We start from the raw sequence: 57,671 nt of genomic DNA, 5'->3' as shown, positions 1-57,671 counted from the left end.
GCGCGTGAGCGCGTGTTTCAAGCGCTCGATTGTTTCCCGGGACTTCCCGTTCACCGCCTGATTCTACCCGGAGGCTAAGGGGTTGGCAACCTGTTGCGGACCACGTAGAGACCCAGCGGCGCGGCGTAGTTCAGCGACGGAATCCCGGCGCCGCCGAAACCGCGCGTGGTGAGCTCATCCTGCGTTGTGGCCGCAACGCGCGCGCACATGACGACGGCGGCCACTACCGTCGGATCGGCGGGATCGAGCTGATACCACGTTCCCTTCGCCGCGGCGTGCGCGACGATCGTCCAACTCGGCGCCGGGGCGTTGCTCGCAAAGTGCGCGCTCAGTTCTTGGAGCGACTGCTTCGCGAGCGCCTGCGCTTGCGCGGTGCACGTCGTACCCGCGCGCACGGCGAACGGATCGGCCGGCGCTGACGCCGGCAGCTTGTACACGCGGAACTGTTCTTGTCCCGCTTGCGGCGGCCGCGGCGTAAAGTAGAGGCCGACGCTGGGCATGAACGTGATCTGCGGAATGAAGAAGCCGACGTTTTCGGGCGCGTACAGCTTACGCTGCGCGACGTCATCGGGACGCGCGACGTGCAAGGTGAAGCAGCCGAACAGCCCGCGCATGCCGCTTCCGCGCGGCACGATCGTCACGGCGTAGGTGTCGCCCAAACCGTGATACGTGAGGCTCGCATCGGTCTGCACGGGTGCCGCCATCGTCGCCGGATAACCCGCCGTGGTTTTCGCGGCCTCAATTTGCGCGACGAAGGCTTTGACTTCACCCGACAGCTTCTCGGCGTTCTTTTGTGCGTCGCCGGTGCAGCGCTCCGAGGCGGCGCCCACCGCTAGCGGATCGGGCGGCGGCGTGGCGGGCAACGGTGCCAAGAGGTTGCGGAAACCCCCGCCGCCCGAACCGCGGCCGCCCGGACCTTGACCGCCAGGCCCACCGCCGGCACCGCGCGGCAGATTAAATGCCGAGCCGGTTTGCGTCGACGTCGCGCCTTGCCCGAACTTCAGCGCGTACGTCACCGAAAAGGTGCGCGGCGTCAGCGGCCGCGCGGTCGTGCCGACCAGGTAGCCGCCATACGTGGTGTAGGGCACGGCGTTGTCCGGACCCGAGAACACGCCGGCGTACGTGTTGGTGACGTTGCTGGCCGCAACGGTCAGCGTGCCGGTTTGCAACTGCGCCGTCACGCCGGCGTCAAACGTCGTGTAGGCAGGAAGGTTGTTGGGGTTGTTGCGGCCGGTGTACTGCGCGTCGGCCAGCCACTCGAGTATCGAGTGCGGCGCTTTGTAGTCGAAGACGACGCCGGCGCGCTGCAACGGCACGTTCGGCAGTTGATTACCCGAAATCGTAATCGAATAGGGTTCGTACAGGTACTGGTTGTTGCCGACCGCCTCGGAGACGTTGACGTTGTAATACGGCTGAACGACGAGCTCGCCGAGCGAAAGGTATCCCGTAAGCGAACCGCCTTGATAGACGCGCTGCATGTTCGCAACGGGCGTCGAAAAGTACAGCTGCCGCGCATAGAACGGCGTTCCCAACGGCTGATTGCATCCGGCCGGCGAATCGTAGAGCTGCCGCACTTGGGCCAGATAGCCAAACGGGAACTGATTCGCGAGCGACAGCTCCTTACCGTTTACGTAAATGGGCAGCAGAATGCCGTTTTGCACTTGCCGATACAATTGAAACGACACGTTGCCGTGCTTGAGATTGCGCGTGTAGCTCACCCGCGCGGAGTTCGACGAGCTTCGAGTTGGTGACTGACCCGGCGCGTTTCCGTAAGCCACGTCGCCGTTGCAATCGAAGCGCAGCGACGCCGGATCGGTGAGAATCGTCGAGTGTCCCGCCGTCGCGGCAACGCCACCGAGCGCATAGGACGCCGCGTACGTGTCGGCGTTGGTCGGACGCCACGTAAGACCCGAGCTCGCAAGCACGCTCCCGCCGCCGCTGCCGGTCGCACCGCTGATCCCGACCGCTTCTTGCAACGAGAGCTTGTCGTTGGAATGGATCGTATCGGTGACCTGGGCCTGATCGTAGTTCGTCTGCGTCGTTCCGTTATAAAATGGTATCGCCTCGGGCACCAGCGGCGTCGTCGACTGGGTCGACGACGTTGCAAACGCTTGGATCGAGAAGGTGTGCTTCTCTTTGGCCGGCAGGGTCGCGTTGAGCATGAAGCCCTGCGTCTTACCCACCGAGGAATAACCGATCGGGTCGGGACTGGGCACGATGGCGTCGGGCACGTCGGGGATCGATTGGCTCGAGTACGGCGCCAGGACCGCAACCGTGCGATCGAGCGAGTCGTAGAGGTTGGTCGAGGTGCTCGAGTACACCGACGCTTGGAGCTGAGTCGCGCCGATCAGCGCGTTGTCGACGAGCGAGTAGAGTTGAACGCTCGAATCGCTGGTGCTGCCGGGCCCATAGCCGCAGGGCAACGCCGGCGCCGAATACTCGCGCAGGCAGACGAGCTGCGTGCTGCGCGCCGAGTTCAAAAACGTCCCGGTGATCGTCTGCGAATCGCTGAACTGATAGCGCAGCTTGAACAGGTTGCCCGAATAGCTCGCATCGCCGTCGTGGACGTAATCTTGTCCGCTGGCGTCGAGAAAGAGATCGCCGTCGGCCAGGCTCGGGACGCTGCGATAGACGTTTTGCACCGCGATGCCGAGCTTGCCGAACGATCCGCTCTCGGCAAACGAATAGTTGTACTTACCGTTGCTGCCGCCGGTGAGCGATGCTTGCGAGAGCCAACTCAGTGTCGGCTGCAAGGTCGTGAAGTTGACCGATCCGCCGAGGCCGCCCAGCGACGGTCCCATGTGCACCGACGCGCCCATGAACAGGTCGCTTGCGAAGCCGCGCAGATTACCCGCCGACCCCGGCGCGTTGAGCGGAATGCCGTCGAGCGTGAGCTGCGTTTGACTGGCATCGTGGCCTTCGAGCGAAATCGTCTGCGTGGAGTCGCTGTCGTCGCCCGACGTGCTGACGCTCACACCCGAGAGTTTGTTGAGCGCGCCGGCGAGATCGTCGGAGAGGCGGCGCTGCGCTGAATCTTGATTGATGCTCGTGCTCGAGATCGTTGCCGAGGCTTTGACCGACACCGTGCCGATAACTTTGAGGCCGTTGGTCTCTTCGACCAGTGCGACGCTGACGGTAACGACGCGTCCGTCGAGCACTTCAAACGATTTCGAGGTGAGACTTCCGTAGCCGCGTTTGACGATGCGCGCGCGATAGATACCGTCGGGAACGTCGGTGAAGACCACCTGGCCGTTGGCCGACGTAAGTTCCGACGCCATAACCGCCCCGTCGAGCAGGACTCGTGCGAGACCGATGGGCGCCTTGGTTGCCGCGTCGGTCACGACGATATGGATCTCACCGCTATCCGATTGCGCCGGCGCGACCACAGGAACCAACAGCGCTATCGCGACCAGCGCTAGGGCAAAGGCTTTACGCATCGGTTCGATAGATTGTACGGGACGATTGCTTGTGCGGGCCTGGGAAAACGCTAAGAACCGCTAAGAAGGAAGAGAAATCGTCACTTCGGTTCCGTGGCCGGGAGCACTGTCGATGGCGATGTCGCCGCCGGCGCGTTCGACGGCGCGCTTGGCTATAGCCAGGCCCAAGCCGCTGCCGGTGATCTCGCCGCGCTGATCCCCGCGATAAAAACGCTCGAAGGCGTGTAAACGCTCCGATTCCGACATCCCCGGACCTTCGTCGCGCACCGAGAGGATGACGTGACCGTTGTTGCGTGCCGCACTGACGTGAATCGGAGCGTCAGGCGCGTACTTGAGCGCGTTCTCGATGATATTCCACATCGCTTCGCCGAGCTCGCTGCGGTCGGCTTGGATGGCGTCTACCCCTTCGACGCGATAGTCGATGACGCGGCGATCGTCGAGACGCCGCGCTGCATCGCACTGCATGCGCAAGAATTCCGCGATGTCGATCTTCTCTGGACGCGGCAGCTCTTCGGAATCCAGACGCGCCAGACGCATCAACCGGTCGATGAGTCCGCGCATGTGCTCCTTCTCGAGCGACATGGTGGCCAGAATCTGCCGAGCAATGTGCGGCTCTTCGATCGCGCCGCGACGCAACACGTCGATGTAACCGCCGATGACCGTCAGTGGCGTGCGCAACTCATGGCCCGCGTCGGCGGCGAACTGGCGCATTCGATCCTCGCCACGGCGGCGTTCTTCCATCGCCGTCGCAACATTGGCGGCGGCCCCGTTGTACGCCGCGGTCAGCTCGGCTACCTCGTCGCCACTGGCCGTAACGAATCGTCGCTGCGTATAATCCCCGCCGGCGAGGGCGCGCAGCGAATCGCTGACCTCATTAATCGGTCGCAGCAGCTGCGCGGCAAATCCGCGCCCTACCAGCCACGACAACGCCATTGCCACAACGGCGATTGCCAGCACGATACGCCAATACGGCACGAGCGACACGAAGATCAGCGGAAACGATGGCGAGAATGCAATGTATCCGCCGTCGACGGCGGCCAGCACGGCGGGTTCGAGCCGAGCGTCGATCAATTCGGGCGGGGGACCGACCGGTATGAGGTTCGAGCGGATTTGGGACCGAATCGGGCCGACCGCGTCGCGGTTGCGCGCCGTCGGCGGAACGTAGTGCGACATGCCGCCGACACTGAGAACTCGATCTAGGGCACGGGGATGCACTTCGCGATCGCCCGCGACGTAGCGACCGCGATCGTCGTACACGGCAACGCGCAGGCCGATGCCGCTGAGCGCGTGCACGATCTCCGGCGCCGCTTGCTGCAACGTCATGCCTTCGCGGCGCAGTTGATCGACGAGAACGCGAGCTTCTTCGTGTTTGGCGATCAGAATATCGCCGCTAAAACTCCACAGCTCGAAGACGAGCGCTAGCGATGAAGCGATGATGACGATGAGCACGGTAACGCCGAGTAAGCCCGCATACAGCGCCGAGAGTCGCGATGCGAGCTTCATAAAATGCTACTGGGAGAGGCCGTAACCCACACCGCGAACGGTGCGGATAAACGAACCGGGTTCGCCCGGACGATCGATCTTCGCGCGCAGATAGGAAATGTAGGTCTCGACGATGTTCGGACCGCCCTCGAAGTCGTGTCCCCAGACGATCTCAAGCAAATGGTCTTTGCTGAAAACGCGGCGCGGCTCGCGCATGAAGACCTCGAGCAGATCGAACTCGCGTTGCGTGAACTCCAGCGGATCCTTGCCTCGCCACGCTTCGCGAGTCTCAGGATTGATCGAGACATCGCGCCAGCGCAGCACGTGTTCCTCGATGAGCTGCGGCCGGCGCAGCTTGGCTTGCAACCGAGCGATGAGCTCTTCGAAGACGAACGGCTTGACGAGATAGTCGTCGGCACCGGTACTCAAGGAACGAACCTTGTCTTCGGTGCCGCCTTTCGCCGTGAGCATTAGGATCGGCGCCTGAGTGATTTCGCGCAGCATTGGCAATAGCGTGAGTCCGTCGATCTTCGGCATCATGATATCGAGCACGATGACTTCAGGGTCGAAGGTTTTCACGAGTGCGAGGGCGCCTTGACCGTCAGTAGCGGTACGAACCTCGTAGCCTTCCCGTGAAAGGCCGAGTTCGAGCATCTCGCGGACCAGACGGTCGTCGTCGATCACCGCGACGCGGGCGTTGGGCATGATCATCATGTCTACGCTGCATCGTCAGGCCTCACCCTTGGAAGCGGCTGAACCGTTGGCGGCTCGCCTGCTCTACGCCGCGCGAAACGGCGCGCGCCAACGGTTGAGCCGCTGGCCGCAGACCAGCGCCGCTTGCTCGATCGCCTCGATAGGATGACCGACCAGCGAAACTCCCTTCTCCCGCAGCGCCGCGGCCAGGTTCACGTCGGGCAGCCACCGCGCGAACAGGTGCAGCTCGCTGGCATCGGTTGCCGCCGAGAGACGCTCCATGACGTCGGCCAAGGTACAGTCGCGGCGCGCGAGGAGCGGCTCGATCACGCCGGACTCGAAGCGGCTGGGCGACCAACCCGCGGCCACGAGGACGATGCGGGAGAGCTCTTGGGGCGAGCCGGCTTCGAAGTCGATGACCGCCGCCCGAATCTCTCCGGCCGCCGGCGAGTCGGTCTGGGCGTGCAGGGTGGCGCCGGTGATGGAGGCCGCCGCTCCCGCCGTCAGGACCGCCCCGGCTCCGATCAGATATTCGCTCATGGGCCTAGTCTGCCACCCGAGAGTGCCAACTGGGTGGCCGTGTGAAATCGGGGGCCAAAAAAGAATGGAGGCGCCCCGCGCCTCCACGTAACCCACACCCAGTTCCCCGGACCCCTACCCTATTGGATCTGGAGCCGATATGACGAGCGGCAGCAACAGACTCAACAGAAGCGCTAGATGGTGCATCGTTCCTCCCAGAAGCACAGCGGAAGTAGCTAGCCCGAGACTACCTGGAGACGGCCAAGTCGTCTCTAGTCAAAGTTGATTAGTCAAGAAGGCCTAGGCGTCGCGCCACAGCGACGGCCTCGGCCCGACCGTTGCATCTGAGCTTCCCGATCGCATTTGCGATATGAGCTCGCACGGTAAACACGCTTCGGCCGGTCCTAGCAGCGATCTCCTTCGGGCTCAGCCCGTGGTTGAGGTGCCGCAGCACTATGACTTCGGCCGGCGTTATGCTCATTCGCTTAAGGAATTTCCGTTCTTCGAGCGCGCCCCGAATCGCCTCAAGGACACGTACGGCATCGCCATATCCGTGCGCCATTAGTCTGGCGAGTGCGACCCTTTCCAGTTCCGCGTCGGCAGTTGCCGCTTGGCGAACGGAGGTCGTTATATTGGCGGCTAGATTTGTCACCAACCCGATAATCGGATCGTCATCAGAAACGGCGATCTGTCGGACGATCGTTGCGGCCTGAAGCGAACGCCCGTTGACGCTCTCGGCAACTGCACAGTAGAGACGCGCCACCGCTACGCGGCGTTTTGCGAACAGTCCGTTAGCGCTCACCCCATTTGCTTTGCGCACAACGTCGGTGATTAGACGCGAAGATTCGGTACGACGTCCGTCTACAGCGAGGAATAAACCGCACAGTGCGCCAGCCATCACTCGATCGAAATCGAGATATAACCGATCCCAGGTTCGTCCCAAGATATAGTGCGCTTCAGAAAACTTGCCGTTCCAGGCCATTCGCACGGCTTTTAAGGAACTCACAGCGTGGACGCGCGCCTCGTCTGCAGTGCGCAGCGCCTTCAACTCAGCCTCAAAGGCGCAACTTCCGTCTTCATTCCCGCGAAGCATCTCGGCACGCAGTCCAACAATAAGTGCAGTTTGAACGTCGAAGGCATTGTCCGCCCGTTTAGCCGCGACAACCGCAGATTGGGAGTAGAGACGGTGCTGCTCCACGTTATCGTCCTTGTCTAGGACTAGTCGACAGAGACTTACATACGCGCGGCTGGCGAGGCTGAAGAGTTCCAACTCCATCGCCAGTTCGGCGGCTTCTTCTAGCGAGCTGCGGGCGAGCTCGACGTCACCGCTATTGATCGCCGCAACTCCGATTCGCTGCAGCACTTTTGCGCGAACGTCATCACGCTCGATCGACGGCAGCAGTTCGCTCGCGCGCTGGATCGCCGACGTTGCCGCAGGAGTGTCGCCCGACAGAGCCCGATGCGCGGCGAGAATCGACCACGCTTCCGCGCGCGCTTCGGCCGCCTGATCGCCGTCGGCCGCAAGCAATTCCAGATGACTTCCGGCATCTTCGCCGCGGTTGGCCAGCAGGAGCGACAAGCGCAGCGTAGCCGCGGCGTGCGCAGCCTTATCGTTGCCGGCTCGCGTTAAGGCGCGTTTGAGCAATCCTTCGGCGCGCACCGGCCGGCCTTTGGCAGCGTGAGCAACGGCGCGTAAGGTCAGGATAACCGAGTCTTCGCGCTTGATCTTGTCGTCGAGCGCATCGATAGCACGGTGCACCACATCCACGTGCGCGCGATCGACGAGCTGTAAGCCGCGCTCGTGCAGCAGCCGAACGACGCCGTCGCGCCGTTCGGCGGCGACGTATGCGTCGAGCGCCGCGCCGATGGCGCCGCTGCTCTCGAGCGCCGACGCCGCGCGTTCGTACAGCTGCGCACGCTGCCCGCGCTCGCGCATCGCGATACGGCGTCGCAAGTAGTCGGCCGTGATGTCGTTGCAGGCAAAACGCGCGGCGCCCGTTTCCCACACCATCGCGGTTCGCGCGGCAATCCGCTGCATTGCGCCGTATGCGTCGGGAAACCCCGCCCCCTCCAACAGCGCAACGTCCATCGCGGGGAGCACCGACGCTGCTTCCAGCAGCTCGCGCTGCTCGTCGTTGAGTTCGCCGTAGAAGCGCTCGTCCAGAAACGAACGCATCATCTCTCGCGTTTGTTCGCGTACCGCGCGCAACTCGACGCCGCTTTCGGCCAGAGCGTGCGCAAACGATGCCGCGACCGCCCAGCCACCCGTAAACGCCACGACTTCCTCGCGCGTTTCCGACGCGGTGAAACTCAGATCCGCAACGCCGATCACGCGACGCGCACGCCCGTAGGCCAGCCACGAACCAATCGGCAGTCCTTCGCTCGAGCGGGTCGCAAGAATCCAACGCTGCGTTGGATCGGCCCGGTCGATCGCCGCGACGGCGGCTGCCCGTTCCACGGCGTCGAGCCGATCGACGGCATCGACGACGTCGAAGCTCCCGGTTGCTTCGGCCAGAAACTCGCTAATCGCGCGCGATTTACCGCTGCCGGCCGGCGCAACGATGAGCGTCAGCGGGGAAGCAGCGGCCGCGGCGATCAGCGCGACGACGCGCGAACGTTTCACGCCATTGTGTCGAGGGGCGCGCGATACTCTTCGGGCCCTTCGTAGTAACCTAGTAAGTGTTCTTCCAGCTTGAGCATGGCAAGCTGGGCGTCGAGCCGGTTGTATTCGTCGGCGTACATGGCGCGAAACTGATCGTAGGACTCCTTGGAATCCCACACGTCGACCGTGATGTAGATCTGCGCCTCGGACTTGTGCCGGAACAGGCGCGTCCGCCGGAAACCGGGGTGCTGCCGAAACATCTCGACCCACGGACCGCTGGGTCCGTAGGCGTGTTCGAAGGCGCGCACTTGTTGAGGATGCACGCGGTACCGGAAGAACACCTCGATCATGGCTCGACGGCCGGACTTGGACCCGGGTCGGGGACGTTCCCCTTCCCGGCTAGGCGGCTCAGGAAATAAGCCAGCAGTTCGCCCTCCCATTGCAGCCGCGGCGCCAACCAGGCGCGCTGATCGGGGCACGTGATTTCGCCGAGCTCGAGGACGAGGCTCCCCTCGCTCGCGTCGACTTGCCGGAAGCCGTAATAATCGTGGAGGCTCGTCGTGAAGTTATCCGGCTGAAAGCGAAACGGGAAGTAGCGCGAGTACAAACGCCGCCACGCGTCGGCGGCCGCGGTATCCTCCGCGCGATGGTACCCGATCGACGCGCCGCTCCGACACGGCGGCGCCGATCCGTCGAAGTGAATGAAGGCGGCGGCTTTCACGCGATATTCGCCGTCGAAATCGGCGGGAAGGCGCGCAACCCGCAGGCCGTGCTCGCGCAGAACGCGCGCCGCGGCATCGGCGACGATTGGCGTCCAATCGCGCTCGCCGGCCGCGCCGAGGTTGCATTTATGGTGAGGGAACTTGACGCAACTTTCCGGCCGCCCTTCGTGGCCGGCGGAGATTAGGACGTCGAACATGAGGGCGGCTAGCAAGAGCGCTACGTGCACGCCTAGGCTCTTCTAGGGGTTTCCCCCGATGCCGCTCGCCTGGGCCTTTGGTACCTTCCATTCTAGCGAAGGCTTCCAAAAGGACGCTCTTATTTTATGGATACTCAACCAATGCCCGGGACCCCCGACGACCAAGGCGACGAAATCTTACGCTACGCCGCCTCGCTCCTGGCTCGTAACGATAACGAACTGGCCGTCATCCTCCACCGTCCCAATCTGTGGGAGGTTACGGTCGGAACGCTCATTGACGCCGGCAAGTCGACCAAGAAAAGCTCAAAGCGACATCTTCGCCCCGTTCCAGGCGGCGACGGCGCGTGGAACTTGAGCGCGGTGCTCTCGACCCGCGAGCTTCAGGTCGTACGGCTCATCGCCGAGGGCTTGTCCAACAAGCAGATCGGCGCGAACCTCGAGCTCAGCGACAAGACGATCAAGAACCACATCTCACACATTCTCGGAAAACTCGGCTTGACGGCGCGCACCCAAGTAGCGGTCTTAGCTCTTCGCGGTGGACTCTGCTAAGACGCATCAACTAAGCTGCGGTCAACTCTACCGGACGGGTGCCGCAGCGCAGCGTGCGCACGGCGCCCGTCGTGAAATCGTAGACCAGCACGCCGCGCAGCCGTTCCGGTTCGTACCCGTTGGCGGCATTGCGAATGGTCCGCATCGATTCGAGCCGGCGGCCGTCGCTCGCCAAGCGCCGGAACACGACGCCGTACAGCCCTCCGCGCTTACCCCGCACGATCGCGTCGAACGGACGGGCCGCCCGCGCGACCGACGCAACGTCGCGCCGGTCGATCGCAAACAGCCGCGTCGCCAGCCGGCTTTGCATGAATCGCCCCAACTCGCGGACGATCCGGTCGCGCTCGGCGAAGAGCAGCGCCGGGCGAATGCCGTCGCGGGCACCCCGCTGCACCAGCTGCTCGAAACGGATAAGCGCGTCGTCGACGAGCAGCTGCCGCGAGCGGCGAGTCACGATGGCGGCGCGCATCGCGCGCTCCGCGAGTTTGGGAAGGCGGTCGGCGGCGAGTAGTGGATCGAACATGCCCGTAGTCTAGCCAACCGGAGTGCCAGGTGGGTGGCATCCTAAAATTCTTGCGGAAAGAATTTTTGAGTGCCAGGCGTATGGCACGCGCCGCGGCTAAAGTTGTGAAAGCATGCAGCAGATCGACGGACAATTCGTCTTCTCGGCTTCCGACCTCAACGATTTCCTCGAGTGCGACCATCTCGTCGAGTTGCAGCGCCGCGTCGCGCTGGGCGAGCTGGTCCGTCCCGAGCCCGATCCCGCCACCGCGCTGCTCGCGCGCAAAGGCGACGAACACGAGCGTCGTCATCTCGAGCGGCTGCAGGCCCAGCCCGACGGCGACGTCGTCGTCTTTTCGGCTAACGGCGATCGCTCCGTGGCGGCGTGGCGCGCGGCCGAAGCCCAAGCCCTGGCTGCGATGGAGCGTGGCAGCCGTGTCATTTATCAGGCGACGTTTTTCGACGGAACGTTCTTAGGCCGCGCCGACTTCTTACGCCGCGTGGAACGCCCGTGCGCGCGCTGGCCGTGGAGTTACGAAGCGATCGACACAAAGCTCGCGCTCAATCCGAAGCCGTACTATCTCGTCCAGCTCTGCAACTACAGCGACCACATCGGACGGCTGCAGGGCTCGATGCCGCACGAGATGCACGTCGTGCTCGGCAGCGGCGAGGAACGGCACTTTCGCGTCGACGACTTCGCAGCATACTATCGCAATCTCAAGTCGCGCTTTCTCCAATGGATGGGGGTCGCTTCCCACGACACGTATCCTTTTGAGAAGTCGCACTGTACGGTCTGTTCGTGGAGTAAGGCCTGCGCGCAGCGGCGCGATGCCGACGACCACTTGAGTTTGGTTGCCAACATTCGCAAAGACCAGATTGCCAAGCTCGAGGCCGGCGGCACGACGACGCTCGCGGCACTCGCAGCCGCGACGGCGGAGCAGCGTCCGTTCGGGATGGTCGAGTCGACGTTCGACAAGCTGTGCCACCAAGCGCGCCTGCAACACGTCGGCAGAACCGAGCACCGTTACGTCTACGATCTGCTGCCGCACGACGAAGGCGACGGACTCGAACGGCTGCCCGAACCCGACGAGGGCGACCTCTTCTTCGACATCGAGGGCGATCCGCTGTACGCGCCCGAACGCGGACTCGAATACCTCTTCGGCTTCTATCTGCCGAAGGAACGGGAGTATCGCGCGTTCTGGGCGCGCGACGACCGTCAGGAACGCGCCGCGTTCGAAGATGCCATCGACTTCCTGGTCGAACGCCGCCACGCGTATCCGGGTATGCACGTTTACCACTACGCGCCGTACGAGACGACGGCGCTGCGGCGCTTGATGGGTTTTTACGCGACGCGCGAACGCGAGCTCGACGACCTGCTGCGCAACGAAGCCTTCGTCGATCTCTATGCGGTCGTCCGCCAATCGCTGCGAATCTCGCAGCCCAGTTACTCGATCAAGAAGCTCGAGGCATTCTACGGAATGACGCGCGCGACCGACGTGCGGCGCGGCGACGATTCCATCGTCATGTTCGAATCGTGGCTGACCGGAGGCGACGACGCGATCCTTGCCGACATCGAGCGCTATAACGAGGACGATTGCCGTTCGACGCACCGGCTGCGCGAGTGGCTGATCGAGCGCCGCTTCGAATGGGAAGGGCAATTCGGCCGCGCGCTCGCATGGCGCGCCCTGCGCAACGAGGAGACGCCCGAAGACGACGGCCGCAGCGAACTCGCACACCGGCTGCTCGACGGACTTTCCGCGCCGCGTTCGCTGCTCGAGTTGCGCCAATCGGCCGCAACGGTACGGGAACGGTGGCTGTTGGGACATCTCATTTCGTATCACGCGCGCGAAGCCAAGCCCGCGTACTGGCGGCTCTTCGATCGCTGCGCCAATCCCGACCGGCTGCTCGAATTCGACCACGAGGCGATCGGCGGCCTGCGGCTGCGCGACGACATCGAGCCGACGAAGGTGAAGCAGTCGTACGTCTACACCTACGCGTTTCCCGATCAGCAGCACAACTTGGGCACCGAAACCCCGTATAGCCCGCACCACTGCGCGCCCGCCGGCACGATCGTTGAGATCGACGACGAACGCGGACTGCTGCGAATCAAGCTTACCCGCAATATCGTGCCCCATACGCTGCGCGCACTCATTCCGGGCAAGCCGATCGAGACCAAGAGCAAACGCGACGCGCTGGTGCGCATCGCCAACGCCTATCTCGACGGCACGCTGGCCCAGCGGTTTCCCGGCACGCAGTCGCTTCTGCTCGCCCGAAAACCACATCTGTTGCATCCGCGCCTGCTGGTTCAGCCTGGGCGCGTCGACGCAGCTTCGGTGTCGGAGGTCGTCCACGATCTCGACGGCAGCCACCTCGTCGTCCAAGGGCCTCCGGGATCGGGCAAGAGCACGATCGGCGCCGCGGCCATCGTCGAGCTGCTCGCCGACGGCAAACGCGTCGGCATTTTGGCTAACGGTCACAAAGCGATTCACAACCTCTTGCGCAAGGTCGAGCAAGCCGCGCAGGCGGCCGGCGCCCGGTTTATCGGGCTGCAGAAGTACACGGCCGGAAACGAAGGTTCCGCGTACGAGTCGCCGCTCGACGATCCCATGGTGCTGCCCGTCGACAACGCCGCAGCGTTTGCGTCGATTTCGCACGCGCTCGCCGCGGGAACGTCGTGGCTATTCGCGCGCGAAGAGTTGGCAGGCGCCTACGACTATCTCGTCATCGACGAGGCGGGGCAAGTTTCGCTGGCCGACGCGATCGCGTGCTCCGCGGCGGCGCGCAACGTCGTACTGCTGGGCGACCCGTTGCAACTCGCACAGGTGTCGCAAGGCGCGCATCCGACCGGCACCGGACTCTCGGTGCTGCAGCACGCGCTCGGCGAAGACGAGACGATCGATCCGTCGTGCGGGATCTTCCTCGACGTGTCGTATCGCATGCACCCGGAGATCTGCGCCTTCATTTCACACGCCGTGTACGACGATCGTCTGCACGCGGCTCCCGACTGCGCACGCAACGCCGTGGCATCGCCGGGTTTGAGCGGCAGCGGACTGCGCTATATGCCCGTCGATCACGACGCGAACTATCGGGCGTCGTCCGAAGAAGCCGCGGCAATCGTGGCCGCGGCCGGCGACCTGTTACACGGCACCGTCACGGTGGGCACGCAACCGCCGCGCGCTCTGACGGAGCACGACATTCTGGTCGTCTCGCCCTACAACGGACAGCGCAAACGCATTCGCGAACAACTCGCGGCCGCTGGACTAGGGGAGATTCGCGTCGGCACCGTCGACAAGTTCCAGGGACAGGAGGCACCGGTGGTCTTCTACTCGATGGCCACGTCGAGCGGCGCAACGCTGCCGCGCGACCTCGAATTTCTGTTCGAAAAGAACCGGCTCAACGTCGCGATCTCCCGCGCGCAATGCATGACGGTGCTCGTCTGCTCGCCGCGCCTCCTCGAGCTGCGCTGCAGAACGCCTGAAGAGATGGCGCTGGTGAACCTGCTCTGCGCTTACGTCGAAAGCGCCGCGCGTTCTAGCGTGCCGGCGCCGCCGACGCCGTTGCGTGCGGCTTCATGATCGCTTCGAGCATGTCGGTCGTCCCCGGGATGCGCTCGAGATGCGGGACCTTTACGCCGTCGTGGTAATCCAAAGACAGGTGTGAATACCAGCCGCCCTGATTGACGAGCAGGTCGATATTGGCATTGCTCATTTTCGCGCTCTTAAGCGCGGCCGTCCAGATCTTCTGGGTAAACGCCCGTCCGTCGACCGCAACGACCATCATCATCGGCGCAAGTCCGGCCTTCCACGCGGCCGAGCCCTCGCGGACGTCTTGCACGTGTCCCTTTGAGGTCAGGTTGACGCCGGCGTCAAACCACGAATACACCGAATGAGTCTCGCCGCGCTCGCCGACGAACTTGTTCGGCGTATCGTTGTAGACGAGCTTATAACCGGCTCTCGCCAGCTCGTCGGTGGGCGGGACCGGCGCGATCGAGTAGATGTACTTCTGGAAGAACGCGTGCCAATCGTACGGCTGCACCGAGTTGAGATAGCTTTCGATATCCGCGCGCGTGTAGGTGACGACTTTCGGCGCCGAGATGCCGCCGGCAAACACCTTCGCGTAATCGTCGAGCGACTTGGCTCCGTGCGACTGCTCGCGAATGATCGTGTCGACGTCGAGCCAGACCAGCTCGCCCTCACCATAGAAGTCGCCGGCGGTTCGCCGCAGACTCGAGTACCAGCCGCTCGCGCAGCAATAGTAGTAAGGCGCTCCGATGGTGGTATCGCTCAACGGCGTCGTATTTCGGCCGGGCTCGTAGGCAAACCGCGCGTAGAGGTAAGCGAGGTATTCGGGATAGTCTTTCGGATCGCGCAGCCCCGAGCGGAACGACAGCATGTCGCCGACGTATTGGTTCATGCCCTCGTACTGCCACAGCAACTCGGTTTGCTCGGGATAGGGCTCGTTGAAGTTGGGTTCTTGGAGCAAGTACGGGCGGCGGTATTTGCCGTTCCACGAGTGCGAGAACTCGTGCGGAATCAGATCGCCGAACGTCAACAAACCTTTGGGATCGATCAGATACGACTCCCACGCGCGGTCGTCGCTCGACTGGTGGTGCTCGATGCCTTCGGGACCGATCGCTTCGCTTAAGGTAAGCTCGGCATGATAGACGTTCCAATGCCGGCCGCCGTAAAAGGCCATCGCTTCGGGTGTGAGCCGTTTGTACGCGTCAATGACGTCGGCTTTGATGTCGAGATCCTCGGGGTTTTCGGCGAAGAGATCGAGGTACGACGTCGCTCCGTCGCCGGTCCAGGTCGTAACGTGTTTAACGAAGCGCCCCATGTCGGTCGGTGAGTCGACGAGCGTTTCGAGCGTGACCGCGTTGAAGTTGATCCGATTCCCCGCGCGCTGCGCCCCCGGGAGCGCCGATGCATAATCCCAACCGTCGGGCAAAATCAGACTTGGACGAACGTAGTACTGCTCGTTGTCGATGTTGCGCTGGTACAGCACGTACCGGTTCCAGTTGCCGACGAGGATGTTGCGCGACGCCATCACTTCCTCGCCGGGACCGTTGAGGAGCACGGTGAAATCGGCGTTAATCGTGCGGACGCCCTGCGGCACGTCGACGTGAAACGCGTACATATCGACTTGATCCCGATGCCACGCGATCGGGTGCCCGTTGGCGCGAATCACCAGTTGGGAGATATCGTTGAGTGGTCCGTCGGGCGAGTGCTCGCCGGGAATCCACTCGGGATAGACGATCGTAAACGGTCCCGGTGCCACCGGAATCGTCATGTGGCTATAGGCCAGTCCAACCGATGCCTTACGCGCATCGAGCACAATCGTCATCGGGTTGTTCGCTGTTGCCAGCGGCGTATCGAGACGATCCGCACCTATGAAGGCGAGTGCCGCGGCCGCGATAATCAAAAACTGCTTCACGGTTGACTCCTTCATTTCGCGTGCGGCCGCATGATGAGGGTGAGCATATCCGTCGTGCCCTTTACTCGCACGAGATGCGGATACTTCGCACCGCCGTGATAGTGCACCGTGATATCGCGGTAGTAGCCGTCCTGTTCGGCGATCAGCCGCAGGGGCGCGAAGCTCGACGACGTCGCCTTGACGGCGGCGTACCAGGCGTCCGCGTTGAACTCGCGATCGTTGATCGAGACGATCGTCATGCCGACACCTAGGCCGTCGTTCCACGCCGGCGATCCCTCGAGGACGTCGATGATCTTCCCCTCATCGGTCGCCGTGAGACCCACGTCGTACCACGAACCGACGAACTTGCCCGTCGATTCATTGGCCTGGTCGTACTTATTGGGCTTGTCGGTGAAGACGAACTTGTAGCCCGCGCGCTGAATTTCGTCAGTCGGGGGTTGGACGGCAATGGAGTACACGTACTTTTGGAAGAATCCGTGCCAGTCGTAGGGCACGACTTCGTTTAAGTAGTGCTCGAGGTCGGCACGCGTATAGGTCACGACGCGCGGCGAGGAGACGCCGCCGGCAAAGATTCTCGTATAATCGTCGAGCGACTTGCGCTCACCCGTGACCTGGCGAATGATCGTGTCGGCGTCGAGCCACATCAGCTCGCCTTCGGAGTAGAAGTCGCCCGACGTCCGGCGCAGCGACGGATAGGCGCCGCCGGTGGCATAATAGTACGGCGCGCCCGTCGTAACGTCGATGATCGGCGTCGTGCGGCGCCCGGGCTCGTAGGCGAGTTGCGCGTACGTCGACGCCAGATACTCGGGGAAGTCCGCAGCCTTACCTTTGATACCGCAGCGGAACGACAACATGTCGCCGATGTACTGATTCATGCCTTCGTACTGCCAAAGCAGTTCGGTGTGCTCGGGATGCGGCAAGTTGAAGTTCGGCTGCTGCAGGTCGAACGGCCGCCGGTATTTCCCGTTCCACGAGTGCGAGAACTCGTGCGTGAGCAGATCGCCGCCGGCCATTTCTTCGTCTTCTTTGGTGACGAAGTCGTCGTCGGCCCGGTCGTCGCTCGACTGGTGATGCTCGATGCCTTGTCCGGGAATGAGATCGCTCAGCGTCAGTTCGGAGTGATAGACGTTCCAGTGCCGTCCGCCGTAGATTGCCATGGCCTCGGGCGTCATGCGCTTGTAGGCCTGCACTTCCCACGCCGGCATGTCGAGATCTTCGGGGTGGTCGGCGAACATGTCGAGATACGATTTGGCGTTACCTTGGCTCCACGTAAGAATGTGCCGGTAGTAGCGCCCGGAGTCGGTCGGCGAATCGACCAGCGTCTCGAGCGTCACCGTCTTGAAATCGACGCGGTTGCCGTTGCGCGAGCGGACCGGCAGCGCGCTGGCATAGTCCCAACCCGACGGTAAGATCAAGCTCGCGGTCGCGAAGTACTTCGTGTTATCGATGTTGCGCTGGTACAGGATGTAACGGTTCCAGTTCCCGACCATGATGTGGCGCGTCGCGAGTTGACCGTCGGTGAAGTTGTTTTGCTGATTGACCAGGACGGTGAAATCAACGTTGACGCGATGAACGCCGGGCGGCACGGTGATATGGAAGGCGTACATGTCGACGGGATCGCGCTGCCAGCTGATCGGCTGCCCGTTGGCGCTGACGCGCAACTCCGACATGTCGTGCAGCGGACCCGTCGGCCCGTGCTCGCCGGGTATCCATTCGGGATAGTCCAACGTGAAGGCCCCCGCCTCAACCGGAATCGTCATATGCGTGTAGGCGATCCCGCGCGGTGCCATGCGCTCGTCGAGAACCACGGTCATCGGATTGTTCGCCGTTGCCAGCGACGGCGCAAGACCGGCGCTTCGAGCCGGAACCGGTACCGCCATGCCCAGCAGCATGCTAAGGAACGCGCCGCACGCAGCGGCCCGAAAGCGCGGAAAAGCCTGCATTACGCCTCCAACGCGAGGACGAGAAACGAGAAAGACGGGCTGCGAACGCGTCAGTGTTCGGGGGTTAGATAGACGTCGCCTTTGAGCGCGTAGAGCCACAGAAACGGCGCGCGGGCGTTCGAGCTGCCGAACGTGTTGTGCACCATGCCGCCATCGGCCGATGCGTCGATCTTGGCGCGAAAACTCTTGGGGACGGTGAGCCGGACGGTGCCGGTGCCGCTTTGCATGCGAACTTCGTTGCCCGACCATCCCGACGCGAGCGTAGCGGTGACGCTTCCGTCGTCGGCCGCGAGATCGACGGGCGCGAGCGCACCGGTGACGGTAATGTCGCCGTGCGCGTTCTCAGCGGTAATGGAGGCGCGCGGTGAATCGATGACGATGTTGCCGTCCTCATCGTAGATCTCGACGCCGGCGGACGGTTTGTCAATGTGCACGTCGCCGCTGGAGAAACGCAAGTCGAGCCGCATGCCGGCTGGATACGTCACGGTATACGTCGCCCCATTGGACGGTATGAACGGCAGCAACGGTGCTCCGCTTGGCGGTTTAATCGCTAACGCAAGGCGATTGCCTTGCCGAACCGACTGCAGGTTCGGCACCGGCGCCGACTTGTCTTGATCGACTCGGACCTCGATCGACGAGACGTCCGAACTCGGCCTCAGCACGATCGCCGCGCCGCCGGCTTCCACCTGAAGCACTTTTGCGCCGTTCCGATCGAGCGTCCGGTCCAACATCGTGTCGGCGCTCGCCGGCAACGCACCTAACGCGGTCAGCACAAAGAAAAAGAAAAGCGGCCTCATGCCGCCATTGTAGCAAGAAGGGCCCCGCTTTCGCGAGGCCCTTGGGTGCCTTACAGGTCTTCAGGGTTGATGCCCTTGAGACGGTCGTACTGCGTCTTCTTCGGCGGAGCGTGTACGTTGACGTGGTCTTCATAGTCGCCTTCGTACTGCACGGTGAGCGGCTCGCGGTTGCGCTCGTAGGCGCTCACGAGGCGGCTCATGCCGTCGCCGTTGCCGCCGCCACCCATGACTTCGGCCAGCGCCGCGTCGTCGGCGGTCATCGTGGCGTACGCCATTTCGTACTCTTGGCGCGGACGGCCGTCGTCGTCGACGTCCTGGCCTTCCGGCACGATATCGACGTTGCGATACCGCGACATGCCCGTGCCGGCCGGGATGAGCTTGCCGATGATGACGTTCTCCTTGAGACCGAGCAGCGGGTCATACTTGCCCTTGATCGCCGCGTCGGTGAGGACGCGCGTCGTCTCTTGGAAGCTCGCCGCTGAGAGGAACGACTCCGTCGCAAGCGAGGCCTTCGTGACGCCCAGCAGCACGGGATTCGAGGTGGCGGGCTCCTTGCCGTCGGAGCGCACGCGCTCGTTGGCTTCGTGGAACTGCGCCGCTTCGATCAACTGTCCGGGCAGCATCAGCGTGTCGCCGCCTTCGACGATCTTGACCTTACGCAGCATCGAGCGAACGATCACTTCGATGTGCTTGTCATTGATGTCGACGCCTTGCGACCGGTAGACTTTCTGCACTTCCTGAACCAGGTAATTCTGCAGCGCGGTCTCGCCCTTGATGCGCAAGATGTCGTGCGGGTTGAGCGAGCCTTCGTTGAGCTGATCGCCCGGCTCGACGTGACCGCCCTCTTGCACGTTCAAGTGCGTGCCGTAGGGAACGTCGTACTCGTGCTCTTCGCCGGTCGAATCAACCACGAACACCACGCGGTGGTTCTTCTCCTCACCGATGCGAACCGAACCCGCGACCTCGGTGATCGTGGCTTGGCCTTTCGGCTTACGCGCTTCGAAGATTTCCTCGACGCGCGGGAGACCGGTGATGATGTCTTCGGTTGCGACGCCGCCGGTGTGGAAGGTTCGCAGTGTGAGCTGCGTACCCGGTTCACCGATCGACTGCGCCGCGATGATGCCGACCGCCGTACCGATGTCCGCCTTGTTGCCGGTCGCAAGATCGCGGCCGTAGCACATCGAGCAGACGCCGTATTTCGATTGACACGTGAGCACGGAGCGGATCTTCACCGACCCGACATTGGCGTCGATGAGGGCTTTGGCTTTCTCTTCGTCGATCTCTTGATTGCGCGTGACGATCGCCGTCGTCGGGCGCTTGGGATCGAGACGGACTTCCTCGGCCGCGCGGCGACCGATGATGCGGTCGATGAGCGGCTCGATGATTTCCTTGCCGACGCGGATGTCGCTGACGGTGATACCGTTGGCCGTTCCGCAGTCGTCCTCGCGAATGATGACGTCTTGCGCGACGTCGACCAGACGGCGAGTCAGGTAGCCGGAGTCGGCCGTGCGCAGCGCCGTATCTGCAAGACCCTTACGCGCGCCGTGCGTCGAGATGAAGTACTCGAGTACGGTAAGGCCTTCTTTGAGCGACGCCTTGACCGGAATCTCGAGGATTCGGCCCGACGGGTCGGACATGAGTCCGCGCATACCGCCGAGCTGCTTGACCTGGGCGATCGAGCCGCGAGCACCCGACGTGGCCATCATGAAGACCGGATTGAGCGGGCTTTGCGCCGCCTGCATCGCGGTCGTCACTTCGTCCGACGCCTTCGACCAGATTTCGATGGTCTTGTTATACTGCTCGTCTTCGGAAATGAAGCCTTGATCGTACAAGCGGTGCAGCTCGTCGACTTCGTGCTGGGCACGATCCACGATGTCGTACTTCGCATCCGGCACGACGATGTCGTTGATCGACACGGTCGTACCCGAGAGCGTCGCGTAGTGGAAGCCGAGGTCTTTGATCGCGTCGAGGAAGCGCGCCGTTTCGGCGTTACCGTACTTGCGATAGCAATCGGTAATCGTCTTACGCAGCAAGCCTTTATCGATGATGCGGTTGAGGAACCCGTGATTCCACGCAAGCGGGAACGCCATATTGAAGATCGTCCGGCCGATCGTCGTTTTGACGAGCTGACCGTTCCAACGCACGTACACCCACTCTTGGAGCCCGACGTTGCCGGTCTCGTAAGCGATGACGGCCTCCTTGGGATCGTAGAACGTCGGAATAGCACCGGGAGCGTCGGCTGCCGGCGCGTTCTTCTTGGGTTTACCGTTGGTGCGCGCGTGATCGTCTTTATGATACTCTTCGGTCACCGCCGCCTTGGCCGGTCCGGCGTACTCGTCGCGTTGGAACGTGAGGTAGTACAGACCTAGGACCATATCTTGCGTCGGGATCGACACCGGGTTACCGTACGCCGGCAACAGAATGTTGTTCGACGACAGCATCAGGATGCGCGCTTCGGCTTGCGCACCGGCAGAGAGCGGCAAGTGAACGGCCATCTGGTCGCCGTCGAAGTCGGCGTTGTACGGGGTGCAGACCAGCGGATGCAGATGGATGGCCTTGCCTTCCACCAGCACCGGCTCGAACGCCTGAATGCCGAGACGGTGAAGCGTGGGTGCGCGGTTGAGCAGCACCGGATGCTCTCTGATGACCTCTTCGAGAACGTCCCAAACTTCCGGACGCACGCGCTCGACCATACGCTTCGCGCTCTTGATGTTGTGCGCGAGCGCGCGGTCGACGAGCTTCTTCATGACGAACGGCTTGAAAAGCTCGAGCGCCATCTCTTTGGGGAGACCGCACTGATGCAGCTTGAGCGTCGGGCCGACGACGATGACCGAACGGCCGGAGTAGTCGACGCGTTTGCCCAGCAGGTTCTGACGGAAACGGCCCTGCTTACCTTTGAGAATGTCGGACAGGGACTTCAGCGGACGGTTGTTGGGGCCGGTCACCGGACGGCCGCGACGGCCGTTGTCGATCAGCGCATCGACTGCTTCCTGCAGCATGCGCTTTTCGTTCTTGATGATGATCTCGGGCGCGTTGAGCTCGAGCAACCGCTTCAAACGGTTGTTGCGATTGATCACGCGGCGATAGAGATCGTTGAGGTCGGACGTCGCGAAGCGGCCGCCATCGAGCTGCACCATCGGGCGCAGTTCGGGCGCAATGACCGGAACGGCGGCGAGCACCATCCACTCGGGCTTGTTGCCGCTGGCGAGAAATGCTTCGACGACTTCGAGACGCTTGATCGCCTTGAGACGCTTTTGTCCCGAGGTTTCCTTGAACTCTTTGCGCAGCGTTTCTTGGAGCTGTCGCAAGTTGAGGTCGCGCAGCAATTCGCGGATCGCTTCGGCACCCATGCCGGCTTTGAACCGATTACCGAACTTGTCACGCGCTTCGCGATACTTTTGCTCCGAGAGCACTTCGCGCTTGGTGAGCGTGGTGTCGCCCGGATCGATGACGACGTACGCCGCAAAGTAAATGACCTTCTCGAGCTGGCGCGGCGACATGTCGAGCAGAATGCCGATGCGGCTCGGAACGCCCTTGAGATACCAAATGTGGCTGACGGGCGTGGCGAGCTCGATGTGGCCCATGCGCTCGCGGCGAACCTTCGCGCGCGTGATCTCGACGCCGCAGCGATCGCAGATCATGCCTTTAAAGCGAATGCGCTTGTACTTGCCGCAGTGGCACTCCCAGTCTTTGGTCGGGCCGAAGATCTTTTCGCAGAACAGACCATCGCGCTCGGGCTTGAGCGTGCGGTAGTTAATGGTTTCGGGCTTCTTGACTTCGCCGAACGACCACGCGCGAATCTGCTCCGGTGATGCCAAGCCGATGCGCATGGCGTCGAAGTTGTTGACGTCGATGAGATTCAAGTGGGACGCTTCCTCAAAGCCTGTGCTGTCATCCTGAGTGTAGCGGCGTAGCCGCGAAGTCGAAGGACACAAGGCCGGCGGCTTACGCAGGGACGCTCTTCTCACGGGGTCACGTAAGGAGCTCCCACCGTCGCCGGGGCCGGGGCACAGACGGCTATTTTATCACGGCCGGCTCCGCCTGTCACGACCGTCCGAGCGGCGCCCGCCGAGAGCCCCCGCGGGCGCCGAAACCGCGGCGGCTGGGCCGTTCAAGCCCGGCCCCGCCACAGCCGGCGTTGTCCTTTGGCTTGCGACCAATCGAGCAGTGGCTATCGGACAAGGGTATGAGAGAGTCATGAAGATTGGCATCATCGGTTCAGACGACCGCGCGGTTGCTATCGGCAAGCTCTTCACGGAGGGCGGTCATGAGGTAGAGTTTAGCGACCCTCGCGACAGGCGCGCTGCAGAGGAAGCGGCGAGCAAGGCAGGCGCTGAGGCGGACATTCCGTACGCGTTAGCAAGCACCATGGAAATCTTGATCTTTGCAGTGCCGCATGACGAAATCGACGCCGCCCTCGCGGCCATCGGTACGTTGCAGACGCCGCAGGCAATCGTCGAAGCCGGAAACTCGCGGCCCACGGGTGACGATATAACCGATGCCGAGTGCCTTGCCAAGAAATTGGACTCGCACTCGGTCGTACGGGCGCTCATCGTGCTACCGCAGGCCGGCGCCAACATCCCGATCTGCGGAGACGATCCGATCGCGAAGACGCTGGTCGAGCAGGCGTTCGCGGCATGCAACTGCGTCGTCACCGATCGCGGCCCGCTTACGAACGCGGCCGAACTCTATCCGCCGCCGCAGACGTCGGAGCAGGGTACGATCGACGCGACTACGCCCTCTTCCACACCAATACGTTAGACGAGCCCCAGATCTCCGGCGGCACGGTGCGAATAGTCAGCGTGTCGCCGGCGATCGTGAACTGGCGCTCGAGCGTCGTCCCAACGAGATTGGTGAACACACAGACTTCGACGTGATGGAAGACGCGATCGCCTTTGATTTCGTAGCGTCCGGCGTACGCGAGGAAGTCGGCGACCGACTCGATACACTGACCGCTCGCGGGACCCCCGACCGACTTCGGCGGGTTGAGCGACGGGCGATGCGTTCCCATCAGCACCGCCGCCATGCGCTCGTTTTCGGTGTACATCAAGTAACCGGCCGGCTCGGGACCGAACCGCGGCTTCTCTCCGCCCTTGCCCTCGTCGACGTTGAAACTCTCGAGCTTCCACGCCCCGATCACGGGTAGGCTCGTCGCGCCCGCCGGCGGCGTGCCCAGTGCAGTGAATATGCCGAACGATGCGGCGATGCCGAGCAGATTCTTGCGGCTAAGGCGTTCTTCGTTCACGTGCGGGCCATCCAATCGTCAAGTGATTTGACCATCGCATCGAAGGCCGTGCGATGGATGTTGTGACCGGCTCCGGGGAAGACGGCGATATCGACGTTGGGTGAATGCCGGTCGACGATCTCGGCGAGCATGGCATCGTCGTTGATCGATTCGCCGGGCGCGGCCATCCCGAGCCACAACGGTTTGTCGTACGCAGCGATTGCGGGGCGCATGTCCCACGACGCGGGCGGATTCTCGCGCATAAGCCCTTCGATTGGATCGAGCGTCATCGTTGCGACGGCGTGCACTTTCGCCGCGACATCGGTAGGATGCCAGTCGGCGTACTCTTCGCGAATCAGCGCCGCGCGCGCGTCGCCGTCGTGCGCGAACTGCGCCCGCAGTTCTTCGAGATACTCTTCGTACCACTCGGGGCTGACTTGCTGGATCATCGGATCGATGGCTCCAACGCGCCATACCGGCATCCGTAGACCCGCTTGAATCGCAATCGCGCCGCCCCACGAGTGGCCGATCAGCAAATCGATGGGTTCGCCCAGCGCCGTGGCGACGTTTTCCACGTCGCGGATGCCGCGCTTGAGCTCCATCGGCCCGTGCACTCTCGCGCTATCGCCGTGCCCGCGCTGATCGTAAGCGACCACGCGAAACCGGTCTTGCAAGTGCTCGGCAAGACGCTGCCAAGAAAAGCGCGAGCTCGTCATGCCGTGCACGCACAGCACCACGGGCCCGCGCGAACCCCAGGTCTCGACGGTCGTCTGCGCTCCGTCGTCGAGCGCGACCAGCGCAACGCTGCTCAAGCTTGGTCTAGCTGTGAACCTGCTTGTGCAGCTCGTGCAGATCGTCGAGCATATTGAGCGTCACCGCATCGTTGACGTTCTGGTTTTTGAGGCCCATGCCGTCGCGCATCGACTTGGCGGTCTCGGGAGAATGGTTATAGCCGTGGATCGAAGCGTTGTGCTTCTTGATCGTGTCGGCATCGGTCGTGCCGTTGTCGACGACGTATTGCTCGAACTGCACGTACGTCGGCTTGGTCGTGCGCACGAACTCCATGACCTTGTCGCGGTTCAGTCCGAGATTGTCGATCGTCATTTGATCGAATCCGGCACCGCAATGGTCCCAACCATCGGCGAGTTGACCGGCATAACCAAGCGTGAGCTTCGTCCATAGGCGCGGCAGATGTGCGGCGCCGAGCGGGCCCGTCGTTTGCGAACTGACGTAGGGGATCTTCTCTTTGGTGGCAGTCTCAGGCATTGGCGAGTTCCTTTCCGTGACGTGAGGCGAAAGTGAGTTCGGAGACACCGGATTTATCGAGTTGACCCAACCCGAGCTTCTTCATGAGCTCGAACTGCTCGTAGGTCGCGCGCGCTAGCGGGAGCGTTAGGTCGACGTCTTTTGCGAGCGAAAGCGCGATGCCGGAATCCTTGGCGGCGTGCTCGGCGGAGAAGTACACGTCGTGCTCGCGGTTCTGCATGTCGGCACCGTCGGTCTCGAGCACGCGCGAGTTGGCGCCCGTCTGCGAGAAGACTTCGCGCAGAACGTCGAGATCGAGGCCCAGCGCGTCGCCGAGGCCGAGGCCCTCGGCCAGACCGGCCGTGTTGATGTTCATCACCATGTTGACCAGCGCTTTGACCTGCGCGGCGCGGCCGGCTTCGCCGACGTACTTGAGCGACGCGCTCATCTTCTCGAGCATCGGCTTGACCTGGTCGAAGATTTCCTTGCGGCCGCCGATCATCAAGTACAGCGTGCCGTTGCGCGCTTGCGGAATCGAGCTGGCCATACACGCTTCGAGTGAATGCGCGCCGCGCTCCTCGGCCAACTTCTCAACGTCGACGTGCACTTTCGGCGTGATCGTCGCGCAGTTGATGAAAATGCGCCCTCGCGCATTGGTCAATAGCGAGTCTCCGGACATTGCGAAGATCTTGTACATGGCGGCGTCGTCGGGAACGACCGTGATGACGACGTCGGAAAGTTCGGTAACGCGTGCGAGGGCCGGCGTGACTTCGCCGCCCGTTTCCTTCGCCGTTTCCAGCGCCGATTCAGGATTCACATCGAAGAGCGCCGCAATTTCATATCCGACGTCGTGCAAACGTTTGGCCATGTTGGCACCCATGCGTCCGGTGCCGACGAGACCGATTTTGGGCTGCGTGCTCACGAGCTTCCTCCAGGTCCTGGTTCTGCGGGATATGGGGAGTTACGCGCGGCCGGGGCGGTTCCTTGGCGTTAGCCGGTGCGTCCTGCGGCGCCGAACGAATCGCCGGTAAAGCGCTTATCGGCGGTCCCTGAAGGCTTGCTTTCTTCGCTGTGCCGCTGCCCCCGGGTGTCGAGATCGTCGACGAACATAGCATAAAGAAAAGGCCGCGCGGTGAGCGCGGCCTTTCGTTTTGATACGGAGCGAGAACTAGTACGAGTCTTCTTCGTTGTTGTTGGTGCCTTCGGCGAAGGTCGATTCTTCCTCGTCTTCTTCGTAGGGCTTGTCTTCCTCGTAGGTCTCTTCGTCTTCTTCCTCGAGTTCGTAACCCTGCGCGCCTTCCTCGACCTCCTCTTCGGGCTGCTCTTCCTCTTCTTCGAAGACCCCTTCGCCCTCGGCTTCGGCCGGCCGCGGCATCGGCGGAGGCGTCGGCAGCGGAGTCGTCGCGTCCAGCGGTTTGCTGTCGTCGATTTCCTCTTCTTCCTCTTCCTCTTCCTCAACCGGAGCTTCGCCCTCGGCCACATCGGCTTCGGCAACCGCTTCGTGCGTAGCCACCACCGTTTGCGATACCGCGGGCTGCTCGTCGCCCATGAGCAGACCGTATTCACGGCGCTCGGTTTCGCCCATCTCGTCTTCAGGCGTCTTGATCTCGACCTCTTCGCGGTTCTCCGTCAATACTTTGACGTCGAGTGCCAGCGATTGCAGTTCCTTGATCAACACCTTGAACGATTCGGGAACGCCGGGCTCCATCACGTTCTCGCCCTTGACGATCGCTTCGTAGGTCTTCACGCGACCGACGACGTCGTCGGACTTGACCGTCAACAGCTCTTGCAGCGTGTACGCGGCACCGTAAGCTTCCAGCGCCCAGACTTCCATTTCGCCGAAGCGCTGGCCGCCGAACTGTGCCTTACCGCCGAGCGGCTGTTGCGTGATCATCGAGTACGGACCCGTCGAACGCGCGTGGATCTTGTCGTCGACCAAGTGCGCCAGCTTGAGCATGTAGATCAAGCCGACCGTGATCGGACGCGAGAAGCGCTCGCCGCTGCGGCCGTCTCGAAGCCACGTCTTGCCGTCGGACGGCAGACCGGCATCTTGCAGCCACTCAGAGATATCCTCGGCGTGCGCGCCGTCGAAGACGGGCGTCGCCACGCTCATGCCGAGCATGCGCGCGGCCCAGCCGAGATGCGTCTCCATGATCTGCCCGAGGTTCATACGCGACGGAACGCCGAGCGGATTGAGGACGATGTCGACCGGCGTACCGTCTTCCAGATACGGCATGTCTTCTTCGGGCAGCACTTTGGCGATAACGCCCTTGTTGCCGTGACGTCCCGCCATCTTGTCGCCTTGCAGAATCTTACGCTTCTGCGCGACGTAGACGCGCACGAGGTGGTTCACGCCCGGCGACAGCTCGTCGCCGTTCTCGCGCGAGAACACCTTGACGTCGATGATCTTGCCCTTCTCACCGTGCGGCACTTTGAGGCTCGTGTCGCGCACTTCGCGCGATTTCTCGCCGAAGATCGCGCGCAGCAGGCGCTCTTCCGCCGTCAGCTCGGTTTCGCCCTTCGGCGTCACTTTGCCGACGAGAATGTCTTCCGGACGAACTTCCGCACCGATGCGGATGATGCCGCGCTCGTCGAGATCCTTGAGCGCGTCTTCTCCGACGTTGGGAATGTCGCGGGTGATTTCCTCAGGACCGAGCTTGGTGTCGCGGGCCTCGCATTCGTACTCTTCGATGTGAATCGAGGTGAAGCGATCTTCCTTAACCATGCGCTCGCTGATGAGGATGGCGTCTTCGTAGTTGTAGCCTTCCCATGGCATGAACGCGACCAGAACGTTTTGACCGAGCGCGAGCTCGCCTTCGTCGGACGACGGACCGTCGGCGAGCACTTGGCCGGCGACGACGTCGTCGCCCAGCGACACGATCGGGCGCTGGTTGATGCACGTGCCCGCGTTGCTGCGGACGAACTTGAGCAGGTCGTACGGCTTCTCCACACCCTCGTCGTTGCGAATCAGAATCCCCTTCGCATCGACCGACGTGACCACGCCGCCCTCGTCGGCGACGATGAGACTGCCCGAGTCCTTAGCGGCGCGGTACTCCATGCCCGTGCCGACGATCGGCGCGTCGGGACGCAGCAACGGCACGGCTTGCCGCTGCATGTTTGCGCCCATGAGCGCGCGGTTTGCGTCGTCGTGCTCCAGGAACGGAATGAGCGCCGTTGCGACCGAGACGATTTGCTTGGGCGAAACGTCCATCAGCTGGACTCGCGCCGCCGGCTCTTCGATGTACTCTTCGGCGTAACGACAGACGACCGAATCGGCCATAATCTGGCCGCCCTCGGGATCGACCGGCGTGTTGGCCTGCGCGATGATGTACTCGTCTTCGCGATCGGCCGTGAGGTAGACGATCTCGGTGGTGACGTTGCTGTCGCGCACGACGCGGTACGGCGTTTCGATGAAACCGAACCGGTTGACGCGGCCGTAGGTCGCCAGCGAACCGATCAATCCGATGTTCGGACCTTCCGGCGTTTCGATCGGGCAGATACGTCCGTAGTGTGAGTGGTGAACGTCGCGGACTTCGAAGCCCGCACGCTCGCGCGACAGACCGCCCGGACCCAACGCCGACAGACGCCGTTTGTGCGTCAGCTCGGCCAGCGAGTTCGTTTGATCCATGAACTGCGAAAGCTGCGAGGAGCCGAAGAACTCCTTGATCGCCGCCACCACCGGACGGATGTTGATCAGCGCTTGCGGCGTGACGGTTTCGATGTCTTGCACCGTCATGCGCTCGCGAACGACGCGCTCCAAGCGGAGCAGGCCGACGCGGAACTGATTCTGCAGCAGCTCGCCGACGCTGCGAACGCGGCGGTTGCCGAGATGGTCGATGTCATCCTTGGGAACGACGCGCGTCGCGACCTTGATCAGACGGCGGATCACCGCGATCATGTCGGCACGCGTTAGGCACCGCGTCTCGATCGCCGGCATCTCCAGGCCCGCATCGGCGTACTCGTCGACGGCAACCGTCGGCTGCTCGGTGCGCGCGTCGGGATCCGGGTTCTCGATGCGATAGTGGAACTTACCGTTTAACTTATAGCGGCCGACGCCCGCGAGATCGTAGCGCTTCTCGTCGAAGAACAGCGACTCGAGCAGCTTCTCGGCGTTCTCCGCATTTTCGGGTTCGCCGGGACGCAGCTTCTTATAGATCTCTTTGAGCGCGTCTTCGCGCGTCTTGATATCCTTGTCTTTTTCGATGGAGTTGCGAACGAGCGGGCTGTCGTTGAAGAGCGCGAGGATCGCCTCGTCGGTCTCCCAGTTCAGCCCAAGATCCGGACGCGAAAGCGCGCGGATGAACGTCGAGACGTAGATCTTACGGTTCTTGTCGATGCGAACGCCGATCGTGCCCTCGGTCTCGTCGTTCTTCGTGCCGTTGTCGGTTTCGAACTCGATCCAAGCGCCGCGATTCGGAATGATCGTCGCATTGAACGTGGGACGCGCGTTCGTGTCGACGTCTTGGCTGTAGTACACGCCGGGCGAACGGACGAGCTGGCTCACGATCACGCGCTCGGCGCCGTTGATCATGAACGTGCCCTTGTCGGTCATGAGCGGAAAATCGCCCATGAAGATCTCTTGGTCGGGGATGCCTTTGATTTCGCCTGACTCGGCCGTGATCAAGCGCACGCGTACCCGCAACGGGGCGCTGTACGTCATGTCGCGCTCGCGGCACTCTTCAATTGTATATTTGGGCTCGCCGAGGCTGTGCTCGCCGAACTCCAGGATCAAGTTGCCGGTAAAGTCCTTGATCGGCGAGATCGAATTAAACGCTTCCGCCAAACCCTCCGTCTTGAACCACTCGAAGCTCGCCTTTTGCAGTTCGATGAGGTTGGGTACTTCCAGAACGTGGGGAATTTTGGCAAAGGTATACCGGCTGCGCTTCGCGCCGGGATCGGGGGGTTGCTCGACCGTGAACGCCCCCGTCGGCATGGGGAACGTCGCGGGCATGACTCTCGAGGCGCCGTTGCCTACGGCCGCGCCGCCTTTGGCGGACGCGGCGCGCTTCGACTTGCCCTTCGCTCCCGCTGAGCTCTTCGCGGGGGCCTTCGGAGCTGTCGTTTTCGCCATTACTCTCTTTCTGTTGCTATGAATCGTGGATGCGCGCATGCCACGAAACTCGCGGGCACACCAAAAAGACGAGCAACGGCTCCGGTAACGTGGCCGGAGGTGACTCGCCCTTCTCTATGGTGGCCTTATGAGCCGCGGGGCATAGGTTACGAGTTTAGCACCCGCCAGGGGGAGCGTCAACGCCCGCGTACTGATTCCTTCTTTTGTCGGGGCAGGAGCTCACGCGGACCTACCGTTTATCTGCCGGGGTAGGGGGGTAATCCAAGGGCAGTGTCCGGCAGCAACCCAGTCGTCGTCGCCTTTATCGGTGATCTCGATTTTACCGTGCGGGAGACCTTGCGTGCCCGGCTAGCGGAGCTAGCCGAGGGAGACCCCGCCATCGTCGACCTCACCCAGGTCGACTATATGGATTCCCTGGCATTGGCCGAGCTCGTTCTATTACACCGGGTGCGGCAGAACGCCGGCCGTTCGGCTCCCCGCGTGGTCGTCGGCCAGCGGATCGCCCGGCTTTATGAGATCTCGGGGATCGCAATGATCATGCCGCCCTACCCCTCGGTTTCGGAGGCACAGACCGGTTGAGGCACGCCGCGCTGGCCGTCGTTCTGCTCGTCATTTTCCTCGGGTCGACCTTGTGGGTACGCGCTGCGATTGCAAGAAACGCGCAGACGCAGCAACGCCTGCAAAACGCTCAGTTCGAACGCGGAAGGCTTCTCAAGCTTCAACTCGATGAAGAGACCGGGCTGCGCGGCTATCTCGCGACCGATTTGCGCGTCTTCCTTCAGCCCTACGATTCGGCGCGCCTCACCTTTCCAACGATGTACGCGCGGCTCGACGAGACGGTTGTCAGCTTGCAAATCGACGACGAGCCGGTGCGCCGCGAGCAACGGATTAACGCGCTGTGGCTCGCCACCGTCGCCAAGCCTTTGCTGCGCAGTCCTCATGCCGCACAACCGAAGACGCAAAAACTGGGCAAGTTCCTAGTTGACGCATTTCGCGAAAACGATAACGAGTTAACCGTGGTGATTCAAGGTCGCGCCACCGCAGTGACCGCTGCCACGAACGGTTTGATCTCGCGGGTCATGTTCGGATCGATTGCGCTGGGCGTCGTCATCGCTTTCGTGGTGATCGGATACGGCTTCGCGCAAAGCCGCTTACGGCGCCGGCTCGAGCGCAGCGAAGTCGCATACGAGAAAGAACGTCGCGCCGTCGAGGTACTTCAGAACGCCTTCTTGCGCCCGCAGCTTCCCTCGTTCCCGAACGTCGTATTGCACGGAGCGTACGTTCCCGCGCGCGACGAGACGCGGGTCGGCGGCGATTGGTACGATGCATATGCCATCGACGATCGCCAGCTGCTGTTCTCGATCGGCGACGTCTCCGGCCACGGGCTCGAAGCCGCCGTCGCCATGAGCCGCGTGCGGCAATCGATTACTACGGCCGCAATGACCGGGGCCGATCCCGCCGAGGTGTTGCAAATCGCAAACGACGTCCTTCTGCTCCAAGAGGGGCGCATGGTGACGGTCGCGTGCGGGCTAGTCGACCTGGGCAAAGGCCGGGTAACGTTCGCGACCGCGGGACATCCGCCGATCATCTTCGTCCGGCCGGGCGCGCCGCTAGAGTTGCTCGCTACCGGTGGACCGCCGCTGGGCGCGATAATGGAACCGCCGTACCGATTCGCCAGCGTACCGATCGAAGCGGGCGCCGCGCTCGTGCTGTACACCGACGGATTGACCGAGCACACGCGCGACACGGTCGAGGGCGAACGGATGTTGATCGAAACCGTTGGTGCGATCGATTTTCTGAGCTGCGACGATCCGGCGGCGGCATTGCTCGCAAGAATTCTTTCGGGCTTGCCTCCGGCCGACGACGTCGCGATCCTGACGTTGACGTTCTCGCGAGCGCCGGCACGATCGCTCCGACTGATGTGCGCATGACGGCGATGTCGTGGAGCACCGGGACGGTCGATTCGCCGAACGTGCGCCTAATGCGCCGGTCGTTCGTGCACGAGCTGCGCCGATTGGGGCGCACCGAGGCTGAGATTTCCGACGGAGAAATCATTCTCGGAGAGCTGCTCGCCAACGCGTGCGAGCACGGCCGTCTGCCGATTGCCGTCGAGCTGCGTCCTTCTGGAAGGCGTTGGCAGCTATCCGTTAGCGATTGCGGTTCCGGCTTCGTCCGCAACACGCTTCCGTACGATCCGCGGGGCGAGCGAGGACGCGGGTTTCACATCGTCGAGCAACTCGGCGCAACGATTCGCGTCACGGATGGCGCGTCGCCGAATATCGAAGTGTCGCTGCCGTTCGGCGATTAACCCACGAGGTCGTGCCAACTCTTGGCTCCGACCGTCACGCCGAAGTAGGCCGCGGCCGCCTTGATGTTGGCGAAGGCCTGGGCACGCTCGGCTTCGGAGACGTCCTGGACCTGGGCGAACCGAGCGACCGCGCTGCGCACTTGCGATGCGTCCACCAGCGGTTCTTTGCGCTCGGCCGGGAAGGCGAAGGCGCTCGCGGGGAGTTGCGAACGCGGCGCATCCGCATGCTTGGTGGGTCGCCACGTGATCTGCATGCGGTTACCGGTGCCCTAACTACGGGGCAATGAGGACTTTGCCCGGGCGGCCGGCGGTTTCGGCGGCGCGCAGCGCCTGCGTCGCATCCTCTAAAGGATAGGTTCCGGCGACGGGAAGCCAGAGCTCGCCCGCGAGCGCCATGCCAAGGCAGCGGCCGACGACGTCGGCTTTCTGCTGCGCGCTCGCCTTGTTCATCCACGCGATCATCCAGAACCCGCGTACGTGCGTCTGCCCATAGATGAGCGTGCCCGGGTTGACGCAGAGCGGGCGCTTGGCCAAGGCACCGAAGACGACGTGCTCGCCGTCGGGTGCGAGCAAGCCGTTGAGCGCGATCGAGTTTTCATCGCAGACCGAGTCGACGACCCGGGCGATCGGCGCGCCGGCGATGTCTTCGCGCACGCGCTTGACCCAATCGCCTTCTTGAACGACGGCGTGCTTGGCGCCGCGCGCGCGCAGTTCTTGCGCTGCAGCCTCGCGCCGCACGAGGTTCATCACGTTGACGCCGGCTTTCTGCGCGGCGGTCGTCAGCGTGCGTCCGACCGCACCGTTGGCGGCGTTCTGCACGATCCAATCGCCTTTGGAAACGCGCAGCTCGTCGAAGAGCACGATCGCCGACAACGGCATCGCCAACAGCTGCGCGGCGACTTCGTCGGGGATCCCGTCGGGAATCGGCACGAGCCCGTCGGGGTGCGCGAGCGCGTACTCGGCCCACGCGCCACGCGCGAGAACGGCGACGCGCTTGCCGTCGACCGTGCCGACCAGCTCGCTTCCACCGATTGCCGGCAGCGGGGGCTTCACGCCGTAGACGCCGCGAATCGTCGCCAAGTCGTGATTGTGAATAGGCGACAGCGAGACGCGCACCAACACTTCTCCGTCATCGGGTTGAGGCGTATCAATCGTGACCGGACTGACGACTTCGTCAGGCTCGCCGAACTTTTGGTATTGCAGCGCGCGCATTATGGGGGTCCTCCGCCTGTAGAGCCGCCGACCCTGCGGCAGCAACGTTCGAACGTCTGTTTGTTGGGTACTTTCGGCCCATGGCATTGAAAGCATCGACCGCTTCCGACATTATGACCGAGAACGTTGAAGCGTTGCGCGAGGATGATTCGCTTCAAACCGCCGCGGAACGCTTGGCGCAACACGACGTGGGCGCGCTCCCGATCTGCGACGAACAGCAGCGCGTACAGGGAATCGTCACCGACCGCGACATCGTCATTCACGGGATAGCACAGGGAAAAGACCCGCGCAAAACGACCGTCGGCGAGATCGTTACGCCCAACCCGGTGACCGTCACTCCCGAAGACCCGGTAGAGCGCGTCATCGACATCATGGCGGAAAAACAAATCCGGCGCATTCCGGTCGTCGAAGACGGCAAACTCGTCGGCATGATCAGTCAAGCCGATATTGCTCAGTCCGTTCCGGCGGACCAAGCCGGAAGGATGCTGAGTCAGATTTCGTCGATGTAACGTGTGCGCCGTCGCGCGCGAGGGCGTGGACGATCGCTTCGCGCGCGAGGGCCGGCACGATACACGGCCAGTTACTCAACGCCACTGCCAAGTTGCGCAACGGCGCGTCTTCGAACGTGCTTCCCAAGCTAAACTCGTTCGGCGTCCAGCCCGCGTAGAGCGCGCCGAAGGGTTCCAGTCGCTTGCGCAGCTGCGGCACTGCCTTCACGAACGCGCGATTCGAGTCTTGCGTCGAGTTGTGCGCGATGCCCGCGTAGGTGCCGCCGGTACCGTCGCCGATGCGATAGCGCGCCGCCATAGCGCCGAGCTGCAGCGCGACACTTCCGAAGAGCGGCGCTAAGCGCGCGTCTTTGATGACGAGCTCCGAGACCGTGCGACGTCCGCCCCAGCCGAACTGGCGATCGCCCATCGCGCGCGACCAATCCACCGCGCCGGAGACGAGTCCCTCGGGGTTGTGTGCGTAGAGATGGTAGTAGGTCTTTTCGACACGCAAGTCGCCGGTCGTCGCATCGTGGACGATGCTGGCCGTCCCGTAGGCATAGTGCCCGAACCCTCCGTCCGTAATCTGCACGATGAGCGCGCGGTCACCGGCCCTCCACGGGATGCCGTTTTCACGCGCCAGCAGTTCGTCGCGCGGCGCCATCGCCTGCACCACCAGCGTCCCGTCCGCGCCCGGTAAGCCGTAGACGTACCACTCGTCGCCGGGATACGAGCCGAGCGGACGATCGATCGCCGGCAGAACGCGCACGGCGGTGCGTTTCCCGTTGCAGCGATGCGTCGACGAGTCGTAATGCGCGACCGTCACGACCCCGTCGTTTTGAGGCTCCAAGAACCGCACGAGTCCGTAGAAACATCCCGTTATCTGCACGGGCTCTCGCTCGATGCGCAGTACCGTCTCCTTGCCGTCCGTCGCGACGTCGATCGTCCCTGCGAGTTTGACGAAAACGTCGTCGACGGGATGCGCGGCGGCCAGCGACTCGAGCGGGTCGACCAACCGCCAGCGATTCAAGCGCACCGGATGAACGAATCCGCCGTACGTGCTCGTGTAGTACGCTTGCGCACCGAAGTTCACGTCGCGGCGCACCGCTCGCAGCATCTCGCGCACGCCCGGCGACGATTCGTTCCACTGCAAACGTATCGTCGTTCCCAGAAGATCTCGTCGATCGGCGGGCGTGCAGCGCAGCTCGAGCAACGCGCCGCCGAAGCGCGCGTTGCGATCGGGCAGAATCAGGCGGCCGGCCCAATCGGCCACCGGAGTGAACTCCGTGCACGTCCGCGATACGGGATAGAACTCGGCGCGATTCCACGGCGCGCTCGAGTACCGCTCGTACGCGCTTTCTTTCTTCTTCAGCCAGGGTTCGGCGACCTGAATCGTTCCGTCGAGCACGTGCTCGATGTAGTCGAGTGTTTGACGCAGCGCGGTGCGTCCGTCGTGAAGCTCGAGATTCGGATCGAGCATCCCGCCGGGCACTTGATGTCCCACCGGACCGAGCGAAATTTCCGTCAAGCGCCCCAAGCGTCTGGCGCGATTCCAGTTGGAGAGCACCGCGATCTTCCAGCGCGATGCAAACAGCACCGGGCCGATGCGTTCGACGTTGTCGCGATCGCCGACGAAATGGTAGAGGTGCTCCAAATCGAGAATCGGATCGTCCCCGCTGATCACGCCGCCCAGGGAGATGACGTCGATAGGGCCGTCGATGGCCTGTTTGACGAAGCGCGCCGAGCCGCACGCCATTTGGCCGCCGCCGCTGTAGCCGATCAACGTCAAGGGCACGCCGCTGCGCGGCTTATAGCCGTTGGCCACGAGCGATTTCACGACGATCTGCGCGATGCCGAAGTTATACATCGGCCCGTAGCGCGGATCGGCGGAAACCGCGACGATCAGCATGTTGCGCAAGTTCACGACCATCCCCAACGCGCTTCGCGCGCCGGGGACCCCTAACATTGAAAAGGCACTCCGGCGCTTCGCGCCTACGCGCCCCCCATCGGCAGAGCCGCTGGGGCCCCCAAGTCTCTCGCTGTCGATGAACGACCACAATCGGGAAAACAGCGGGTCGTCTTCGAGCGGGCGGTTCATCACCGAGTACGACATGACGCCGCGGATCAGCCGCACGCCGTCGGGCAGCTCCGCGGCGAGCGCGTCGAGGAACGTCTCGATGTCGGGTGTGTAATGCGAGCTCGATTGCGCGACGCCGTCGAGGTAGACGACGTAGCGCGACACGTCCTGCGGCGGAGCCTTATCGTCAGAAGGCTGCACGTCGACGGTGGCGTCGATGCGATCGCCGTACCAGCCGGCCCACCAGCCCAGCGTCTCGACGGGCGCCATGAATCCCGAAACGATAATTGCGAGCACGCCGAGCCAAAAGAGATCGATGGGAACGCGTGCTATACGCGGCAGGTGACTCTCCCACCCGAAAACGGCGCCGCGCACCGGATCGAGCGCGAGCGCGACGACGACGGTCAACAGACCGACGCACGCTAAACCAACCGCTGCTTGCCAAACCGCCGGATGAACCGGCTTTGGACTCGGTACGACCGGCGCGGTGTCGCGCGTGCGTTTAACCAGTGACGAACCAGTGGTCGCACGACCGATGACCATATCCTCGTCGGCGACTAAGCGCACGCCCGCAACGGCGTCGAGGACGCGCGTTCCCAACTCTGCAATCGGCTTTCCGAAGCTCTGCTGCGCGACCAGCACGCCGATCCATCCGAGCGCGACGTAGCATGCCGCCGCGACGAACGTCACGTGATCCACCGCGGCGAACCCGACGATCAACGCGAGGAAATGCCAAACGCGAAGCACGTTGAGCACACCGGGGCCGAAATAGGGCAGCGCCCCGAGAAACGAAAACAGCAGCGGCGCGTACGATACCGCAAAAATCGCGGCTAGCTCGCGAAACGGGACCGGCGGGGCGTGCAGCACCCGCAGAACGACCCACGTGCTGCCGACCAGGAACGAGTAACTGAACGCAAACAATAGCGCGCCGATCGCCCAGGTAAAGATGAAGCGCGCCGGCTTCACGCGATTGGCGAAGAGCACGATGCTGGCGGCGACCGCCTCGCTGAATCCGGCCAGCAGCACGATGGTGATTCCTAGGGCCATCGCCTCGTGCGTCAATGTCGACGCAGTGATAAAGGCGTCGGGCGATAGCCTGAAAACACCCGCGAGCGTTTGCGCCAGTTCGGGTAAGAAACTCTGGAGCACCACTATGCGCCAGCCCTTCGCCCTCGCCGATACCACACATTCCGATCCCCACGTCGACGTGGCCGATGGGGCACTGCGCGAGCTTTTCGGCGACGCCTACCTCAAGGATTTCGGCGTGGCGTTTTGGGACGGAACCCGGTTGCCGGCGACGGGCTCGGAGCGTTTCGTGCTGTGCGTCAACGATCCGGGCGCGCTGCGGATGGCGTTCTCGCCCCCGGTCGATCTCAACCCCGGACGCGCGTTCGCCGCCGGCATTCTCGACGTGGAGGGTGACGTCGAACGGGCCGTCGACGCGCTGCTCAACGCGAGCAGCGGGATCTCGCTGCCGCATACCGTGGGACTGCTGCGCTTGCTGCGCCGGCTTCCAAAATGCGACCTGCCGTCGCTGCGCGAAGCTAAACTGCACGGCCGCGTTCACTCGCAAGAGCGCGATCGTCTGGCGATCGGTTTTCATTACGATCAGCCGATTGCGTTTTACCGGACCTTTCTCGATCGTGAAATGGTGTATTCGTGTGCGTATTGGGACGACGGCGTCGAGACGCTCGATGCGGCCCAATCGGCCAAGCTCGACTACACGCTCGACAAGCTTCATCTTCGGCCCGGCGAGCGGCTATTGGACATTGGCTGCGGCTGGGGCGCGCTGGTCGTGCGCGCGGCCGAACGCTACGGCGCTCACGTGCTCGGCATCACGCTGTCGCAGACGCAATACGACGAGGCGCAGCGCCGAATCGCCGCCGCTTTCGTCGGGAATCGCGCGCGGGTGGAGCTGCGCGATTATCGCGAGCTTGCGGGCGAGCAGTTCGACAAGATCGTCAGCGTCGGCATGTTCGAACACGTCGGCCGCGCGCGACTGCCCGAATACTTTCGCGCGGCCTACGAAGCGCTGCGTCCGGGCGGCCTCTTTCTCAACCACGGCATCGCCGATCAGAGCGACGGCCGTAAGGGCGGACGTGCGAACGGCTTCATGGAGCGCTTCATCTTTCCCGACGGCGAGCTCGTCGCAGTATCCGACGCGCTCGGGATCGCCGAGCGCACCGGCTTCGAAGTGCGCGACGTCGAGAGCCTGCGCGAGCACTACGCGCGGACCTTGCGCGCGTGGGGGGCCGGTCTGGAAGCCAACCGCCGCGCGGCGATCGCGGCCGCCGGCGAACAGAGCTATCGCGCGTGGCGGCTCTATATGGCCGGCAGCGCACAGGGCTTTGCGACGGGGCGGCTCGGCATCTTCCAATCGGTGCTTGCCAAGCCGGTGGGCGGCAAGGTGGATCTTCCCCCTACGCGCCGGAGCCTTTACTGCCGATAAGACCATCAGGGTGCACAACGGAGCGACCGGCCTTCTCTCTCTGCTCGGGCCTGTCGCAGCGGTTGGACCATGATGGGAACCGCGGGAGCCTTCCAGAAAGGAAGGCTCTCTTATTTTCTGGAGGTTGCGTGCGCTACGACGTCGCGGTAGTCGGTCTTGGCGGGATGGGAGGCGCCGCGCTCGCGCATCTTGCGACCCGCGGCGTGAGCGCGATCGGGCTCGAGCGGTTCGAGCGCCTTCATCAAAAGGGCTCGTCGACCGGCGAGTCGCGCATTATCCGCAAAGCCTACTTCGAAAACCCCGCGTACGTCCCGCTTCTCCAGCGCAGCTACGAGCTCTGGCACGAGTTGGAAATGCAATCCGGACGCGAGCTGGTCGATTTCGTCGGCATCCTGATGGTCGGAACCCCCGACCGCGAAGGAATCGCCGGCACGTTACGCGCCGCCAACGAGTACGATCTGCCGCTCGAGCAGTTCGATGCGGACCAGATCGCGCGGCGCTTCCCCGGCACGCTCCCGCGACGCGACGAAGTCGGACTGCTCGAGCATCAAGCCGGCATCGTTTTTCCCGAGTCGGCGCTGGACGCGCATCTCAACGTTGCCGCGGCGCACGGCGCCGACATGCGCTTCAACACGCGCGTCGAGTCGATCGACAAGCGCGACGGCGTGCACCACGTCTATCTCGACGACGGCACGGAGATCGAAGCGACGAATCTCGTCATCTGTCCCGGCATGTGGGCGCAGCCACTGCTCGCCGATCTCGAATTGCCGCTGCGCGTGCAGCGCAACGTGCAGATCTGGTTCGAGCCGCTCAACGCACACTTTGACCGCGGCATCTTTCCGACGTTTTTCATCGAACGCGCCGATCTGCCGGCGCCGCTCTACGGCTTTCCGGCGATTAACGGCGCGCTCAAATCTGCCTTGCACAAGTTCGGGAACTTCGTCGATCCCGAGAAGGTCGAGCGGCGCATTCACGACGACGACGCGACCATCGTCGGCGGCGCGCTCGACGACTGGCTCGAAGGCGCCGCCGGCAGCTACTTGCGCGGACGCGTTTGCACCTATACGCTCACTCCGGACGGGAACTTCATCATCGACAAACACCCGAACGATTCGTCGGTGACGATCGCCTGCGGTTTCTCAGGACACGGCTATAAGTTCTGTCCCGTCGTCGGGGAGATCGTCGCCGATCTCGCGGTCGACGGGGGCACGCGTCACGACATCGGCTTCTTGGGCATAAACCGGTTCAGCCAATCGAGCATGCGCGCCATCTGATCGGCTTGCGCCTCCAGGCGGTCGACGTGATGGCCTTCTTCCGGATAGATCACCAGCTCGCAGGCAACGCCGTTCTCCGCTAACGCGCGGTGAAACTCGGTCGCTTGTCCGGCCGGCGTGCAGCGATCGCGCGCACCCGCCATCGACAGCGTCGGCGTCTTGGCGCGATTCGCGAAAAACACCGGGCTGCGCGCGTGGTACATGCCGTTGGTGCTATAGGGATCGTCCTTGAGAAAGCGCCGGTTAAACTCGGGAATGTTCGCCGTCCAATGATGGCTGAAGTTGTTGGTGACGGGCGATGTGGGAATGGCGGCGGCGAAGCGATCGGTTTGCGTGACGAGCCAGCTCGACATGTAGCCGCCGTAGCTGCGTCCGGTCACGGCAATGCGGTCGGGATCGGCGATGCCGCGCTCGACCATCGCTTCGACGCCGAGCAGAATGTCGTGCGTGTCCTCGCCGCACATATCGCCGCGCACCATGCGCGCGAAATCTTGGCCGCGACCGCGGCTGCCGCGCGGATTGGGATTGAGCACCGCGTAGCCGTGCCGCGCGAAGATCGGAACGTAGAAATAGTGAAGCGACCAGTCGTTGCGAAACGAAAACACGGGACCGCCGTGTACGTTGACCACCAAAGGATACGGCCCGTCGCCTTCCGGACGGACGAGCATTCCGTCGATCTCGAGGCCATCGCGGCCCTTCCACGTCACGCGTTCCGCGTGTCCCCCGGCTTGCGCGATGAAGTCGGTGCCGTCGTGGCTGAGATCGCAGATCACGCGTTCGCGGGCGTTTTCGACCGCGACGATACGTTGGTAGCGGCCGTACGAATCGACGACCGTCAGGAACGCGTCGCCGTCGCCGATCGGCCACACGAGCGGCCAATCGCTGCCGGCCGATTCGCTCGTACGCCAGAGCTCGCGCGTGCGCCCCGTGCGTACGTCGAACTCTCCGGCGACGACGTCCATACGCTGGATACCGGCGTACAACAACCGGTGCGCGTCGCGCCAGACGGCGTGCGTGACGTCGATAGCGGTCGCGACGGGCTGCGGCTGCGGTGTCGCACTCTGGGTGTCGAATAGCACCAGGTCGCCCGCGACGATGGTTCGATCGCTGCAGCACGCAACGATTGCCGTGACGTATCTCGCGTCGGGTGATGCCGCGGGCAGGCCGATCTCTTCATGGGGCGTGAACAGCGTGCGGCGCGCGCCGCCGAGCGCATAGGTGACGAGCGCCGAGCTGTACCACGACGATTCCGTCGGATCGTTCGAAACGATTGCCGCAATACCGTCGCCGCCGCACCACACGGCTTCCCAGACGTTGTCCGAACTCGGCGACTGCCACAGCGTTTTACCGGTTTTAGCGTCGACGACGTACGCGCGCCGCCACGCTTCGTCGTCGCGCGCGCGCTCGACGTACGGATGCCACGACGGCACGCCGTCGATCCCGTTGCCGGCCATGCCCGAGCCCGCAGCACCCGACGCATCGGCACCGCGGCCCGCGACGCGCACGAGCAGCCGCTTCGAATCGGCGTTCCACGCAATCTCTTCCACGGTGCCGTCGATTCCGGTTTCGATCTTCTGGGCGCCGACGACGATCGCCGTACCACCCGAAACGTACGCCAGGGTTCCGTCCGGCGACCAGGCCGCAGCGGACGCCGTTCCGGGACGTGTGTCGAGATTGTGCGGTACGCCGCCGGCAACGTCGACGATGCCGAGCGCCAACACCGGCGTACCTTCGAGCTTTTCGAGCATGCGACCGGTAAACACGATGCGCTTGCCGTCGGGCGACGGCGCGAGCGCGACCGCGTTGCGGAGCCGTCCTAACCCGGATTCGTGCGCGCGGCGAAAATACTCCCAAACATCGTCATAGAGCGCCATGGGGCGGTCTACCCCAAACGATGCGCCGGTCCTTTACGGGATGCTGACGGCACTGGGGCCGCTGAATCCGCCGCCTACGCTGAAGGTGCACGATTCGACGCTGCACTGCGGCACAAACTGATAGACCTTGTTTGCCGTGACATCGGTAACGTTAACGTTGCCCAAGTCGTCGATCGCAACGTTGTACGGCTCGAGGAAGCCCGCTCCGATCGCGGTCGCACACGATTGCGACTGACACGTATCCGGCATCTCGAAGATGCTGCCGAACGTGTCGGCGACGTAGACGTGGCCCGCGTTGTCGACGGCTACGCCCTGCGGCGTGTTAGACGCCGTGCCGCCAAGCGCAACGACGCACGTTGGCGACGTGCATCCGGAAGGCACTTTGTAAACCGCGCCGAGGCTTGGATCGGCGACGTAGAGGTTTTCCGAAGCGTCGACGGCGACGCCGGCCGGATTGAAAAACGCGCCCTGGGCGACGTTCGACGCGCACGACGTGGTCTCGCACGACGGCGGCGAAAACTCGTACACGTAACTGCCGCTCGACGCGTAGACGTGGTGCGCTCCGGAGTCGATCGCAAGGCCCTTGAGCGACGGCACGCCCGTCGCTGGAGTATCGACGAGACACTCTCCCTCGGGGCACGACTGGTAATGGTAGATCGTCTGGCTCGGCGCGTCGGCAACATACAGATCGCCGTTCGCAGCGCTGGCAAGTCCGACGATATCGCCGTATCCGCCCGGCGAAAGCGTCTTGGTGCACCCGGCAAGGAAGCAGTCGGGCGCGATTTCCTTCAGGTTTGTTCCACTGCCGTCAGCGACGAAGATGGGATTCGTCACGGCAAACACGCGGCTGGCTTTTACGTTTCCGGCCGCAGCGACGATCGTCACCGCTCCCAGCGGCGCGCCGCTGTAACTCAAGGCGGCGGTATCGCTAGAGCCCAGAAGCGTTTGCGCCGGCGGACCGTCGGTCCCCGATGTCGCGACGGCGATTGCGCCGGAGGTATCGCTGTCGCTCAACTTCACGGGCGTTGCATAGGTACCGACGATCGTGTCGCTATCCGCGTCTTGCGCTCCGATGGTAAACGAGCTCGCTAAAAATCCGGTGCCGGCGGTGCCAAACGCAAACGTGCCGATCGTCAGCTTCGCCGGGACGCCGTCGAGCGTGAGGCCCAAATGATTCTGCGTCCCGGCGGCAACCTTGACCGGAAGGTTCGACGCAGAAGACAGCAGGTTTGCTCCGGTTGGAATCGCGTGTGCTGCCGGCGCCTTGTCGTACGCCCGCACCGTGAGCAAGTAGCTGCCGGGACGTAGCGAAAGCTCGACCGTGCACTCCAAGGGCGAACCTTTGCAGCCCGGGCTCGACGGTGTGAGGCCGACGGTATCGGTTAACGACGACGCCCCGCTAAACGCAAGCGTCATCCCCTTCGTCGCCGGCGAGATGTAGCGTGCGCGCCGCGCGCCGCGCCGCCGTTTGGGAATCCGCACGCGTACGGTCAGTCGCGCTCTCTCCGCCGCGTTGGTCGCCGGCGCCGGCGCGGTGCCGAACCCCGGAATCGGGTTGCCCGCCGCGCCGGCGCCACTGCATCCTGCCATCGTCAGCGCAGCGAGAAGCGCGAACGTCCGTTTTGTCGTTACCATCGTTGTGGACGGTACGGACGAAGCGTCCATTTACCGTCCACGGCGAGGTTAGAGGGAGTTCAGCGGCTCCTGCGTGTGCGCGTTTCGATAACCCGCGTCATAGGGGCAGGCGGGCGGGATGATATCGCGGATGACTTCCAGTGTGCGAGGCGGATCGTCGGTAAGCAAGCGCACTTCCATGTGTCCCAACTTGCAGTCGCTGCCTTCGAGTGTATAGACGCCCTCGGCTTCACCGACGGGATGTTGGCAGTGACGCTCGAGACGATTTTCGAACTCGGTAATGCGATCGAACCGAGCCACGTCTCGCGGCGCTAACGCGAACTGTAAGACGAGTTGGTATCTCTCAGCCATGGCCCTAGCCTAGCACAGACGCCGTCGATAAGAACTCGCGAAATCCCCAGGTTTTCTTAGCGCTTAAATACCGACCTTAACGGTGAGCCAATATTGACGGAACGGCAGGCCGTACTCTTCTTGCCCTTGCGTAAGACCGCTCGCCGGGCCGAGCCCGTAATAGTTCTGCGGTTGATACACGCCGGCACCGATCAAACCATATTGCTGCGCGGCGCTATTGAAGATGTTATTGACGCCGAGCGTCACGACCGTCTTGCCGTCGGAGCTGCCTTGTGAAACGCTGCCGTTGGCAAACCAGAACGCCGGACGGTTCCAGCTGTTGTTATTGCCGACGTACGTCGTGTCGATGCGCGCTCCGAAGCCGGTGCGGTTCTGGTATGAGAGGCCGGCCGTTGCCTGATGCAGCGGGATGCCGTAGATTTGGGCGCCGTCGATCAGACCGGTATTCTGCTGCAGGATGTCTTGCGGAATCCCGATGTAGGCTGCCGACTGAGCCGTGTAGGAGGCGTTGAACTGCACGCTGCGCGTGATGCCCACGTTCGTCGACAGCACGATGCCGCGATAACGCGCGCCCGAGGCGTTGAACGTTGAGCTGAACGCGAGGTTATCGATCGTGGGGTTGAGCCCCGGACACTTCGACAACCGCGCGAGATACTGATCGATCAAGTGCTGAGGCACCGTTACTTGCGGAATATTCGTGATTTGCGTGTTGCCGCTAAGCAGTGCTTGGTTCTCCCACGACTGATACACGTCGGCCTGAAAGTTGGTGGTCGAGGTGAAGCGGTGACCGTAGGCCAGCTCGATGTCGTTTGCCGTCTCGGGCTTGAGGTCGGGATCGGCTTCGGAGGCAATCGAAACCAGCGCACCGCTGCCGGTCGTATTCGACGGGCAGTTGACGCTCGTGGGCGCGCCGTAAACGGGCGGCGCGAGCGCGAGCAGCGACGGATCGGGTTCGCTATACGAACGTCCCGTGGTCGCACGAAGAACGTCGCCCGGCGTCAGATGATACACGACCGAGAAGCGCGGATCGACGTAGGTCGTCGACGTATCCTGCGACCGCTGAACCCAGAGATTGCCGAACATCTGCAGGCGATCGTTGGGTGTGTACGTGTCGCGAAGGAAGTAGCTGCCGGTGCTCAGGTAGAGCTCGGGATTGTACGTGAAATACGCAATCTGCGTCCCGGCGCTGTTCGTATTGGAATAACCGTTGCTGATGCCCTCGTGCAGCCACGAATAGCCGAAGCCGAAATCGTTCTTCGACCACGAGAAGTCGTCGCTGAGTAGGTATCCGCGATTCTTATAGAGGTTGAGATAGAACGGTCCCGGGCCATACGGCGTCGCGACCCCGATGACGGAGCCGGGACCTTTTTGCTCGTTGTAGTTGTACGTATCGGCGAAGCCTTCGAGCGTGATCGTACCCATTCCCAACTTCTGGTTGAGACGGGCGTCGTAGTCTTGATTGCCCAGCGATCGCCAGCGATCGATGCCGCCTCCGAACGGCCCGTAAAAGTTCACGGCGTACTGTTTGGCCGTCATGCACGTGTAACCACCGGGCGTGTCGGTGAGCACGGTGATCGCGTTATGGCACGTCTTGAGGACTCCGTTGACGTAGGCCTGAGAGCCCGCCTTACCGTTGCCCGCGATTGTCGTCTGGGCGCCGTAGAGGGCGTACGGGTACGTTTGATAATCGTTGTCGCCCTCGCCGGTGGAGTTCGACCAGTCGTTCGCCGAGTACGCGGTCAACTGGAGGCTGGTGCGCGGCGAGAAATCGTACTTGAGCTTGCCGACGAAGTTATACTGCGAGTACTGTCCGGTGACCCAATAGGTGTTGAGATTGTTGTTCACGTTTGCGCTGGTCAAATCCGGCGCCGGATTGAGCAGCGTGTTTTGACACGACTTGGAGTTTGGCTGCGCCGGGTTAGCACAGTTGACGTGCGTTGCGCTGCCTTGAAGCAAAGCATTCTGCGTGATGTACCCGCCGGGGAAGTTACCGTTGGTTCCCTGGACACCCCACGCAAAAGCGTAACCGAGATTACCGGCCGTCCCCGTTCCCAGGAATCCGGTCATCAGCTTGTCATTGGTTCCAACACCCTGCGTAAGCGAGAAATGCGGATCGCGGGTCGGATTGACCGTTTCCATGTTGACCGCACCGGCGATCGTGGTCGCGCCGAATAATCCCGAAGCGCCCGAGCCGAAGACCACGTCGGTGCCGCTGAGTCCCCAGAACGGCGAGACGTTATAGTTGTAGCCGCCGCCGAACGCACCGACCGGACCGATCGGATGCCCGTCGAGAAGCGTCGCGGTTTCCGTCGAGTCGAAACCACGGATGGAGAGCGACATGTCGTCACCAACCGACGAGCTGGTCGACGTCGTCACGCCGGGCACCGTAGTGAGCAGGTCGGCCAAGCGGCCGTAGTTTTCGCTCTGAAGCATGCTCGTGTCGACGGGCGTGTTGATCGTCGACGTCGTTTGCAGCGATAAACGGCCGGCCGTCGCCACGTAGCCGATCGTCCTGAGGCCGTGCGCGCGGCTCAAACCGGTCTGGAAGCCGATCTCAGGTACGCCGCCGGCAACGATGAGGTCCGGAGCTAGCCGCGCGGTTTGATAACCGTTCGCGCGGATGAGCACGACGTACGTTCCCGGATCCATATCTTTTAACGTCGCGGTACCGTAGGCGTCGGTCTGCGCGCTCTTCACTTTACCGCCCGCGCGCTGGAGTTCGACGGTCGCGCCGGGTATCGGCAAGCCGCCTTGCGTATCGAGTACTCGCGCGATGACCGTGCTGCCTTCGGCGGCAAAGCCGGCCGTCGGCAGGGAGAGGCAGCTGGACACGACCAACAGCAATGCAAACGTATAAATGCGCTTCATGGCACAAGCATACCGTCGCCAATCTTATCGCAGCCTTATATACGCATTAACGGAAGTAGTTGGAATTGGGTTCATGTTGGGTTCATTTTAGAAAGGTAGACTGTGTTTTCTGTGACGTCGCTCCGGCTCGCGGCCGTTGCCGCTTTATCGCTCGCCGTCGGCGCCGCGCCGATCGCCCCGCCAACGGCGCTGCAGTCCCGCATCAAACACGTCTTTGTGATCTTTCAGGAAAATCACTCATTCGATAACTACTTCGGAACGTTTCCGGGAGCCGATAATCTGGCCGGCGCCGAGGCCCAAAGCCATGGGTTCCGGCAGTTCGACCCGATCGGCAACACCTGGATAACGCCCTTCCGCATCACCGATCCGGACATCGAGAGCCCGTCGCAAGCCCGCAAGGCTCTCGAGATCAAGATGAACGGCGGCAAGATGGACGGGTTCGTTGCCGAGCAGGAGCGCTTGGCGGCCAAGAAGTTCGCGGGGAACAGTGCCGGCGCACGGGTTGCCGGCATGCAAACGATGGCCTACTACGACTGCGACACGATCCCGTATCTCTGGAAGTACGCGCACTCGTTCGCGCTGTTCGACCATATCTTCGAGGCGATGACGGGACCGTCGACGCCGGGCAACGTCGCGGTCATAGCGGCGCAAGCCGGCCAAACGCAGGGTGCGCGCAGCCCCGCACAGCTCGCCAAACCCAACGACAAAGGCCAGGGCGTTCCGCTGGCCAACGACCTGAACCCCGCTTATGGTCCGCGCACGGAGTTGTATGAAGGCGCGCAGATTCCGCAAACGTATGCGACACTGATGCTGACCCTCGGCGGCACCAGCGATTCCCGAGCGACGCAAGACACCGCCGGCGTATCAGAGGACCTCGGCGCAACGATAGCATCGGGACGCGCCGCGGTTCCGTGGGGATGGTATCAGGAGGGTTACGTTTCGCCAACCGTAGCGCTGCCGGGTTACGAAGAGCACCACAACGGGCCGCAGTACTTCGGCTACCTGCGCAACAACGACGTCTTCTGGAACAACGTCCACGGGACGCAAGCGCTGCTCGACGCGCTCAAGAACGGCTCGCTGGGCGATCGCGGTATCTTCTACGTCAAAGGCGCGTCGCGCAACGAGTTCGGCTGGAAACCGGCCAACCCCGATCCCTACGTGCAAGCGCAGTATCGCGGCGACGACGATCATCCGGGGCCTAGGTACTCCGACCATCAGGTTGCCGAAGCGTTCGTCGCGACGTTCGTCAACGCGATCGCGCGCAGCCCGTACTGGAACGACTCCGCCATCATCATCACGTGGGACGACCCGGGCGGATTCTACGACCACGTCGTGCCCACGGCGTTCGAGACCTGTCCGGACGGCAAGCCGTGCGGCGACGGCCCGCGCGTGCCGTTCATTCTCATCTCACCCTACGCGCGCAGCGGCGTGGTCGTTCACGACGCCGGCGATACCGCGTCGGTGGTGAAGTTCGCGGAAACGCTCTTCGGCCTGCCGCCGCTGTCGACGCTTCCGGACGAAAAGCCGTACATGCCGGAAGGCCCGCGCGACGGCAATTCGGCGATCACCGATCTCAGCGGCGCATTCGATCCGGCGCGCCTGAGCGGCGCGACACCGCCGATTCCCGCAACCGATGCGGAGATTCCCGACGACGCCGTCAACACGTTTCCGCCGAACGCGAACTGCCGATCGCTGGGCATCACCCCCGTAACGTTGCCTAACGCACCGTCTACACCGCCGCCGGGCTTCGCCGCCCGCATCCCGAGAAAGGGGCCGTAACTCATGCCGTTGGCCATCGCCGCACCGCCGCAGCCGGTGCCCGCTTTTGGCGGATTCGATTACGTTACCGTCGACGAGGCGCACCATCGCGTCTTCGCGGCACACACCCGCAGCGACCGATTGCTGATCGTCGACACTACGACGGGGAAGGTGGCCGGACAGGTTGACGTCGGCCCGATGCACGGCATCGTTTACGATCCCGCGCAAGGCTTCGCGATCACCGGAAACGGTACCGACGACACGCTTTCTAAGGTCGACCCGGTCTCCATGAAGGTCGTCGCGAGCGTTGATGTCCCGGGTCACATCGACGCGATCGCGTACGATCCCGGGCGCAAACGCGTCTACGCCGATCAAGACGGAGGCGGGAACGTCTACGTCATCGATGCGACGGCCATGAAGCTCCTCGGGACGATTCCGATGCCGGCCGACGACTTAGAGTCGCCGGCGGTCGATCCAAAAACCGGAACGCTCTACCAGAATCTCGCCAACGGCGGCGGCTTCGCTGTTGTGGACGGCAGCTCGATGAAGGTGCTGCGCGTCGTCAAGACGCCCCAACTCGATGACAATCACCCGCTGCTGTTCGCCACGGCCACCAATCAAATCGTCGTCGGCGGCAACAACGGCGTTCTGTCGGCGTATTCGACCGAAGGTGCGCACCAAGGCGACGTCAAGGTGCAGCCGCACATCGACCAGTGCAGCACCGGATCGAAGGGACGTCTGATCGCCTGCGCCGGGCGCGGCATCGTGACGATCCTGTCTGCAACGGCGGGCGGCGCGCCCAAGCTCCTGGCGACGCTCGATACGGGACACGCGGGCATTCACACCGTCGGGATCGACGAGTCGACCCACGACGTGTGGGTGGTGTGGTCCGATCCGAAAGGCGATTGGGTGCAACGGCTGAAGTGGTCGCCGTGATGCCCAGTTGAGACTCCTCGTTATCGAGGACGATGAGCCGCTACGGTCGCTGCTCGCGCGCGGATTGACCGAAGACGGGCACGTCGTCGACCCGCTGGCGGACGGGCGCGACTGCGCGGCATATCTCGCGAGCACCGGCTACGACGCCATCATACTGGACCTCAACCTTCCACACGAGGATGGATTATCGATCGTCCGGCGCCTCCGCCGCGGCGGCGATTCGACACCCATTCTGATTTTGACCGCGCGTGACGAGACGGGCGACGTCGTCGCGGGACTCGACGCGGGTGCCGACGACTATCTGCGTAAGCCGTTTGCCTTTGACGAACTCGAAGCGCGTTTGCGTACGCTCGCCCGGCGGCCGCCCAACTGGGTCGAAGACGTGCTCCGGGCCGGCGACCTCGTCTTCGACCGCGTCACCCGCCACACGCGCCGCGGCACGCGCGAAATCGTCCTCACCGCAAAAGAAAGCATCTTCCTCGAGATGCTCATGAGCAACCCCGGCCGCATCGTCACGCGACGGACGTTGGAAGACCGGCTTTGGGACCGGGGCAGCGATCCGGCTTCGAACGTGCTCGACGTATACGCCCGGCGGCTTCGCAAAAAGCTGGCGACTGACGGTGAAACCCAGATCATCCAGACCGTGCGAGGCTTGGGATTTCGCCTCGCGACCGAAGTATGAGCGTTCGCAACCGGTTCGCGGTTACGGTTGCTGCGGTTATCGCGGTCACCGTGGCACTCTTTGCCACACTGTCGATCGTCGCACTCGACCGCGCGCTGCGGTCGAGTTTTGCAGCACGACTGCGGACTGCGGCGCAGGCGGTCTCGACCACCGCCGACGTGCACCACGACGTCATTTCCGTCGACGCAGGCGACCTTCGCGAGCTGGCCGCGCTACACGAGGATACGCCGTTTTCGATCGTCGACGTGGACGGCAAATTGCTCGGGGGAACACCGCTGCCGGCGTCGCCGCGGCAACACTCACTCTTCACCGTCACCGTCCCGATCGACCGCGGCGGCCGAACGCTCGGATACGCAACGGTATGGCAATCCGACGCGTGGATCGTGGACTTCGAGCGTGACGCTGCGATCCTATCGGCGGTCATGGGCTTGTTGCTCATCGCCCTTGGCGTGACTCTCTCCGCGCCGGTGGCAAAGACATACGAGCAGTTGCTCAATCAGTTGCAAGCCGCACTGGCGCGCGAGCGCCAGTTCGTCGCCGATGCATCGCACGAACTGCGCGCTCCCCTGGCCGTGCTCCACGCCGAGGTCGAGCTGGCGTTACGGCGCGATCGCACGGAGTCGCAATATCGCGCCGCAATGGAATCGATTGGGCGTGAAGGAGCCCGCCTCGAGCTGCTCGTCGACGAGCTGCTCGCCGCGGCACGCGCTGAAGCCGACGCATCCGAACGCGAGCATCTCGACGCCGGTTCGATGGTACGCGAACTGCAAGAACGGCTACGGCCGGCGGCGGCGCTCAAAGGCGTCGCGTTGGAAACGGCGTCGGACGAGAGCGCATACGTCGACGCCAACGGCGTGATGGTCGAGCGCGCGCTATTGGCAATCGTTCATAACGCCATTACGTTCGCTCGCGGCTGCGTGCGAGTGAAAGTCACGCACGACGATGGAACGGTTCGCATCGACGTAACCGACGACGGCGCCGGCTTTACGTCCGAGGCGCTCGAGCACGCCACCGAACGGTTTTGGCGCGGCGACTCGGCGCGCGGACGCGGCGGAACGGGCCTGGGTCTGGCCATCGCGCGTTCGCTGCTGGAAGCCAACGGGGGGCGCATCGCGCTCGCTAACGGATCCCATGGCGGCGCGGTGGTGTCGGCCTATCTCCCCGGACCGTTTCTTAAGGAAACATAAGGCGATCTTAATGTAAGATAACCTTCGGAGTCCGTATGGCTTCTGAAGGGGGTTTCCCGCCAATGACTATCGCGCGGACCGTTTTCGCCGCTTGTGCTAGCGCAACGATCGCTCTCCTTACACCGGCCGTTGCCGGAGCCGTACCCACAAGCTATCTCCCGGGTGCGCCGCCTTGCACGACCAAAGAGGCGCAACGGCCAATCACGTCTCTCCAACCGTCGTATGCCTCGTCGATCCAACCGCCCGTGCGAAGCGAAATGACGATGCTCCCGCCGCGCGGTCACACGGTCAACGACTTCCCGATACTCAATACGATTCCGACCGTCTACGCGAAGCCAAGCGACGAGGCCGTTACTAAAAACTCGACGTCGCAGCCCTCGACCTTTGCCAACGGCCAAAAGGCGCTTCCCATTTCGACGTGCGGCTCTACGATATAGGCGGTTTCACGTAGGGTTCATCTAGGACCGCTATCATCGAGCGGTCCATGGGCTTGGCTGGATTTACGCTGCGCCATCAGCGCGCCATCGCGTTTCTCACCGCCGCGCTAACGGTTGCCGGTGCGTGGGCCTACACCCGTACGCCCGCGGCAATCTTTCCCGAGATGCACTTTTCGCGCGTTGACGTCGTGGTCGACGCCGGCGACTTGCCGCCCGAACAAGTGCGCGTCGCCGTAACGATGCCGCTCGAGCGCGCGTTCTTGGGGCTTCCCTCAGTCTCGCGCGTGATGACGACCTCCGCGCAAGGCAGTTCCGAACTCGTGGCGGAGTTCGATCCGAAAACCGGCACCGTCACCGATTTACAGTACGTCAACAGCGCAATCGAGCAGGCGCGTTCGTCGCTGCCCCCCGAAGCAGCGGTGCAAGCGAACATCGTGACGCCGCAAACCGAGCCCGTACTCTCGTACGCGCTCACGGGTGATTCACTCTCGCAGACGCTCATCCGCGAGTACGCGCAAGTGACGCTCGTTCCGGCGTTCTACGGTATTTCCGGACTCGGACGCATCTTGGTGGCGGGGGGCGCGCAGCGCGAGTATCACGTCGATCTCGATCCGGCGGCGCTCGCGGCAGCCGGTATCGGCGCACAAGACGTGAGCAATGCCATCGCACAGGCCAACGACGTGCAAGCGGTCGGCTTGGCCCAAAACGGATCGCAGCGAAGTGCGGTTCTCGTCGACGCCGGTCTGCGCGACGCGGCGCAGCTCGCGCAGATCGCCGTCCCCACGCGAAACGGCGCCTCCCTGACCGTCGGATCCCTTGGAAGCGTCCGTCTCGGCGTGGCGCCGGCAACGAATCAGGTTGCGTACAACGCGCAGCACGCCGTTGCGATCAGCTTCTACGCACTGCCGGGCGCGGACAACGTCAAGATGGCCGACGAAGTCAAAGCGCGCTTTGCGAAGTTGTCCGGTGCGGTTCCCGTGGGCGTCAGCCTCCACCGTTACTGGGATGCCACCGATCTCATCGTCGCGTCTCAGTCGAGCCTGCGCGACGCAATCCTCGTCGGGGCCGTGCTGGCGCTCGGAGTCATCTTCTTCTTTTTGCGCAACCTGCGCATGACGCTGGTCGCCGCGTTGGTGATCCCGTCGGCGATGGCGATCGCGGTGCTGGCGATCTCGGAGCTGGGAGAGACGCTGAACATCATGAGCCTCGGGGGTCTCGCCATTGCCGTCGGATTGATCATCGACGACGCCATCGTCGTCATTGAAGGCATCGCGCACACGCTGCACGACACACCTTCGCTGGAGGCCCGTGAGGCCGTCGTCGCTACGATGCAGCGGCTGGTGCGCCCGATGACGGCATCCACCTTGACCACCGTCGTCGTATTCGTTCCGCTCGCGCTGCTCGGCGGCGTTTCGGGTGCGTTCTTTCGAACGCTGGCACTGACGCTGACGGCCGCGCTGCTCGTCTCTCTGGGCCTGGCGATCTTCGTGACGCCGATGCTTTTCCGTTTGCTCATGACGCGCAACGCGCCGCACGAAGAGAATCATGCAATAGCGCGCGTGCTCGAGCGCTACGAACCGCTGCTCCGCTGGGCCCTCGCGCGCCGGCGCGTCGTCTACGCCGGTGCGGCCGCGGTGCTGGTCGCGACCGTCGCGCTGCTGGTCATACTGCCGAGCGATTTTCTTCCACGGCTCGACGAGGGACAGTTCGAGATCGACTATCAGATGCCGGTCGGAACCACGCTGGCGGCCAGCGACGAAGCGGCGCTCGTGCTCGAACGCGTCGTGAAATCGGATCCTGCGGTCGTCGCCGAGGGGCGGTACACCGGCATCGACACCAACGGGTTCTCGCCGACGCCCGCACGATCCGGGATCATGCGCGTCAAGCTCAAGCCGCTCGGGGAACGCGCCTCGTTCGACGCGGTCAGCAACCGGCTGCGCGACGCGATGTCGGCCGCCGTGCCCGCCGCGATCCTCGACGTCCATCAAATCATCGAGGACCTCATCAACGACGTTACCGGCGCGCCGGCGCCGATTCAGATCGTCATCAGCGGGAGCGATCAGAGTACGCTCGTGCGCTTGGCGACGGACGTCGCGAACTCGTTGCAGAACGCTTCGAGCGTTGCCGACGTGTTCTCAGGCGTGCAGCAAGACGACCCGACGTTGCGCGTGGAGCCGAACTTTGCGCGCCTGGTGCGCAGCGGCACCGATACCGGCACCCTTGCGTCTGCGCTCGCGGCCGGAACGCAAGGCAACGTGGTAACGAACCTACCCGAACGCGCGATGTTGGTACCGGTTCGCGTAAAGGTCGAGGGTGACGCGTTATCGAGCGTCTCACTCGCAAGCGGAGCGATTCCCCTTTCACAGGTAGCGAACACGAACGTCGACCGCAGCGCAACCGACATTACCGAGATCAACGGACAACGGGTGATCATCGTCACGGCCAATCTGGGCAGCGGATCTCTTTCGTCGGCCGTGAGCGCCGTTCAAGCAGCGGTCGCGCGGACACACTTTCCGCCGGGATATCACGCGAGCATTGCCGGGGCCTATCAGCAACAGCAACAGTCGTTCTCACAGTTTGCGCTGGTCATCGCCCTCGCGATCGGCCTGGTTTTCTTCGTCATGCTGTCGTCTTTTGGTTCGTTTCGTCAGCCGCTGGTCGTGCTGGCGGCCGTTCCGCTGGCGCCGATCGGCGTCGCACTCGGCTTGACGCTGACCGGTACGCCCTTCAACGTATCATCGTTCATGGGACTTCTGCTGCTGGTCGGGCTGGTCGTGAAGAACGGAATCTTACTCGTCGACGCGGCGAACCGGCGCCGAGCCGAAGGCCATTCGATCGACGACGCGCTGGCGCTCGCGGGACGCGAACGGCTGCGACCGATCTTGATGACGACGTTTGCCGCGATCGGAGGCCTGTTGCCGCTGGCATTCGGCATCGGTGCGGGCGCTGCGATGGAACGGCCCCTGGCAATTGCCGTGGTCGGCGGCTTGTCGACCGCTACGGTGTTCACGCTGGTACTGATCCCCGTGCTCTACGCCACGTTCTGTCGCCGCGAGACGGTGGAGGCATGATCGCGACGATCGTTCTCGCCGCGATTCCGGCGTTCGTGCAGCTGTCGCTGACCGACGCACAGAGCCGCGTCGTTGCAAACAGCGTCGACGTGCAGACGGCACTGGCAGCCGCGCGCCAAAAGAACGCCGCGCTGCAGATAGCTCGGACCGGCGCGATTCCGCACCTCTTCGGCGATTACGCACTCTCGCCGCAGGCATCGGCGAATAATCTGTATGAGGTCGAGCAGCACTTTCTTACGGTCGGCGCCGACATCTCGATCAACGACGTGCTCGCGGCATCGCCGCAGACGCAAGCCGCCGCCGCCGATTTACTTGCAGCACAACGCGAAGCGGATGCCGCAACGCTGCACGCGCGCGAAACCGCCACGAAGCTGTATTTCACCGCCCTGCAGACGATTGCCGTGCAGGTACAGCGGCAGAACGATTTGACCGGTGCACGTCGCGATCGTTCCGCTGCCGAGCTGCGTTATCGTACCGGCGAAGCGCCGCAAATCGACGTGGTCCGCGCAGACGTTTCCGTAGCGCAAGCCAAGGCGAACTTCGCCCGCGCGCAAGCCGACCGCGCGGACGCGGCGGAAGCGTTGGCATCGGCCGCCGCAATCGCTCCGGATGCCCTAGGGGCTACAGGCGGAAGCGTTGCGCCGCTCGCGCTTCCGCTAGACGAAACGCGAGCCACGGCGCGCGCCCTCGCGATGCGCCCCGAACTGGCATCGCTGCTGGCCACGATCGACGCGCGTCGCGCCGACGTAGCCACCGCACGTCAATCCGCGCTTCCAACTGCAACCCTGTCGGGCGGGTACGCGCGCGGCGTCGATACCGAGCTCCCGGTGCAAGGTCCGGCGGTGACCGCGCACGTCGACCTCCCGCTTGCCTCGGGGGCCGGCGCACGCACGTCGTCGGCGCTTGCGCAGGTCGAGATCGCTCGCGCGCAACTCGTCGACGAGCGGCGCACGATCGCGCTGGAAGTGAGCAGCGCGGTGCGCGACGCTCGCGCGCAGGCTGCGGCGCTGCGGGCGGCGCTGGTCGCGCGCGACGAGGCAGCGCGTGCGCTCGCCGCGGTGCAAACGGGTTATCGCGAAGGCGCCAGCTCGAGCCTCGACGTTGCCGATGCGCGGCGTACGTACGAACAGGCGGCGATAGACGCGTTGGTCGCGCAGTACCAGCAGGCGCAGGCGCTTGCCATTCTGGAGGTTATCGTGCCATGAAGCGTTCGCTGCCGATCGTTATGGCTTTGGCTGTAGCGGGTTGCCACGGCGAAAGGCCGGTTACCCACTTCCAGCCCACGGTGCGCGTAGTGGCCGCTCGTCTCGGCTCGCTGCAGCAGACGCTCGCGCTCGCCGGGCGCGTCGGTCCCGCCGCCGGGACGCAAACGAAACTCGAATTTTCCGTCCCAGGCACCGTGCGATCGATCGACGTCCGCCTCGGCGACCGGGTCGCAGCCGGCACGGCACTGGCGCAACTCGATCCGACGAGTTATTCGCTGGCGGCGCAGCAAGCCGGCGCCGACGCGTCGGCAGCGATCGCGGGAGCGGCTGCGGCGCGCGTCGACCGCGTGAGCGTCAAGCTCAATGCCGATCGCGCCGAACTGGAGCGGCAGCGGCACCTCTATCGCGCCGGCATCTCAGCGTTACGCGACGTCCAAGGTGCCGAAGCGACGCTTGCGGCCGACCGTGCGGATTCACAAGCCGCGCGCGCGCAGATCGCACAAGCCCAAGCGCAAGCCGCATCGGCAAACGCCCGCGCAGCATCGGCAACGTACGACGTCGCGCGGACAACGCTGCGCGCTCCCCACGAAGGCATCGTCGTTGCGATCTTCGCCCAACCAGGCGACGCGGTCGACACCACGACGCCCGTCGTCGCGATCGCGCCGGCGGAGCAGCATAGCGCAACGCTCGACGTTCCGGTGAGCGACGTCGCGCGCGTCACCGCCGGCGACGCAGTGACGATGCGCGCGGGTACGCTGACCTGGAGCGGCCGCGTCAGCGGCGTCGCTACCGCCGTCGACCCCGCGACGGGTCTGGCCGTGATGAGTGTCGACGGCATTCCAAGCGGCGTCGCGGCCGGCACGCCCGTTGACGCAACCGTCGTCGTTGGCTCGGTGCGCGGGCTGATCGTTCCGGCCGACGCGATTGTCGAAGATCCGCAAAGCGGCAAGACTTTGGCGTTCGTTCAAGGACACGACAAGAACGGCGCTACGATCTTCGAGCCGCGCACGGTAACAATCGACGCCCGCAACGATTCGTTCGTGCGCGTCACATCGGGACTACGCGCCGGGGAACGCGTCGCCGAGCGTGGCACCATCGACCTACTCGCACCGCCTAACTCAGGAGGAGACTAAACGTGAGAATCTGTACGCTGTTGTTCGCCTTTCTGTGCGCGCTGATCGCGTCGGACGCCCTTCCGGCGCGCGCACAGCTGCCGGCGGCCAACGACCTCAAGGCCGTCGTCGTCTTGATGCGTCACGGCGTGCGTTCGCCGACGCATCCCGGGGAGCTTTCGGCTTACGCGCGGCAGCCGTGGCGTCAGTTTGACGTCAAGCCCGGATATCTCACGGCGCACGGAGCGCTGCTCGCGCAGCAGCTCGGCGAGTACTATCGTAAAATGTACTTACCGGGCTCGGGTTGTCCGGCGCAGGGCTCCGTGTCGATT

General features: G+C 63.5%; 42 protein-coding genes and 1 pseudogene (2 of these 43 running past the window's edge). 19 read left to right on the top strand and 24 right to left on the bottom strand.

The features are described 5' to 3' along the window. Positions 1–78, top strand: the 3' end of a protein-coding gene (locus VGG89_05140) for a hypothetical protein (GenBank protein ID HEY1975902.1). The gene continues 84 nt to the left of window position 1, outside the view; only the last 78 of its 162 coding nucleotides appear in the window; its start codon lies beyond the left edge, outside the window; the stop codon is at positions 76–78. On the opposite strand, the gene VGG89_05135 is transcribed toward VGG89_05140, so the two are convergent. The 7 genes from VGG89_05135 to VGG89_05105 all read right to left on the bottom strand — a co-directional run bounded on the left by VGG89_05135 (position 75) and on the right by VGG89_05105 (position 9,682). Beyond that, entirely contained in the window at positions 75–3,437 is a 3,363-nt protein-coding gene (locus VGG89_05135; GenBank protein HEY1975901.1) for a TonB-dependent receptor, read from the bottom strand. The genes VGG89_05140 and VGG89_05135 overlap by 4 nt on opposite strands. A 60-nt stretch (positions 3,438–3,497) precedes the next feature. Continuing rightward, positions 3,498–4,940, bottom strand: a complete 1,443-nt coding sequence (locus VGG89_05130; GenBank protein HEY1975900.1) for a HAMP domain-containing sensor histidine kinase — start codon at positions 4,938–4,940, stop codon at positions 3,498–3,500. Between the two features lie 6 nt (positions 4,941–4,946). Then, the gene (locus VGG89_05125) at positions 4,947–5,624 is read right to left on the bottom strand and encodes a response regulator transcription factor (protein ID HEY1975899.1); all 678 of its coding nucleotides are present in this window, start codon (positions 5,622–5,624) and stop codon (positions 4,947–4,949) included. 72 nt (positions 5,625–5,696) lie between these two features. Further along, on the bottom strand, positions 5,697–6,152 hold the full coding sequence (locus VGG89_05120; protein ID HEY1975898.1) for a hypothetical protein: 456 nt from the start codon (positions 6,150–6,152) through the stop codon (positions 5,697–5,699). Positions 6,153–6,417: 265 nt separating this feature from the next. Continuing rightward, the gene (locus VGG89_05115) at positions 6,418–8,754 is read right to left on the bottom strand and encodes a LuxR C-terminal-related transcriptional regulator (protein HEY1975897.1); all 2,337 of its coding nucleotides are present in this window, start codon (positions 8,752–8,754) and stop codon (positions 6,418–6,420) included. Then, positions 8,751–9,083 carry an antibiotic biosynthesis monooxygenase gene (locus tag VGG89_05110; protein HEY1975896.1) on the bottom strand — a complete coding sequence of 111 codons (333 nt, stop codon included), beginning with the start codon at positions 9,081–9,083 and terminating at the stop codon, positions 8,751–8,753. The genes VGG89_05115 and VGG89_05110 overlap by 4 nt, the downstream gene beginning before the upstream one ends. After that, positions 9,080–9,682, bottom strand: a complete 603-nt coding sequence (locus VGG89_05105) for a hypothetical protein (protein HEY1975895.1) — start codon at positions 9,680–9,682, stop codon at positions 9,080–9,082. The genes VGG89_05110 and VGG89_05105 overlap by 4 nt, the downstream gene beginning before the upstream one ends. A 111-nt stretch (positions 9,683–9,793) precedes the next feature. Between VGG89_05105 and VGG89_05100 the strand changes: the two genes are divergently transcribed. After that, positions 9,794–10,201 carry a response regulator transcription factor gene (locus VGG89_05100; GenBank protein HEY1975894.1) on the top strand — a complete coding sequence of 136 codons (408 nt, stop codon included), beginning with the start codon at positions 9,794–9,796 and terminating at the stop codon, positions 10,199–10,201. A gap of 10 nt (positions 10,202–10,211) precedes the next feature. Here VGG89_05100 and VGG89_05095 read toward each other — a convergent pair whose 3' ends face one another. After that, the gene (locus tag VGG89_05095) at positions 10,212–10,724 is read right to left on the bottom strand and encodes a hypothetical protein (protein ID HEY1975893.1); all 513 of its coding nucleotides are present in this window, start codon (positions 10,722–10,724) and stop codon (positions 10,212–10,214) included. A 112-nt stretch (positions 10,725–10,836) separates the two neighbouring features. On the opposite strand from VGG89_05095, the gene VGG89_05090 reads away from it, so the two are divergent. Then, complete coding sequence (locus tag VGG89_05090; protein ID HEY1975892.1) at positions 10,837–14,277, top strand: TM0106 family RecB-like putative nuclease; 3,441 nt, start codon at positions 10,837–10,839, stop codon at positions 14,275–14,277. On the opposite strand, the gene VGG89_05085 is transcribed toward VGG89_05090, so the two are convergent. From VGG89_05085 to rpoC, 4 genes and pseudogenes are all read right to left on the bottom strand, one after another. Beyond that, positions 14,234–16,135, bottom strand: coding sequence for a hypothetical protein (locus VGG89_05085; protein ID HEY1975891.1), 1,902 nt, complete (start codon positions 16,133–16,135; stop codon positions 14,234–14,236). The genes VGG89_05090 and VGG89_05085 overlap by 44 nt on opposite strands. An 11-nt stretch (positions 16,136–16,146) precedes the next feature. Then, complete coding sequence (locus tag VGG89_05080; GenBank protein ID HEY1975890.1) at positions 16,147–18,078, bottom strand: hypothetical protein; 1,932 nt, start codon at positions 18,076–18,078, stop codon at positions 16,147–16,149. A gap of 50 nt (positions 18,079–18,128) precedes the next feature. Continuing rightward, positions 18,129–18,875, bottom strand: a complete 747-nt coding sequence (locus VGG89_05075; GenBank protein ID HEY1975889.1) for a DUF4097 family beta strand repeat-containing protein — start codon at positions 18,873–18,875, stop codon at positions 18,129–18,131. Between the two features lie 335 nt (positions 18,876–19,210). Further along, positions 19,211–22,705, bottom strand: a pseudogene (gene rpoC / locus VGG89_05070) (DNA-directed RNA polymerase subunit beta'). A 367-nt stretch (positions 22,706–23,072) separates the two neighbouring features. On the opposite strand from rpoC, the gene VGG89_05065 reads away from it, so the two are divergent. Further along, positions 23,073–23,636, top strand: coding sequence for an NAD(P)-binding domain-containing protein (locus tag VGG89_05065; GenBank protein ID HEY1975888.1), 564 nt, complete (start codon positions 23,073–23,075; stop codon positions 23,634–23,636). On the opposite strand, the gene VGG89_05060 is transcribed toward VGG89_05065, so the two are convergent. The 5 genes from VGG89_05060 to rpoB form a co-directional block, all read right to left on the bottom strand. After that, a complete protein-coding gene (locus VGG89_05060; GenBank protein ID HEY1975887.1) occupies positions 23,608–24,120 on the bottom strand; it encodes a lipocalin-like domain-containing protein in 513 nt (170 codons plus the stop codon). The two genes, VGG89_05065 and VGG89_05060, sit on opposite strands and share 29 nt — an antisense overlap. Continuing rightward, positions 24,117–24,911, bottom strand: coding sequence for an alpha/beta hydrolase (locus VGG89_05055; GenBank protein HEY1975886.1), 795 nt, complete (start codon positions 24,909–24,911; stop codon positions 24,117–24,119). Before VGG89_05055 ends, VGG89_05060 begins: the two co-directional genes overlap by 4 nt. A gap of 7 nt (positions 24,912–24,918) precedes the next feature. Further along, a complete protein-coding gene (locus tag VGG89_05050) occupies positions 24,919–25,365 on the bottom strand; it encodes a hypothetical protein (protein ID HEY1975885.1) in 447 nt (148 codons plus the stop codon). Beyond that, on the bottom strand, positions 25,358–26,266 hold the full coding sequence (locus VGG89_05045; protein ID HEY1975884.1) for an NAD(P)-dependent oxidoreductase: 909 nt from the start codon (positions 26,264–26,266) through the stop codon (positions 25,358–25,360). The genes VGG89_05050 and VGG89_05045 overlap by 8 nt, the downstream gene beginning before the upstream one ends. Positions 26,267–26,512: 246 nt before the next feature. Further along, positions 26,513–30,295 (bottom strand): DNA-directed RNA polymerase subunit beta, encoded by a 3,783-nt coding sequence (rpoB, locus tag VGG89_05040; protein HEY1975883.1) that lies wholly within the window; start codon positions 30,293–30,295, stop codon positions 26,513–26,515. Positions 30,296–30,685: 390 nt separating this feature from the next. Here rpoB and VGG89_05035 point away from each other — a divergent pair, with 390 nt between their 5' ends. The 3 genes from VGG89_05035 to VGG89_05025 are packed head-to-tail and all read left to right on the top strand — an operon-like array spanning position 30,686 to position 32,723. After that, a complete protein-coding gene (locus tag VGG89_05035) occupies positions 30,686–30,994 on the top strand; it encodes an STAS domain-containing protein (protein HEY1975882.1) in 309 nt (102 codons plus the stop codon). Then, positions 30,991–32,346 (top strand): SpoIIE family protein phosphatase, encoded by a 1,356-nt coding sequence (locus VGG89_05030; protein ID HEY1975881.1) that lies wholly within the window; start codon positions 30,991–30,993, stop codon positions 32,344–32,346. Before VGG89_05035 ends, VGG89_05030 begins: the two co-directional genes overlap by 4 nt. Further along, positions 32,343–32,723 (top strand): ATP-binding protein, encoded by a 381-nt coding sequence (locus VGG89_05025; protein HEY1975880.1) that lies wholly within the window; start codon positions 32,343–32,345, stop codon positions 32,721–32,723. Before VGG89_05030 ends, VGG89_05025 begins: the two co-directional genes overlap by 4 nt. Here the strand turns inward: VGG89_05025 and VGG89_05020 are convergent. Further along, positions 32,720–32,977, bottom strand: coding sequence for a DUF6582 domain-containing protein (locus VGG89_05020; GenBank protein HEY1975879.1), 258 nt, complete (start codon positions 32,975–32,977; stop codon positions 32,720–32,722). The genes VGG89_05025 and VGG89_05020 overlap by 4 nt on opposite strands. A 19-nt stretch (positions 32,978–32,996) precedes the next feature. Then, a complete protein-coding gene (locus VGG89_05015; protein HEY1975878.1) occupies positions 32,997–33,935 on the bottom strand; it encodes a zinc-binding dehydrogenase in 939 nt (312 codons plus the stop codon). Between the two features lie 80 nt (positions 33,936–34,015). Between VGG89_05015 and VGG89_05010 the strand changes: the two genes are divergently transcribed. Further along, the gene (locus VGG89_05010) at positions 34,016–34,444 is read left to right on the top strand and encodes a CBS domain-containing protein (GenBank protein HEY1975877.1); all 429 of its coding nucleotides are present in this window, start codon (positions 34,016–34,018) and stop codon (positions 34,442–34,444) included. On the opposite strand, the gene VGG89_05005 is transcribed toward VGG89_05010, so the two are convergent. Next, on the bottom strand, positions 34,368–37,652 hold the full coding sequence (locus VGG89_05005; protein HEY1975876.1) for a hypothetical protein: 3,285 nt from the start codon (positions 37,650–37,652) through the stop codon (positions 34,368–34,370). The genes VGG89_05010 and VGG89_05005 overlap by 77 nt on opposite strands. A 1-nt stretch (position 37,653) precedes the next feature. On the opposite strand from VGG89_05005, the gene VGG89_05000 reads away from it, so the two are divergent. Both VGG89_05000 and solA read left to right on the top strand, forming a co-directional pair. After that, on the top strand, positions 37,654–38,949 hold the full coding sequence (locus tag VGG89_05000; protein HEY1975875.1) for a cyclopropane-fatty-acyl-phospholipid synthase family protein: 1,296 nt from the start codon (positions 37,654–37,656) through the stop codon (positions 38,947–38,949). Between the two features lie 128 nt (positions 38,950–39,077). Beyond that, the gene (gene solA, locus VGG89_04995; GenBank protein HEY1975874.1) at positions 39,078–40,223 is read left to right on the top strand and encodes an N-methyl-L-tryptophan oxidase; all 1,146 of its coding nucleotides are present in this window, start codon (positions 39,078–39,080) and stop codon (positions 40,221–40,223) included. Here the strand turns inward: solA and VGG89_04990 are convergent. From VGG89_04990 to VGG89_04975, 4 genes are all read right to left on the bottom strand, one after another. Next, positions 40,163–42,097 (bottom strand): S9 family peptidase, encoded by a 1,935-nt coding sequence (locus VGG89_04990; protein HEY1975873.1) that lies wholly within the window; start codon positions 42,095–42,097, stop codon positions 40,163–40,165. The two genes, solA and VGG89_04990, sit on opposite strands and share 61 nt — an antisense overlap. 33 nt (positions 42,098–42,130) lie before the next feature. Then, a complete protein-coding gene (locus VGG89_04985) occupies positions 42,131–43,762 on the bottom strand; it encodes an NHL repeat-containing protein (GenBank protein HEY1975872.1) in 1,632 nt (543 codons plus the stop codon). Between the two features lie 18 nt (positions 43,763–43,780). Next, entirely contained in the window at positions 43,781–44,083 is a 303-nt protein-coding gene (locus tag VGG89_04980) for a hypothetical protein (protein HEY1975871.1), read from the bottom strand. A gap of 63 nt (positions 44,084–44,146) precedes the next feature. Then, positions 44,147–46,951 (bottom strand): TonB-dependent receptor, encoded by a 2,805-nt coding sequence (locus VGG89_04975; GenBank protein ID HEY1975870.1) that lies wholly within the window; start codon positions 46,949–46,951, stop codon positions 44,147–44,149. A 111-nt stretch (positions 46,952–47,062) separates the two neighbouring features. On the opposite strand from VGG89_04975, the gene VGG89_04970 reads away from it, so the two are divergent. The 9 genes from VGG89_04970 to VGG89_04930 all read left to right on the top strand — a co-directional run. Further along, positions 47,063–48,730, top strand: a complete 1,668-nt coding sequence (locus VGG89_04970; GenBank protein ID HEY1975869.1) for an alkaline phosphatase family protein — start codon at positions 47,063–47,065, stop codon at positions 48,728–48,730. 3 nt (positions 48,731–48,733) lie between these two features. Continuing rightward, on the top strand, positions 48,734–49,645 hold the full coding sequence (locus VGG89_04965) for a YncE family protein (GenBank protein ID HEY1975868.1): 912 nt from the start codon (positions 48,734–48,736) through the stop codon (positions 49,643–49,645). A 7-nt stretch (positions 49,646–49,652) separates the two neighbouring features. Continuing rightward, positions 49,653–50,327: a response regulator transcription factor gene (locus VGG89_04960; GenBank protein HEY1975867.1), complete on the top strand. Its 675-nt coding sequence runs from the start codon at positions 49,653–49,655 to the stop codon at positions 50,325–50,327. Further along, complete coding sequence (locus VGG89_04955) at positions 50,324–51,514, top strand: HAMP domain-containing sensor histidine kinase (protein ID HEY1975866.1); 1,191 nt, start codon at positions 50,324–50,326, stop codon at positions 51,512–51,514. Before VGG89_04960 ends, VGG89_04955 begins: the two co-directional genes overlap by 4 nt. Before the next feature lie 62 nt (positions 51,515–51,576). Further along, a complete protein-coding gene (locus tag VGG89_04950) occupies positions 51,577–51,951 on the top strand; it encodes a hypothetical protein (protein HEY1975865.1) in 375 nt (124 codons plus the stop codon). 47 nt (positions 51,952–51,998) lie between these two features. Further along, positions 51,999–55,022, top strand: coding sequence for an efflux RND transporter permease subunit (locus tag VGG89_04945; protein HEY1975864.1), 3,024 nt, complete (start codon positions 51,999–52,001; stop codon positions 55,020–55,022). Beyond that, positions 55,019–56,227: a TolC family protein gene (locus VGG89_04940; protein HEY1975863.1), complete on the top strand. Its 1,209-nt coding sequence runs from the start codon at positions 55,019–55,021 to the stop codon at positions 56,225–56,227. The genes VGG89_04945 and VGG89_04940 overlap by 4 nt, the downstream gene beginning before the upstream one ends. Next, positions 56,224–57,360 (top strand): HlyD family efflux transporter periplasmic adaptor subunit, encoded by a 1,137-nt coding sequence (locus tag VGG89_04935; GenBank protein HEY1975862.1) that lies wholly within the window; start codon positions 56,224–56,226, stop codon positions 57,358–57,360. Before VGG89_04940 ends, VGG89_04935 begins: the two co-directional genes overlap by 4 nt. Positions 57,361–57,362: 2 nt before the next feature. Continuing rightward, positions 57,363–57,671: the 5' end (the start) of a histidine-type phosphatase gene (locus VGG89_04930; protein HEY1975861.1), read on the top strand. 882 nt of this gene lie beyond the right edge of the window; the window shows 309 of its 1,191 coding nt (coding positions 1–309); its start codon is at positions 57,363–57,365; the stop codon falls past the right edge of the window.

The sequence above is a fragment of the Candidatus Baltobacteraceae bacterium genome (assembly GCA_036488875.1).
Classification (GTDB): domain Bacteria; phylum Vulcanimicrobiota; class Vulcanimicrobiia; order Vulcanimicrobiales; family Vulcanimicrobiaceae; genus JAFAHZ01.
Note: the sequence above shows the minus strand (reverse complement) of the source record. Positions and strands in the feature narration are given on the sequence as shown.

Excerpts from the sequence above, each read along its gene's own strand:
- VGG89_05090 (HEY1975892.1), top strand. The coding sequence starts at position 10,837 with ATGCAGCAGATCGACGGACAATTCGTCTTCTCGGCTTCCGACCTCAAC.
- VGG89_05050 (HEY1975885.1), bottom strand. The coding sequence starts at position 25,365 with ATGCCTGAGACTGCCACCAAAGAGAAGATCCCCTACGTCAGTTCGCAA.
- VGG89_04990 (HEY1975873.1), bottom strand. The coding sequence starts at position 42,097 with ATGGCGCTCTATGACGATGTTTGGGAGTATTTTCGCCGCGCGCACGAA.
- VGG89_05015 (HEY1975878.1), bottom strand. The coding sequence starts at position 33,935 with ATGCGCGCGCTGCAATACCAAAAGTTCGGCGAGCCTGACGAAGTCGTC.
- VGG89_04975 (HEY1975870.1), bottom strand. The coding sequence starts at position 46,951 with ATGAAGCGCATTTATACGTTTGCATTGCTGTTGGTCGTGTCCAGCTGC.
- VGG89_05120 (HEY1975898.1), bottom strand. The coding sequence starts at position 6,152 with ATGAGCGAATATCTGATCGGAGCCGGGGCGGTCCTGACGGCGGGAGCG.
- VGG89_04940 (HEY1975863.1), top strand. The coding sequence starts at position 55,019 with ATGATCGCGACGATCGTTCTCGCCGCGATTCCGGCGTTCGTGCAGCTG.
- rpoB (HEY1975883.1), bottom strand. The coding sequence starts at position 30,295 with ATGCCCGCGACGTTCCCCATGCCGACGGGGGCGTTCACGGTCGAGCAA.
- VGG89_04950 (HEY1975865.1), top strand. The coding sequence starts at position 51,577 with ATGACTATCGCGCGGACCGTTTTCGCCGCTTGTGCTAGCGCAACGATC.
- VGG89_04955 (HEY1975866.1), top strand. The coding sequence starts at position 50,324 with ATGAGCGTTCGCAACCGGTTCGCGGTTACGGTTGCTGCGGTTATCGCG.
- VGG89_05100 (HEY1975894.1), top strand. The coding sequence starts at position 9,794 with ATGCCCGGGACCCCCGACGACCAAGGCGACGAAATCTTACGCTACGCC.
- VGG89_05125 (HEY1975899.1), bottom strand. The coding sequence starts at position 5,624 with ATGCCCAACGCCCGCGTCGCGGTGATCGACGACGACCGTCTGGTCCGC.
- VGG89_04965 (HEY1975868.1), top strand. The coding sequence starts at position 48,734 with ATGCCGTTGGCCATCGCCGCACCGCCGCAGCCGGTGCCCGCTTTTGGC.
- VGG89_05010 (HEY1975877.1), top strand. The coding sequence starts at position 34,016 with ATGGCATTGAAAGCATCGACCGCTTCCGACATTATGACCGAGAACGTT.
- VGG89_05110 (HEY1975896.1), bottom strand. The coding sequence starts at position 9,083 with ATGATCGAGGTGTTCTTCCGGTACCGCGTGCATCCTCAACAAGTGCGC.
- VGG89_05000 (HEY1975875.1), top strand. The coding sequence starts at position 37,654 with ATGCGCCAGCCCTTCGCCCTCGCCGATACCACACATTCCGATCCCCAC.
- VGG89_05135 (HEY1975901.1), bottom strand. The coding sequence starts at position 3,437 with ATGCGTAAAGCCTTTGCCCTAGCGCTGGTCGCGATAGCGCTGTTGGTT.
- VGG89_04985 (HEY1975872.1), bottom strand. The coding sequence starts at position 43,762 with ATGGACGCTTCGTCCGTACCGTCCACAACGATGGTAACGACAAAACGG.
- VGG89_05095 (HEY1975893.1), bottom strand. The coding sequence starts at position 10,724 with ATGTTCGATCCACTACTCGCCGCCGACCGCCTTCCCAAACTCGCGGAG.
- VGG89_05130 (HEY1975900.1), bottom strand. The coding sequence starts at position 4,940 with ATGAAGCTCGCATCGCGACTCTCGGCGCTGTATGCGGGCTTACTCGGC.
- VGG89_05020 (HEY1975879.1), bottom strand. The coding sequence starts at position 32,977 with ATGCAGATCACGTGGCGACCCACCAAGCATGCGGATGCGCCGCGTTCG.
- VGG89_05080 (HEY1975890.1), bottom strand. The coding sequence starts at position 18,078 with ATGCAGGCTTTTCCGCGCTTTCGGGCCGCTGCGTGCGGCGCGTTCCTT.
- VGG89_04945 (HEY1975864.1), top strand. The coding sequence starts at position 51,999 with ATGGGCTTGGCTGGATTTACGCTGCGCCATCAGCGCGCCATCGCGTTT.
- VGG89_04935 (HEY1975862.1), top strand. The coding sequence starts at position 56,224 with ATGAAGCGTTCGCTGCCGATCGTTATGGCTTTGGCTGTAGCGGGTTGC.
- VGG89_05025 (HEY1975880.1), top strand. The coding sequence starts at position 32,343 with ATGACGGCGATGTCGTGGAGCACCGGGACGGTCGATTCGCCGAACGTG.
- VGG89_05075 (HEY1975889.1), bottom strand. The coding sequence starts at position 18,875 with ATGAGGCCGCTTTTCTTTTTCTTTGTGCTGACCGCGTTAGGTGCGTTG.
- VGG89_05065 (HEY1975888.1), top strand. The coding sequence starts at position 23,073 with ATGAAGATTGGCATCATCGGTTCAGACGACCGCGCGGTTGCTATCGGC.
- VGG89_04980 (HEY1975871.1), bottom strand. The coding sequence starts at position 44,083 with ATGGCTGAGAGATACCAACTCGTCTTACAGTTCGCGTTAGCGCCGCGA.